Annotated in this window: 46 protein-coding genes, 1 tRNA gene and 1 pseudogene (1 of these 48 running past the window's edge); 33 read left to right on the forward strand and 15 right to left on the reverse strand. The window is 38.2% G+C overall.

Annotated elements, in window-relative coordinates:
* Nucleotides 1-309 precede the first annotated feature (309 nt).
* Nucleotides 310-1,305: a ketoacyl-ACP synthase III gene (locus ACFSTH_RS14100; RefSeq protein WP_377775410.1), complete on the reverse strand. Its 996-nt coding sequence runs from the start codon at nucleotides 1,303-1,305 to the stop codon at nucleotides 310-312.
* Nucleotides 1,306-1,521: 216 nt separating this feature from the next.
* Between ACFSTH_RS14100 and ACFSTH_RS14105 the strand changes: the two genes are divergently transcribed.
* The 5 genes from ACFSTH_RS14105 to ACFSTH_RS14125 all read left to right on the forward strand — a co-directional run bounded on the left by ACFSTH_RS14105 (nucleotide 1,522) and on the right by ACFSTH_RS14125 (nucleotide 8,508).
* Nucleotides 1,522-2,217 (forward strand): YhcN/YlaJ family sporulation lipoprotein, encoded by a 696-nt coding sequence (locus ACFSTH_RS14105; protein WP_377775408.1) that lies wholly within the window; start codon nucleotides 1,522-1,524, stop codon nucleotides 2,215-2,217.
* Between the two features lie 167 nt (nucleotides 2,218-2,384).
* Nucleotides 2,385-6,335, forward strand: coding sequence for a glycosyltransferase family 39 protein (locus ACFSTH_RS14110; RefSeq protein ID WP_377775414.1), 3,951 nt, complete (start codon nucleotides 2,385-2,387; stop codon nucleotides 6,333-6,335).
* Nucleotides 6,336-6,357: 22 nt separating this feature from the next.
* On the forward strand, nucleotides 6,358-7,365 hold the full coding sequence (locus ACFSTH_RS14115) for a glycosyltransferase family 2 protein (protein WP_377775406.1): 1,008 nt from the start codon (nucleotides 6,358-6,360) through the stop codon (nucleotides 7,363-7,365).
* On the forward strand, nucleotides 7,365-7,832 hold the full coding sequence (locus tag ACFSTH_RS14120) for a GtrA family protein (RefSeq protein ID WP_377775404.1): 468 nt from the start codon (nucleotides 7,365-7,367) through the stop codon (nucleotides 7,830-7,832). The genes ACFSTH_RS14115 and ACFSTH_RS14120 overlap by 1 nt, the downstream gene beginning before the upstream one ends.
* Nucleotides 7,833-7,836: 4 nt before the next feature.
* Complete coding sequence (locus ACFSTH_RS14125) at nucleotides 7,837-8,508, forward strand: class D sortase (RefSeq protein WP_377775402.1); 672 nt, start codon at nucleotides 7,837-7,839, stop codon at nucleotides 8,506-8,508.
* A gap of 181 nt (nucleotides 8,509-8,689) precedes the next feature.
* Here the strand turns inward: ACFSTH_RS14125 and ACFSTH_RS14130 are convergent.
* From ACFSTH_RS14130 to ACFSTH_RS14145, 4 genes and pseudogenes are all read right to left on the reverse strand, one after another.
* Nucleotides 8,690-8,788 (reverse strand): annotated as a pseudogene (locus ACFSTH_RS14130) (LuxR C-terminal-related transcriptional regulator); the annotation flags it as partial.
* 13 nt (nucleotides 8,789-8,801) lie between these two features.
* Entirely contained in the window at nucleotides 8,802-10,436 is a 1,635-nt protein-coding gene (locus tag ACFSTH_RS14135; protein WP_377775400.1) for a recombinase family protein, read from the reverse strand.
* Nucleotides 10,417-10,554 (reverse strand): hypothetical protein, encoded by a 138-nt coding sequence (locus tag ACFSTH_RS14140; RefSeq protein ID WP_377775398.1) that lies wholly within the window; start codon nucleotides 10,552-10,554, stop codon nucleotides 10,417-10,419. The genes ACFSTH_RS14135 and ACFSTH_RS14140 overlap by 20 nt, the downstream gene beginning before the upstream one ends.
* A gap of 227 nt (nucleotides 10,555-10,781) precedes the next feature.
* On the reverse strand, nucleotides 10,782-11,939 hold the full coding sequence (locus tag ACFSTH_RS14145; protein WP_377775396.1) for an acyltransferase: 1,158 nt from the start codon (nucleotides 11,937-11,939) through the stop codon (nucleotides 10,782-10,784).
* A gap of 168 nt (nucleotides 11,940-12,107) precedes the next feature.
* On the opposite strand from ACFSTH_RS14145, the gene ACFSTH_RS14150 reads away from it, so the two are divergent.
* Nucleotides 12,108-15,227, forward strand: a complete 3,120-nt coding sequence (locus ACFSTH_RS14150; protein WP_377775394.1) for an FG-GAP repeat domain-containing protein — start codon at nucleotides 12,108-12,110, stop codon at nucleotides 15,225-15,227.
* Nucleotides 15,228-15,293: 66 nt separating this feature from the next.
* On the opposite strand, the gene ACFSTH_RS14155 is transcribed toward ACFSTH_RS14150, so the two are convergent.
* Entirely contained in the window at nucleotides 15,294-15,464 is a 171-nt protein-coding gene (locus ACFSTH_RS14155) for a LuxR C-terminal-related transcriptional regulator (RefSeq protein WP_377775392.1), read from the reverse strand.
* A 230-nt stretch (nucleotides 15,465-15,694) separates the two neighbouring features.
* Between ACFSTH_RS14155 and ACFSTH_RS14160 the strand changes: the two genes are divergently transcribed.
* The 4 genes from ACFSTH_RS14160 (at nucleotide 15,695) to ACFSTH_RS14175 (ending at nucleotide 22,229) form a co-directional block, all read left to right on the forward strand.
* On the forward strand, nucleotides 15,695-17,440 hold the full coding sequence (locus ACFSTH_RS14160; RefSeq protein ID WP_377775390.1) for a sensor histidine kinase: 1,746 nt from the start codon (nucleotides 15,695-15,697) through the stop codon (nucleotides 17,438-17,440).
* A 113-nt stretch (nucleotides 17,441-17,553) separates the two neighbouring features.
* A complete protein-coding gene (locus tag ACFSTH_RS14165) occupies nucleotides 17,554-19,149 on the forward strand; it encodes an SWIM zinc finger family protein (RefSeq protein ID WP_377775388.1) in 1,596 nt (531 codons plus the stop codon).
* The gene (locus ACFSTH_RS14170) at nucleotides 19,146-22,082 is read left to right on the forward strand and encodes a DEAD/DEAH box helicase (RefSeq protein WP_377775386.1); all 2,937 of its coding nucleotides are present in this window, start codon (nucleotides 19,146-19,148) and stop codon (nucleotides 22,080-22,082) included. Before ACFSTH_RS14165 ends, ACFSTH_RS14170 begins: the two co-directional genes overlap by 4 nt.
* A gap of 6 nt (nucleotides 22,083-22,088) precedes the next feature.
* Entirely contained in the window at nucleotides 22,089-22,229 is a 141-nt protein-coding gene (locus ACFSTH_RS14175) for a hypothetical protein (RefSeq protein ID WP_377775384.1), read from the forward strand.
* A 31-nt stretch (nucleotides 22,230-22,260) separates the two neighbouring features.
* On the opposite strand, the gene ACFSTH_RS14180 is transcribed toward ACFSTH_RS14175, so the two are convergent.
* A complete protein-coding gene (locus ACFSTH_RS14180; protein ID WP_377775382.1) occupies nucleotides 22,261-23,430 on the reverse strand; it encodes a YfbR-like 5'-deoxynucleotidase in 1,170 nt (389 codons plus the stop codon).
* A gap of 130 nt (nucleotides 23,431-23,560) precedes the next feature.
* On the opposite strand from ACFSTH_RS14180, the gene pnpS reads away from it, so the two are divergent.
* Both pnpS and ACFSTH_RS14190 read left to right on the forward strand, forming a co-directional pair.
* Nucleotides 23,561-25,336 carry a two-component system histidine kinase PnpS gene (gene pnpS, locus ACFSTH_RS14185; protein WP_377775380.1) on the forward strand — a complete coding sequence of 592 codons (1,776 nt, stop codon included), beginning with the start codon at nucleotides 23,561-23,563 and terminating at the stop codon, nucleotides 25,334-25,336.
* 118 nt (nucleotides 25,337-25,454) lie between these two features.
* Nucleotides 25,455-26,171 carry a response regulator transcription factor gene (locus ACFSTH_RS14190; protein ID WP_377775378.1) on the forward strand — a complete coding sequence of 239 codons (717 nt, stop codon included), beginning with the start codon at nucleotides 25,455-25,457 and terminating at the stop codon, nucleotides 26,169-26,171.
* 16 nt (nucleotides 26,172-26,187) lie between these two features.
* On the opposite strand, the gene ACFSTH_RS14195 is transcribed toward ACFSTH_RS14190, so the two are convergent.
* From ACFSTH_RS14195 to ACFSTH_RS14205, 3 genes are read right to left on the reverse strand one after another with little or no spacing between them, the layout of a single operon-like run.
* Complete coding sequence (locus ACFSTH_RS14195) at nucleotides 26,188-27,060, reverse strand: helix-turn-helix domain-containing protein (RefSeq protein WP_377775376.1); 873 nt, start codon at nucleotides 27,058-27,060, stop codon at nucleotides 26,188-26,190.
* Between the two features lie 4 nt (nucleotides 27,061-27,064).
* On the reverse strand, nucleotides 27,065-27,505 hold the full coding sequence (locus ACFSTH_RS14200; protein ID WP_377775374.1) for a threonine/serine exporter family protein: 441 nt from the start codon (nucleotides 27,503-27,505) through the stop codon (nucleotides 27,065-27,067).
* Between the two features lie 18 nt (nucleotides 27,506-27,523).
* Complete coding sequence (locus ACFSTH_RS14205; protein WP_377775372.1) at nucleotides 27,524-28,321, reverse strand: threonine/serine exporter family protein; 798 nt, start codon at nucleotides 28,319-28,321, stop codon at nucleotides 27,524-27,526.
* Nucleotides 28,322-28,623: 302 nt separating this feature from the next.
* Here ACFSTH_RS14205 and ACFSTH_RS14210 point away from each other — a divergent pair, with 302 nt between their 5' ends.
* The 10 genes from ACFSTH_RS14210 to ACFSTH_RS14255 all read left to right on the forward strand — a co-directional run bounded on the left by ACFSTH_RS14210 (nucleotide 28,624) and on the right by ACFSTH_RS14255 (nucleotide 38,609).
* Complete coding sequence (locus tag ACFSTH_RS14210; protein ID WP_377775370.1) at nucleotides 28,624-29,634, forward strand: PstS family phosphate ABC transporter substrate-binding protein; 1,011 nt, start codon at nucleotides 28,624-28,626, stop codon at nucleotides 29,632-29,634.
* A 103-nt stretch (nucleotides 29,635-29,737) separates the two neighbouring features.
* Nucleotides 29,738-30,640 carry a phosphate ABC transporter permease subunit PstC gene (pstC, locus tag ACFSTH_RS14215; protein WP_377775368.1) on the forward strand — a complete coding sequence of 301 codons (903 nt, stop codon included), beginning with the start codon at nucleotides 29,738-29,740 and terminating at the stop codon, nucleotides 30,638-30,640.
* A gap of 1 nt (nucleotide 30,641) precedes the next feature.
* Nucleotides 30,642-31,517 (forward strand): phosphate ABC transporter permease PstA, encoded by an 876-nt coding sequence (gene pstA, locus ACFSTH_RS14220; protein ID WP_377775366.1) that lies wholly within the window; start codon nucleotides 30,642-30,644, stop codon nucleotides 31,515-31,517.
* Between the two features lie 30 nt (nucleotides 31,518-31,547).
* Nucleotides 31,548-32,303 (forward strand): phosphate ABC transporter ATP-binding protein PstB, encoded by a 756-nt coding sequence (gene pstB, locus ACFSTH_RS14225; RefSeq protein WP_377775364.1) that lies wholly within the window; start codon nucleotides 31,548-31,550, stop codon nucleotides 32,301-32,303.
* A gap of 33 nt (nucleotides 32,304-32,336) precedes the next feature.
* Nucleotides 32,337-32,996: a phosphate signaling complex protein PhoU gene (gene phoU / locus ACFSTH_RS14230; protein WP_377775413.1), complete on the forward strand. Its 660-nt coding sequence runs from the start codon at nucleotides 32,337-32,339 to the stop codon at nucleotides 32,994-32,996.
* Nucleotides 32,997-33,105: 109 nt separating this feature from the next.
* Nucleotides 33,106-35,793, forward strand: a complete 2,688-nt coding sequence (polA, locus tag ACFSTH_RS14235; protein WP_377775362.1) for a DNA polymerase I — start codon at nucleotides 33,106-33,108, stop codon at nucleotides 35,791-35,793.
* 21 nt (nucleotides 35,794-35,814) lie between these two features.
* Complete coding sequence (gene mutM / locus ACFSTH_RS14240) at nucleotides 35,815-36,645, forward strand: DNA-formamidopyrimidine glycosylase (protein WP_377775360.1); 831 nt, start codon at nucleotides 35,815-35,817, stop codon at nucleotides 36,643-36,645.
* Nucleotides 36,646-36,731: 86 nt separating this feature from the next.
* A complete protein-coding gene (locus ACFSTH_RS14245) occupies nucleotides 36,732-37,433 on the forward strand; it encodes an MntP/YtaF family protein (protein WP_377775358.1) in 702 nt (233 codons plus the stop codon).
* Nucleotides 37,434-37,449: 16 nt separating this feature from the next.
* Nucleotides 37,450-38,046: a dephospho-CoA kinase gene (gene coaE, locus ACFSTH_RS14250; protein WP_377775356.1), complete on the forward strand. Its 597-nt coding sequence runs from the start codon at nucleotides 37,450-37,452 to the stop codon at nucleotides 38,044-38,046.
* Nucleotides 38,043-38,609 carry a lytic transglycosylase domain-containing protein gene (locus ACFSTH_RS14255; RefSeq protein WP_377775354.1) on the forward strand — a complete coding sequence of 189 codons (567 nt, stop codon included), beginning with the start codon at nucleotides 38,043-38,045 and terminating at the stop codon, nucleotides 38,607-38,609. The genes coaE and ACFSTH_RS14255 overlap by 4 nt, the downstream gene beginning before the upstream one ends.
* 82 nt (nucleotides 38,610-38,691) lie before the next feature.
* Here ACFSTH_RS14255 and ACFSTH_RS14260 read toward each other — a convergent pair whose 3' ends face one another.
* Nucleotides 38,692-38,907: a small, acid-soluble spore protein, alpha/beta type gene (locus tag ACFSTH_RS14260; protein ID WP_377775352.1), complete on the reverse strand. Its 216-nt coding sequence runs from the start codon at nucleotides 38,905-38,907 to the stop codon at nucleotides 38,692-38,694.
* A 135-nt stretch (nucleotides 38,908-39,042) separates the two neighbouring features.
* Here ACFSTH_RS14260 and nrdR point away from each other — a divergent pair, with 135 nt between their 5' ends.
* The 6 genes from nrdR (at nucleotide 39,043) to araA (ending at nucleotide 45,844) form a co-directional block, all read left to right on the forward strand.
* Nucleotides 39,043-39,552: a transcriptional regulator NrdR gene (gene nrdR, locus ACFSTH_RS14265; protein ID WP_377775350.1), complete on the forward strand. Its 510-nt coding sequence runs from the start codon at nucleotides 39,043-39,045 to the stop codon at nucleotides 39,550-39,552.
* 86 nt (nucleotides 39,553-39,638) lie between these two features.
* Nucleotides 39,639-39,712: transfer RNA gene (locus tag ACFSTH_RS14270), tRNA-Ala, on the forward strand.
* 269 nt (nucleotides 39,713-39,981) lie between these two features.
* Complete coding sequence (locus ACFSTH_RS14275; protein WP_377775348.1) at nucleotides 39,982-41,715, forward strand: ABC transporter ATP-binding protein; 1,734 nt, start codon at nucleotides 39,982-39,984, stop codon at nucleotides 41,713-41,715.
* Nucleotides 41,716-41,907: 192 nt separating this feature from the next.
* The gene (gene araD, locus ACFSTH_RS14280; protein ID WP_377775346.1) at nucleotides 41,908-42,615 is read left to right on the forward strand and encodes an L-ribulose-5-phosphate 4-epimerase; all 708 of its coding nucleotides are present in this window, start codon (nucleotides 41,908-41,910) and stop codon (nucleotides 42,613-42,615) included.
* On the forward strand, nucleotides 42,615-44,300 hold the full coding sequence (locus tag ACFSTH_RS14285) for a ribulokinase (RefSeq protein ID WP_377775344.1): 1,686 nt from the start codon (nucleotides 42,615-42,617) through the stop codon (nucleotides 44,298-44,300). The genes araD and ACFSTH_RS14285 overlap by 1 nt, the downstream gene beginning before the upstream one ends.
* Nucleotides 44,301-44,353: 53 nt before the next feature.
* On the forward strand, nucleotides 44,354-45,844 hold the full coding sequence (araA, locus tag ACFSTH_RS14290) for an L-arabinose isomerase (protein ID WP_377775342.1): 1,491 nt from the start codon (nucleotides 44,354-44,356) through the stop codon (nucleotides 45,842-45,844).
* Here araA and ACFSTH_RS14295 read toward each other — a convergent pair.
* Nucleotides 45,807-46,895, reverse strand: a complete 1,089-nt coding sequence (locus tag ACFSTH_RS14295) for a GntR family transcriptional regulator (RefSeq protein ID WP_377775340.1) — start codon at nucleotides 46,893-46,895, stop codon at nucleotides 45,807-45,809. The genes araA and ACFSTH_RS14295 overlap by 38 nt on opposite strands.
* 372 nt (nucleotides 46,896-47,267) lie before the next feature.
* Between ACFSTH_RS14295 and ACFSTH_RS14300 the strand changes: the two genes are divergently transcribed.
* Both ACFSTH_RS14300 and ppk1 read left to right on the forward strand, forming a co-directional pair.
* The gene (locus ACFSTH_RS14300) at nucleotides 47,268-48,662 is read left to right on the forward strand and encodes an MFS transporter (protein ID WP_377775337.1); all 1,395 of its coding nucleotides are present in this window, start codon (nucleotides 47,268-47,270) and stop codon (nucleotides 48,660-48,662) included.
* 256 nt (nucleotides 48,663-48,918) lie between these two features.
* Entirely contained in the window at nucleotides 48,919-50,994 is a 2,076-nt protein-coding gene (gene ppk1 / locus ACFSTH_RS14305) for a polyphosphate kinase 1 (protein ID WP_377775335.1), read from the forward strand.
* Here ppk1 and ACFSTH_RS14310 read toward each other — a convergent pair.
* On the reverse strand, nucleotides 50,954-52,495 hold the full coding sequence (locus ACFSTH_RS14310) for a Ppx/GppA phosphatase family protein (RefSeq protein WP_377775333.1): 1,542 nt from the start codon (nucleotides 52,493-52,495) through the stop codon (nucleotides 50,954-50,956). The two genes, ppk1 and ACFSTH_RS14310, sit on opposite strands and share 41 nt — an antisense overlap.
* Before the next feature lie 135 nt (nucleotides 52,496-52,630).
* Nucleotides 52,631-53,611 (reverse strand): LacI family DNA-binding transcriptional regulator, encoded by a 981-nt coding sequence (locus tag ACFSTH_RS14315; protein WP_377775331.1) that lies wholly within the window; start codon nucleotides 53,609-53,611, stop codon nucleotides 52,631-52,633.
* A 128-nt stretch (nucleotides 53,612-53,739) separates the two neighbouring features.
* On the opposite strand from ACFSTH_RS14315, the gene ACFSTH_RS14320 reads away from it, so the two are divergent.
* Nucleotides 53,740-53,916, forward strand: coding sequence for a hypothetical protein (locus ACFSTH_RS14320; RefSeq protein ID WP_377775329.1), 177 nt, complete (start codon nucleotides 53,740-53,742; stop codon nucleotides 53,914-53,916).
* A gap of 305 nt (nucleotides 53,917-54,221) precedes the next feature.
* Here ACFSTH_RS14320 and ACFSTH_RS14325 read toward each other — a convergent pair whose 3' ends face one another.
* Nucleotides 54,222-55,295: a LacI family DNA-binding transcriptional regulator gene (locus tag ACFSTH_RS14325; RefSeq protein ID WP_377775412.1), complete on the reverse strand. Its 1,074-nt coding sequence runs from the start codon at nucleotides 55,293-55,295 to the stop codon at nucleotides 54,222-54,224.
* A 232-nt stretch (nucleotides 55,296-55,527) separates the two neighbouring features.
* Here ACFSTH_RS14325 and ACFSTH_RS14330 point away from each other — a divergent pair, with 232 nt between their 5' ends.
* Both ACFSTH_RS14330 and ACFSTH_RS14335 read left to right on the forward strand, forming a co-directional pair.
* The gene (locus ACFSTH_RS14330) at nucleotides 55,528-56,961 is read left to right on the forward strand and encodes an L-fucose/L-arabinose isomerase family protein (RefSeq protein ID WP_377775327.1); all 1,434 of its coding nucleotides are present in this window, start codon (nucleotides 55,528-55,530) and stop codon (nucleotides 56,959-56,961) included.
* A 23-nt stretch (nucleotides 56,962-56,984) separates the two neighbouring features.
* Nucleotides 56,985-57,671: the 5' portion of a transketolase gene (locus ACFSTH_RS14335; protein WP_377775325.1), read on the forward strand. 168 nt of this gene lie beyond the right edge of the window; 687 of the gene's 855 nt are visible here — the first part of the coding sequence; its start codon is at nucleotides 56,985-56,987; its stop codon lies off the right edge, out of view.

Here is a 57,671-nt window from a genome sequence, read left to right on the forward strand (position 1 = left end):
ACAGAGGAAATACATCGATATGGACCTATATTGGACGTGGAAAAAAGAGAAGAAGAAAGCCGAACCCAAGTCATAAGTCCGGCAGATCATATCTAAAGGGAATTTACACATAAAAAAGGACTTGACCATGAGCAGGTTGTTGTAGTGAAAGCTTTATACGAAAAAACGTATAAAAATCTGCAATTGTGTTGTAAAGTAAAGGGACGTCGTTGTATGCAATGTCATAAAAAATCTGGACGGAAAAACATGATGTTTTTCCGTCCAGATTTTTTTAGGGGCTGATTGGATAGCCCTGTTTTTTATTGTCACTTACCAGCGAATGAATACAGCTGCTTCTGTAAGTCCTCCGCCAAAACCGTATAGTAATAAGTTGTCTCCTTGTTTTACTATTCCTTGTTGGACGGCTTGATCTAGTGCTAGTGGAATTGATGCTGCTGATGTATTGCCAAATTGCTCCATGCTGGTTAATGTCTTTTCACGTGGAATACCGGTCCGCTCCAAAATAGCTTCTACAATGCGCATATTAGCGCTATGTGGAACAAACCAATCAATATCATCAATCGTATATTCGTGATCAGCTAATAGCTGTTGAATGCCCTTAGAAACGTTAGTGACTGCCCAGCGGTATACTTCGCGACCGTTTTGCACTATTTTTCCGTTCGTTTGGATAGGTGTCTGTTCAATTGTAGGTGCCAATTGGCTCAAATAGACTTGATGTCCACCGTTGCCATCTGTGCGTGAAAAAGAAGCAAGCAGACAGCCAGGCTGATCTGTAGTATATTCCATAACAATTGCTCCAGCACCGTCACCAAATAATATACATGTGCTTCGGTCAGTATAATCTGTTATTTTCGACATGGCATCTGCGCCGACAACTAATATTTTTTTATAAACACCGGATAATAACAAACTATTGGCAAGTTGAATGCTTGCTGTAAAACCGGCACAGGCAGCGCTAACATCGATGGCTCCGCATTGTGCAATAGAAAATTTTGCTTGTACACGTGCAGCCATACTTGGAAATATCGTATCTGGTGTAGAAGTTGCTACGATAATATAGTCAACATCTGAAAGCTCAACTGGATAACGAGACAACATATTTTCTATCGCAGCAAAAATGAGATCACTAGTAAATTCTTGTTCTGCAGCTATTCTCCGTGTACGTATACCTGTACGTTTAACAATCCATTCATCACTCGTCTCGATCATTTGTTCAAGTTCTTCATTAGTAAGTACTCGATCAGGTGTATAAGTGCCGATTGCTGTTATTCGAGCGGTAGAAAATGGTGGAGTTGTCTTCGTCACGAACTGTCACATCCTTTATAGATAATGGTGATATCTGGTTTTAGTACTTGGTACTAATTATAAAAGCAATCTTTCCTTGTTGTCAATATTAGTACGCAGCAAATTGAATCCTATATTTTACTTCATGTAATGTCTATAAAACTGTATATTATGTTCGCTATAAGCTCATTCTAAAAACGGGCAGAACGCCTATGAAAAATAATAAGGAGGGTTTATATGCGTAAATTTATGTTACTTGCTACAGCAACAGTATTATCAGTCGCTATTTTTACTGGTTGTAGTAAAAAAGATGATAGTGGTGTGCAGCAGCAAGGGATGATGAAAGACGGTATGATGCAAGATGGTACGATGATGCAAGACGGCATGATGATGCAAGACAAACACTTCTCCAACGATCAATTGAATAGTGCTAACCGAAACAAAGGGAACAATTTGATTGGTAATCACAAAAATTATCGGATGGAAATGAGTAAAGAAATAGCAGATAAAATTGTAAAAGATGCAAAAGTAAATTCAGCTTATGTTATGCTGACCGATAATAATGCCTATGTTGCAGTGATGATGGACGAGAACAATAATAATACTGCTATGAACAAGAACGATAATAATGCTGCTATGAACAAGAATAATAATAATGCTGCTAAAGATTCCATATCAGATGAGGTCAAACAGAAAGTTACCAAAGTCGTAAAGAAAGAGCAACCGAAAATTGAGAATGTATATGTATCAACTAACCCGGATTTTGTTGGTCGTATGCAAGGTTATATGAATGATGTTGCTGCTGGAAATCCAATAACAGGATTTATTTCGGAATTTAATGAAATGGTCGATCGTGTCTTCCCAGCTGTAACGACAGATACGAAAGATTTTAAAGGATTGACTCAAGAAAACGGACGAAAGATGCAAAAATAAACAAAGTGGCTTCCACTAGAGAAAGCTGCATATATAGAAAATTTCTATATGTGCAGCTTTTTCAAATGAAAACAAACATTGACCCATTCAAGATGATTCGTTAAAGTAAAATTAGTAATTATTTATGGTAAATTTTGAATGTAGGGGTGAATATCGTTTTGTATCGAGTGAGAAACAAAGATGTAGGTGCTAAGTGGTGGACTTCATTAATCTTTATCATGATAGCTTCGTTGTTTATTTTTTTACCAAATACAGCGTATGCTTCAAATACTGAAAATAGTGATACTAATGCTAGTAATGATGAAACAGCAGCATCGATAGCTGTGCAAAATAATAGCTTTGAAGAAGGGGAAACGGGCTGGCAACGAGTAGACTGGCTGCAAGATGGTGAAAGTACGACGTTTCAAATAGACGCTGCACAAGCAGTAACGGGAAATGCAAGTTTGTTTATACATAATGTAGCTGATAATCATGCGCGATATGTGCAGACTATTTCTGTGGAAGAAAACAAATTATATCGCATCCGTGCGCAAATAAAAGCCGAGGGTTTTAAAGTAGGTCAAGCTGGTGCGCATATACAAATCGAAGGTGTGGCAGCTTACTATCCGGATGTACATGATACGTTCGGACAATGGCAAATGGTTGACATGTATGTGCAAACGGCAAAAGACCAGCAGCAAATGACTATTGGTTTAAGTGCTGGTGGATATAGTAGTAACAATGCTGGCAAAGCATGGTTCGATGATGTAGCTGTGGAACAAGTAACTATCGTGCCGGATGGATATTCTGTTTATCAAGCGTTAGCTGCTGAAACGAATACCGCGTCTGATAGTGAACAACAACCAGTGCATATATCGCTATGGTCCATTTTGCTTTTTGCTGCATTATTTGCTTTTTTAATGTATGGATTTGTTGTTCTCAAGTTTCGAATGGAAGGGCAGCAACTATTAAGTGAACAGTCTTTAACGAGCAAACAAACATTGCTGCACATTCCTTACGTTGTATGGAGTCTAGTTTTTGTTGGGTTAATTCTTCGAGTAATAGTAACGATATTCCAACCTGGTTATGCTAATGATATTGGCTTGTTTCAACATTGGGCTAAATTAGCGAGTGAGCTAGGACTGCCGGGATTATATGCGACGGATAATTTTATTGATTACCCACCTGGATATATTTATGTTTTATATGTACTTGGAAAGTTGCATCAATGGCTGCAAATTAGTTATGCTGATCCATTTTCTATTTTATTGTTTAAGTTGCCGATCATATTGGCTGATGCGTTAACAGCGCTAGTTATATTTCGAATTGCTAATCTGAAATTACATACAACGTATGCCTCGTTGTTAGCTATCATTTATTTATTTAATCCACTAGTTATTACGAATTCTGCTGCGTGGGGACAAATAGATGCTATCTATGCGCTTATATTGGTGCTGTCTATTCAAGCGATGATTCAACACAAAACTGTTGCATTATCGATTTTGTTTGCAATAGCAGCTTTAATTAAGCCGCAGACATTTATATTTACACCTGTATTGCTTTTATATTTGACGCATCGAAAGGATATTAAACAATGGTTAATTAGTGCTGTTGTTGGCTTTACTACTTTTTTAATTCCAACGCTCCCATTCTTTTTGGGGCATGGTGGAATACCAGCGTTAATTAAATTGTATAGTTCCACCTTATCTTCTTATCCTTACGCTAGTTTGAATGCCTATAACATATATACTTTGTTTGGCGCTAATTGGCTGTCCAATGATGTTACGTTTTTAGGAAGTAAGTTATCTACATGGGGCACACTCGGTATATTTACTGCTGTCATTATTGCCCTTTATTATGCGCTAGCACCTGCTACTCAAACAGCAGACAAGCGATTCATCGATGCTTCGCATATTAAACGCTCTTTTTTTATTGCGATGGTTTTAATTGCAGTCGTATTTTTATTTGTAACAAAAATGCATGAACGATATATGTTCCCCTTTTTATTGTTAACTATATTCGCTTATATCGAATCACAAGATCGTAGATTACTTCATATATTCTTCGGATTTACGATAACGAATTACGTGAATGTTAGTATCGTACTCGCATATAGCAAATTTACAGCACAAGTGCCAACGGAAGGAATCGCAATAATAGGTTCGCTTGTTAATCTCGTTCTATTTGGCTACATGCTGTATGTTGGATATGATTTGTATATTCGTGGAAACGTAAAGAAGTGGGAGTTAAGTCGTGAGCAGGCGGAGCAAGATCGTCAATTGCTAACAACGATAAAGGATGATACGACAGAGCAAGTAAAGGCTAAAAGACGAATAGGGCGAAAAGATATCATTATAATGACCGTCATAACGGTTGTTTACGCTACAGTAGCTTTCATTAATTTGGGAGCGACGAAAGGACCTGTTACAGTGTGGCAGCCAAAAAGTAGCGGTCAAAGTTTTTATATTGACTTAGGTGATATCAAAGAGATTGATCGGATTACCAGTTTTGGTGGAGTAGGAACTGGTGCTTATCAATTAGCATTTTCTAATAATGGAACAGATTGGTCTTATGAAATGGAAGTGGAGCAGGATCATGTCGCTGTATTCGCTTGGAATACACAGAAGATACAATTAACTGCTCAGTATGTGAAAGTGACCACGCAAAAAGCTGGATTTTCGATGCATGAACTTGGGGTGTACGAAGCAGATTCGACTACGCCGCTACCGATAGCTGCTATCTATGACGAACAGGCTGTTGATGCGAGACGTGGTAATGTTGCACAGTTGTTTGATGAACAGCAATTGATGATTCGAGATCATCAGTTTAAGTTCGGTAGTTATTTTGATGAAATTTATCATGCTCGAACTGCTTATGAACACCTTGAAGGGATTAAAGCATATGAAAGTACACATCCTCCACTAGGGAAAATAATTATTGCATTAGGCATTAAATTGTTTGGTTTAAATCCTTTTGGTTGGAGAGTTGCTGGGACGGTTATTGGTATATTGATGTTGCCGATCATGTATATATTTGCGTTACGATTGTTTCGAAAAACACCATTTGCTACTATAGCAACGGCATTGTTCGCTGTTGATTTTATGCATTTTTCGCAGACAAGAATTGCAACAATTGATGTGTATGGTGTATTTTTCATTATGTTGATGTTTTATTTTATGCACCGTTATTTTATGATGAATTTTTATCGAGATCGGTTTGTCAAAACACTTATTCCATTAGGGCTAGCTGGACTGATGTTTGGTCTTGGATTTGCCTCTAAGTGGATCGCTGCATACGGCGGTGCTGGTTTAGCTGTAATGCTTGCTATCTCATTATTTGCTCGTTACAAAGAGTATAGAGCAGCTAAACGTGTATTAAAGAGCGGGATCAATCGAGCCGAAGGTTTTAAAGAAGGAATGGATCATTTTAATGGATCGATATTCGAAAAACGAGAGCTGACTCGTGTTATTGAAAAGTTTCCGAAATATACGATTTACACATTGCTCATCTGTCTTGTCTTTTATGTTGTCGTTCCACTTGCCATCTATATGATGTCTTATATTCCGGTTCTGAACGCGATGGATAGCGGATATACGGTGAAAGCTTTTATCGATTATCAAAAAAATATGTTTAATTATCATAGCAATTTAGTATCAACTCACGCCTTTAGTTCTTCGTGGTGGGAGTGGCCGTTTATGAAACGACCAGTGTGGTATTATAGTGACAAATATGTCGTAGAAGGAATGAAATCCACTATCGTGGCACTTGGTAATCCAATCATTTGGTGGACAGGTCTCTTTGCGGTTATTGCTACCATTTGGTTCAGTATTAAACGGCGGGACAAATGGATGTATACTGTTTGGATTGCTTATTTGTCTCAATATATACCTTGGATGCTAGTAACGCGTGAAACATTTTTGTATCATTATTTTGCTATGGTACCCTTTATGATATTAAGTATTGTATATATGTTTACACTAATAGAAGAACGATACCCGAAATGGAAGAAAGTCAAATATATGTACACGGCTGGTGCAGCTATATTGTTTATCCTTTTTTATCCTGCATTATCCGGGTTAACTGTACCAGATTGGTATATCAATGTTTTATTACGCTGGTTTCCTAGTTGGGTATTTTAATGGAGTGGCAGGAGGAGAAGACATGATAGCTGCATCTGATACAAGGCAGAATAGAGTGAAATATAGTGTGATTGTACCAATGTATAATGAAGAAGAAGTCATTACACATACGTATAGTCGGTTGACCGAAGTGATGCAGCAAACAGAAGAAACATATGAGCTAATCTTTGTAAATGACGGTAGTCATGATCGAACGTTAGAGGTCATTAATCAGTTGAAGCAGCAAGATGCGCATGTACGAGTAATTGATTTTTCACGTAATTTCGGTCATCAAATTGCGATTACTGCGGGAATGGACTATGCGGAAGGTGATGCAATTATCGTCATCGATGCTGATTTACAAGATCCGCCAGAAGTGATCTTGCAAATGATTGAGAAGTGGCAAGCTGGCTATGAAGTCGTCTATGCGAAAAGAGAAAAGCGTAAAGGCGAAACGTTATTCAAAAAGTGGACAGCTAAACTGTTTTATCGAGTGCTCCGTCAAATGACCAACGTGGAAATACCGTTAGATACTGGTGACTTTCGGTTAATCGATCGAAAAGTAGCACAAGTATTACGTGGATTAAAAGAAAAAAATAGATTTGTAAGAGGTTTAATTAGTTGGATTGGTTTTCGGCAAACAAGTGTCTCTTATGTACGTGAAGAACGATTTGCGGGGGAAACGAAATATCCACTTAAAAAAATGATTTCTTTTGCACTGGATGGCATTACGTCATTTTCATATAAGCCGCTCAAAATTGCTAGCTATATTGGTTTTCTCGTTTCTTTAGGTGGTTTTGTTTATTTGTTAGTCGTCATTTTCCAACGGTTATTTACGGATACGACGGAAACTGGTTGGGCATCCATTATCGCTATTATTCTTATTTTTAACGGTATTATATTAATGCTGTTAGGAATTATTGGCGAGTACATTGGGCGAATATATGATGAGTCAAAAGATAGACCGCTCTATATTGTTCGATCTGTTGATGAAAAGAATGAATTAGAGGATAAGCGTTTATTAGAAAAAAATAATGAAGGAACACAGTAATGAACCGTTTAAGGCAGTTTTGGTGGAAAAATGGTAAGCAGTTTGTTATGTTTAACATGGTTGGGCTGTTGAATACTTTTGTAGATATTGCTATATTTAGTTTGATGATCTGGTTTGGTTCTTTTATTGTGCTGGCGCAAGTGTTAGGATACATAGCAGGTATGCTGAATAGTTATGTATGGAATAGTCGGATTACTTTTCGTCAATCAACACACGAACAGACACCAAACAAGAGAGAAAGTATGATAAATGACCGTACTGTTCAAAAAGGGCGTTTTATTATATGGAATGGCTTGTTGTTACTACTTTCTACGGTGTTAATCGTAGTCAGTACCGACTATATTCATCTAGGCGTTGCCATTTCCAAAGCGCTAACTACAGTATTAATTGTAGTGATCAACTATGCTGGCAGTAAATATTGGGTGTTTGTTGATCAAGAGAAACGAGCGATGAATGAAAGGGAGTGAGTAGATGAAAAAATGGTTGGCTTATGGGCTAATTATTATTGGTGTTTTTGTTATTGTATATCCAGTTGCGGCAGAATGGTACGATAATCGCAAGCAAGAAAGAGTCATTGCCGAGTATGAAGAAGATATGAGGTTATTGGAAGAAGAAAGTGCGAAGTTAGCAGCGCAAAACCAGTATAACGATTTGGATCAGTTGTTTACGGAACAGTCTAATGTGTCAGAAGACGGAGAAGCAGCAGAAGCGGAAGAACCGAATGCAGCGCAGGGGGTAATGGATAAACTGCCAGATCCGATTGCGACGATCAATATACCAAGTATCGGGCTTAAATTGCCTATATTGGAAGGTGCAACCCAACAAAACATGAAATATGCGGCAGCTCATTTAACGGAAACAGCAGCTATTGGCGAGGTTGGTAATGCTGCGATATCCGCTCATCGTATGCGGGCGAAAGGTAGATTGTTTAATCGGTTAGATGAAGTGGCTGTCGGGGATAAAATTACAGTAGCTAATGGTGACGATTCTTTTGAATATACTGTCTACAATGTATCTGTAGTTGATCCTACGGATGTATCCGTATTAAGCTACAACAATACAGATAAACGACTGACATTAATAACGTGCGAACCGATTGTTAATCCAACGCATCGCTTAATTGTCCACGCTGAAATAAAGTAGTGAAATGAAGAAGGGCTTAACTAGCTAACATTAGCTAGTTAAGCCCTTATTAAATATAAGAAAGTATGGAAACTGGCTTATATTTAGTACGAACGCAGTTCACCCAATTAATTAGGCGCATGTTCGTTTTAGTCGCATAGATAGCAATTGAAAAGAAGATAAGCTGGAAGTGGTGCAACTATTAGATTTGTAATTCTCCAAGCTTAATTAGCTCAACAACGGCTTGTGAACGACCTTTAACATTCAGCTTTTGCATTACATTCGTGATGTGTTTTGAAATACAGTAGAAAAAGTTATGGTGATGTAATTTTCGTTGTTGTTTGGTCGATTGGTAGTTGAAAGTGGGTAGTAATATGAATGGTACCGTTATTTTCTATTTTAATTTCTTGTAGAAGTTGTTTGATAACATAATGCAACTCGTCAAATAGAGGAAGTTTCAGTTGAAGTAAAGCATGTAAGTCATTCCATATTGTACGTTCTAATTGCGATGTATTTTTGGCAGTCTTCAGTTGCTCAGTAATAACATGGAGTCGATCTTTGGTTGTTTTAATTTCTGTTTCGAAAAACGTTTTTTCGAGCAAATATTGTTGTTTATCATGGAAAATACCTGACCAATAATCGTGTCGTAGTTGTAATAAATATTGCCGTTTTTGTTCGACTTGTTTTGTTAGGCGATCTATTTCTTCGATTAAATCCTCGTAATCATATTTTATCAAGTGCCGATGTTGTTCCAACAGCTGGCTTGCAGTGGAAGATTGCTGCATCCAAGCTGCTAATTGCTGCAAAACTTGTTGACGAACTTTATGATATGGCAGCCATAACGCATTTTGACAACCAAGTTTACCTTGTCTTCGTCGTTTGGAACAGGCGAGATAGCGATAGCTTTCTTCTGTACCTAAAATTAATTTACTATCGCTACTAGCTTTCATTGTAACCATCGCACAGCCACAGTGATAACATTTTATAATGCCAGAAAATAAATTTACTTTTTGTCTATTGCCACCTTGCATTCCTTTGCTTCGTTCTAATCGAATCGTTTGGGCTAATTGGAAAGTAGCTTCATCGATAATAGGTTTATGAGTCGTAATGTTTTTGGCATATCGCCATAAATGTTTCGGTTTTTGTACTAAAACTGTTTTTCGTTCCGCCGTATCATTTACATTCGTGTATACTTTTTTTGTTTCAAATTTAGAAAAACGATTTTTACCAGCATAAGCTTCATTTTGCAAAATTCGAGAAACAGAGGTAACTCCCCACAATCCTCCACGAGGTGCTTTAATATGTTGGTCATTCAAATAGGTTACTATTGCTTTTTCCCCTAATTGATTTGTCGTATACAGTTGATATATAAGTTGTACGATAGGAACTTGCTCGGGCTGAGGAATAAGTTGATTCCGTCCGTTTATTTTTTTGGCGCTATATCCATAAGGAGGGCGACTACCTGTAAAATTACCGCGCAATGCGGATTCTCGCTTTCCTCGTCTAGTACTGCGACTAATTTGTTCACTTACCGATTGATTGATACTTGATATAATGGAAAATAACATCTCGTCATCTCGATCTGAATCATAATGATCATCAATAGAGATCAGTCGAATGTGAAGAGCGTTCACTAATTTTCGTTTTAAATTGATGGAATCACCAATATCTCTAGCAAATCTTGATAAAGCGGCAAAGATAATAATTTGGAACATGCCACGTTGCGCATCCCTTATTACTTGTAATATCGCTTGCCTATCGGTAATGTTTGTTCCTGATTCACGGTCTTCATAGATAAGTCGTTCTTCAGTTGCAAATCCCATATCTTCGGCATAATGTTTGCAAGCAGCAATTTGATGTTCCGGACTATCTTTTTGACTATCTTTGGTCGTACTTACCCGTACATAAATAGCAGCTTTTTGCATGTCATTACAATCCTTCCGTTTCATTATTTTCCACACAAGCTTTTTGAATAATCCGTATAGCTAATTGTTCGATAATGGTTGATAAGTCGAGTTCACCTTCTGTATACAAATAGTGAAATGTATCCTCCATTTGTTCAGTCATACTACTCTCCTCCATCATTTCTATGATGTGTTAACAATTTGGTTTATTGTTGCAGATGCATCAGTTACGGAACGAACGATATTTCAGGCATCCTGCAATCAATATATGAGATAGAGGGGTTGACCTATGTCATGGAGGAAACGACTTTACGACGGCAGCAGCAGCTTTTGACACAAAAATAAAAAGCAGCCAGCATCAGTTTTTACACGGATGAGGCTGCTTCTTTGTTATAATGATCGATCGACAGAACCACTGGATGTTACTTTTTGTTGTTGGGCTCGTTTAGGTAACTGTGTTTTACCTATAAGAATCCAATGCATTGGTAATTTTTGAATAAGTGCAATAATAAACCAACTAACGAATAATGCGATGAAAAAGGCAGCTACAACAGCAAGTTGATATAACAACGCATTTCCAGTATCTAAGTAGCGACGAGTAATAAATAATATAAGCGGATGTAATAAATATACGCCGAAGGAACAAGCGCCGAGATGGAGTAACCAATACCGCAGCTTAGGTCCTAGTTTTTTGTATAACCAAAATGCTGCTTGGAATAGAACGATAGCTGATAACCATGTATGCAAGTTCCACGTTAAATCAAGTAATCGAAGATGGAATTTTGCTTCGCCCATTCGTTGCAATGTAATAAATGTACCTTGTACAGCACTTGCTGCCAGCCACAAAGCCCACAGCAGATATTTCCAGCGACTTCGTAAAAAATTCATAAATTGATCATAGTAAAAGGCAACGAATATTCCGAGAAAATAATGAGACATATACGAGAATGAAATGCTACCTTTGTAAGGATACTTAATATAGTACATGTTTAGATATATAAATGCCCATTGGATAACGAAGCCGATCCATAGTGCATGTTTTGCCATTTTGGGCCATTTTTTAAAATATAGCAATAAGAAAGGAAATAAAATATAAAATTGAACGTTAACAAATACAAAGTAAAGATGGGCGTAAGCTTTGCCTCGTAGTAATTGTGCGAAAAAGCTAGTGACATTATCCCAGTTAAAATCAATCAAAGTTCCTTTGTAATACAGTTGTAACAAGTAGTAAATAGCAGAAAATAATACATAAGGAATTAAAATATATTGAATTCGCTTCAAGTAAAAACCTTTGAAAGAACCGAGTGTAAATTCACGATCTCGATAGCTGTAAAACAAAACAAATGCACTTAAAAAAATAAAAGTTGTCGTCCCTATTTTTAGAAAGGCATTCATGAAGTTGTAAACGGGATACAGTGTTGCGGTTGACTCCAGCATCGTTTCTACTTTGGAAGTAGCGTGTACGAAAATAACGGATAATATAGCTAATGCTCTTACGATACCAAGTTCATTAATATAGGGTTTTGCTGCTTTTGTAGTACTATTCATGGAATGCATCCCTTCGCGTTTTTGTTTTTTGATGAAAAGATACTTTATATATGTTAACATGTTCTAGTCTTAATAACTATTAAAATTGTTTAAAAATTCCTTAATATATGTTGTCAATTGTTGAAATTATAAAAAAAATGTAACATTATAAGAGAAGAGTTCGTTAGTATGGCTGAGTTGATTCGAGAGGAGTTTATGAAATTGTCTAGGAAATATGGAATAACAGCTTTAATTTTGACTATTTGTTTAGTAGTATCTGCTTGTTTTGGAGGAAAAGAATACCAGGCATTAGATCCTTATGTTCCATCTGATGTTAGCTCAGAGGGGACAGGTGTAGCGTTGGAGGAAAACTATGCTATAAATGCTGTAGTTGTTACAAGCGATAGTGGAGCTGCACATGAAAGCACGCTACAACATTTACAACAATCTAATTTGGTTCAACTTCAATCTTCCGAAATAGCAGTATCCGATTGGTTGGCGGTTCAACAACTAAATGAAGTTTACGATTTAGTATTGGTGGATAGTAGTTTAGCGAAAATAGGACAAAAAGAATTACAACAATTGATTGACAAGACAAGAAAGTTTGCAGAAGGTGGCGGAACAGTTTGGCTGCCACATGAATTTGTTACGCTATTTCCTGCTGATTTGACAGGAATAAAAGAAACGGTAGCGATAGATAGCACGTCATTGGAATTTACCTATCCTGAAGTGGATCATAACTTGCAAAGTATGCAATCGGTATGGCGCGAATTTACAGAGACGTACAAACAATATAATGGGCTAAATCCGGAGTTTCACATTAATCACGAATACGGTGCTGTATTAGATACGGCTAAGCCGATTGTTGCTCTTGATGATGCTGTTTTGTTTGCTGCTAATCAAGTTGGTAAAGGAACTGTTTTATGGACAAATCGCTTCTTACCTAATCAACAGTTTATTACACGAACAGATTTTCAACCGGAAGCTGAGCAGAAATATTTTCATTTTGGCTATGCAACTGCTAACTATATGTTCCATACAGAAATGGCGGCATATGCAGCGAAAGAGAAGTTTGGCTATTCATTGTTGAAAGCATACGGACCATATGGTAGACCTGGGTTAGCATGGCAAAATCATTACGAAGAAGCGTACTCATATGTGCTAGAAGATATGATTACATGGACCGACTTATTATATGAAAACAAACAGATTCCAACCTTCTCATTAGTACGCAGTAGTTATAATGGGGGGCAATGGCACTCTTCCATCGCTTGGAACGAAAACATAGGCTCCAAAGAGCAACCGAAATTTGCTGGATCTAATGAGCATACGTTGTTCAGTAGCGGTGTGAGAATGCAAACAGAGCAAGATTATCTCGATTTCAATCGTTATCCAGAATACAATTCTCTTATGTCTAATACGGAGCTTCCTTACCGAGCATATATGACAGCAGTAGATTGGGATGGCGATGGTTTACTGGACCTTGTAGCTGGTGAAGCGGAAGGAAAAGTATTGCTACTGAAACAAAAACAGTCAGACGCATTCAATTTATTTGAACAACCGGTAGAAATTAAAAATGTGAAAACAACCGATTATGCAGCACCGACTGCTGCTGATCTTAATGGTGATGGCAAATGGGATTTGATCGTTGGTGATGGGGCTGGAAAACTGTTTTATTATGAAAATAATGGTTCCGAAGGTAATCCTTCATTTGCAGCTGCTAAAGCAGTTGTCGATGAAACAAGCGCACCAATCACAGTCACTGGACCAGCTGCACCATATATAGCTGATTGGAACAACGATGGTGTAGTTGATTTGTTAATTGGAGACGGGGAAGGCTTCGTCCACTTATTTGTTGGCAAACAAGTGGATCAAACGATACAGTGGTCAGCAAGTGGGAAACTACAAGCAGGCGGGGCAGATATTCAAGTGAAGAAAAATGCAGCTCCAGCTGTCGCAGATTGGGATGGCGATGGTAAAGTAGATCTGTTGGTTGGATCTAATGCTGGACCTATTCAATTATTTACACGTACAAGCGGAGAGAGCTTAACAGATGCTGGACCTATCCAAGCAGAACATTATAATTTCTATGGTAATCAAGACTTGATGGCAGGTAAAAACGTTATTCCACTAGTCGTTGATTGGAACAAAGATGGACAACCTGATTTGCTTACTGGTCATATGGAGTATGGTATTCCTAGACCGATTGATTTAGGCTTTTTCCCATACAAAGAAGAAGTATTGAAAAATACGAAGTATGCTGTAGATCGGTATATACCATTAATTCCACATATGTTTTTGCATAGCAATTTGACGGATGAGCAAGAAAAGAATCAAGTAAAATTGCATAAGGAAATGTTTAAAAACCTTGGTTTAGAGTGGGAAAATGATATGGGGGTTAATCACCATACATGGCGGGTAAATAATGATATATTGCGTACATTTAAAAATCAAGCAGCATCTGGGATCTGGTGGAACTTTGGTTTCAACCCACCGTATGTAAGTACTGCACCGCGTGATGGGGTAGAGTTTTTACTGGGTATGCCGTTTGATTTGTCAAAACAAATGGAGATAAAAGGTATAGATGACGAATCTATTCCATTCGTGTTGAACGTACCAGCTCCACATATATTGAATTTTAATCGTGCTTGGGATGCATTAGCTACGTTTAATATGCCGCTTACGTATTTTGAACATATTGAGCATGGGCTGAAAAAAGGTTCCGATATTTATAATAAGCACATTAGTCAAATTAACGCATTGAATGATTTTAGAGCTAAGTATAATTACACTTTTATGACTGAACAACAAATGGCACGTTCATTACTTAATACGTTCCATGGTCAAGTCGATGTTACGATGCAAGAAAATGGCTTCACATTATCTCCAGATATGAGTAAAGTGCCATGGCAAGTAAAAGAGTATGAAAACACGCTTGGTATTCGATTGGATGTTGGAGAAAAATTTAGTCAACTAGAGCTAAACACAGACAGCTGGTACTATTCTAAAGATGAACGAGCATATTATATAGGTTTAGATAAACCAGTTCATGTTCAGTTTGTTGAAAAATCTACTATGGATGAAAGAATTTATATTAGCAAAACGAATACACCAGTACAAATAGAAAAAACAGAAGATACGTTGAAAGTAACATTAGGTACTTCAGGGATGCAAGAAATTACTTTCTATTCTCCTGTACCACTTGAGTTTACAGAAAAACTTGATTTTGTAGAGCGTAATGGTGATTTCTATACAGTTATTCATTATGGAGAACCAATTACATTTGAAGTAAAAGCTTTGAAAAAATAATACAAGTAAAAGTCATGAAGCTAATTGGAGTGGGAAAGTTGACTCGAATGAACTTCATGGCTTTTTTTACTGTGTTTCAAAACCGATCAGCTTCGAAATGTGGTTTCTAACTGTTTTTTCACTAATAAATAGTTGTTGTGCTATGTCACGCGTCGTTTTATCCTGAACCAATAGCTCAAAAACTTCTCGCTCTCGATTCGTCAAAAGAAATTTGTTTTTGTGGTCGTTTCCCCTCAATGTGTGTCACCCCTCCTTGCACGGGTATTTATATTTACAACAAGGTAAAGGGATACAGTCAACATATAATATGTTTCCTTGTGCATAATGGTTCATTATCAGATGAAATTGGGCAATTGGTTTACAAATTAATTGAAACAACTAGATTCTTATACACTTTATGCTATTATTAGTTTGTATTAGATTATTTATTGCAATGCAAATTAATGGTAAGGGGCAAGATGACTAGCATGCAACGAAATGTGTGGTTAATAGCAGTAGGTCTTTTAGTAATCCTTATATTATTGAATAACTCGATTTATTACTTCATGACCAAAAAGTCGTTAGAAGAATCATTAGAGCATGAATTGTTATCATTAGCTAAACAGATCGAAATTTCTGTGGAACAATCTCGTCTTGGATCGGAGCAATTCGAGAAGCAAATTGGACGTGAATTACGTGCTGCTGCCATTGCAACACAATATGCACTAGATTCCGATATTGAGAATGTAACAGATCAACAACTAAAAGAACTGGCTCTACAGTTGGATATTAACCATATTAGCTTACTTAAGCGTATGCAAGACGATATTGTTTTGTACCGATCTTCTGACAAAACCCAATTAGGAAAAAGTACGAAAAACTGGGTTCCGTGGCATAGTTACTTTCAACAATTGTTTCGTACGAAACAAGTAAATGGAAATTGGCTAGGGCAAACGTTGCCGCATTTTTGGAGTGGTCCTTTTGAAGTTTCTTCTACAGATGTAGCGAATATTTATAAATGGGGCTACTATTACGATGGTACAACCAATTACATTATCGATCCATATGTGCATTACGAATATTTACGCGAGTATAACGAAATTACAGGAATTGACAAATTATTACATGATTTATTAGCAACACAAAAAAACTTGTTAGAAATAACGGCAATTAATCCGTACACATTTCCCGATGGTAATATAACAGGATATGCAGATGGGCAAAAGCGCGATCATGTCGTGCAACGTGCTATTTTATTTGGTTCCTATCAGCATATGCTTAGTAAGGATGAGGAAGCAGTACAACAAGCTTTTACACAACGAAAAATTGTAACTTTAGAAGAAAAAACAGATAATAAACATTTATTTAAAATGTTTGTTCCTGTAGATGTAAAAGATAAAGGAATTAATATAACGAACTATAATGGTGAACCAATGGATCACTATGTGCTGTCGATTGTTTCTGATTACAGTGTTATTACAGAAGAGCTTCATGCCCAATTTTTGAACATTGGAGCTATCGTTATAATATTGTCCTTGTTCAGTTTTTCTATTGCTTGGTTTGCGATGCGCCAATTTAAACTTTCTCAAGAAAAAGCAGTACGGATTACACAAGAAACATATGTCGAAGAGATGAATAGTTTATTTCACGCCATTCGTTCTCAGCGTCATGACTACTTAAATCATATGCAAACGATTCATACGATGGCTGAACTAGCTAAGTTTACTGAATTACGCCAATATACGAAGCAGCTAGCTAATGAAATTAATACGGTTTCGGATGTTATTCCTGTTGATAATCCAGCAGTAGCAGCATTATTACGTTCGAAGCTTTCGCAAGCAGATTCGTTCAAAATTAAGTTTGAATGCAAATGCTCTCCTTTGCAGATGAAAGAAATGAGTGGGAAAACGTTAGATATTAATCGGATACTAGGTAATCTAATCGACAATGCTTTTGATGAAGTATTAAACTATGATGAGAATTTACGTTTTGTTGAACTAAGCTGTGGACAGCAAGATAATCGTATCGTTATTGAAGTGTCCAATTATTGCCCACATGCCAAACAATTACAAGCCAGTATGTTATTTAAAGATGGTCATACAACAAAAAAAGGTAGTCACCAAGGATTAGGATTATCGATAGTCAAAGAGATTACGGATCGTTATCGTGGCGAATTACAAGTATATTCTAAGGAAAAAGAATTTATCACATTTCTTATTATGATCCCGAATTAGGGCGGCGTGTATGGCATGAAATAGATAATAAACATCATCTGTGTCATTTTATTTCGCAGTGTGATGTTTTTTTGTTATGATAAGGAGATAGAGATAAGGTAGGTGGAGCATGAATGTTACCTTTTACAGAACTGCAAATAAGCGAACTAGAAAGAAGCTTGCGTCAAGATTGTACGGAACAAATCATAAAACGCGGTTGGAACTACTATAATGATCATCATGTGAAAAAAATAGAAATATCTGATCATCGTACAATACTAGGTCATGTTGCTGGATCGGAAGTTTATGCTGTTACAATCGATGCAGAGGAATTTCATTACAGTCATTGCTCTTGTCCGTATGAACAATGTTGTAAACATATAGTGGCTGTTTTTTTTCAACTATTGCAACAGAACATGCGCTTTAGTAAAGAAGAAATCGAGCAATGCTATTTTCGCTTGTTAGGGCTAAAACCAGCAAGGCAGCTTGTCTCGGCTAATGATGAGCTTGCAGACAATGGAAATTATACAGAAGCGCAGGCGGAACAATGGGTTTCTTTTCTACAAAAAAAGTATGGTGAGTCATGGCGAGGGTGTAGACATTCGTTGCATCCGATACAATCCGTCTTAACGAATATAAAAGCAGTTGCTCGCGATTGGAATGTACAGGTGCAAAAATTATATTGGTGCTATGCGATTATTTTTGTACTAAAACAGTCAGAACGAGCGGTAGCTTCAATCGATGCATTTAGTCGATATTACTATGAAACAACATTTTTACGTATGTCCGAACCGTGGTTGGCACAGTTTCACGATCTATTAGAACAGTTTATAGCGGATGCTGGGGATGAGTATGAGCAAAATACGGCATTGAAAAATTGGAGCCAGCTTGTTGTAGCAGAACTACGTAACAGTGCGCTTCATAAAGATCGTCAATTGATTGAGTGGGACTACATGTACATCGCGGCACTTCGTACGTTAGGTAAGTCATCCTATCTATTACAACAAGAGCAAGATAAAGTGACTGCCCTAATAGATCACCCATCACGCGCGATCTGGAACGAGGATTATATACAAATGGCGGCGGGATATATTACGTTTGAGCAAGGGAAGTATGAAGTCGCTTTACAATATATGCATGATGCTAATTTTGATCGTGTCCAAAAATTGATCTATGACTGTGTGCAGCAACTAACCAACAAAAGAGAGCTACAGCAAGTAATGGATTGGTTACATTTTATCTATACTCAGCTTCAAAGTAGTACAGGAAAACGTACAGTTGGACCATTTATTCGCTTATGTTTAGCTGCGGAAACTGCGTTTCCCGATGCTATGCATTTTGAGAAATATATGCTTGGATTACTTCCGCATTCTTATCTGGAGCTTAGTGAATACTTGATAGCAACGGAACGTTATAAAGCATGGGCAGAATTACAGTTGTACACTGGAGTAAAGCTGGAAGAGGTCAATATGGAACAAGTGCGCAAAGTGGCTGCATCTGATCCGCAACAAATGTTGCCGCTATATCATCAATCCATTGATGCTTCCATATCGTCTCGAACGAGGCAGGGATACCGAATGGCTGCTAAACAGTTGAAAGCTTTAGAAAAACTATATCAACAACAAGCTAAAACAGATAGTTTTCAACGTTATATTTATTTTATTGCGGATAAACATAAGCGACTTCGTGCTTTTCAGGAAGAGCTGTGGAAAGGGAATTTAATAAAATGACGCAAATTTCCAAACTTCAACGTTTGCATATAAGTGGGTTTTGGGGAAAAGAGGTAGATGATCAAGCTTCAGTGATCATTTATTCTACTGATCGCATTGCAGGAATGAAACTGCGTAATCTACTATTTGCTTGGCATCAGTCAAGCTGGTACGGAACCGAAATTACGATATCACAAGTAGGCGAGCAAGCTTATTTTCATTTGACAGCTGTGCAAGCACTCGATTTTTTGTCAGATGTAAGAGCAATTAGTATGGTAGACATCGTATGGAGCGAACAGATGGAGACACTTATTCAAATGGCAAAATTACTGCGAGAAATACTGGTGGAAGGTTGGTTTGAGCCGAGCTGGTCGAAGTTTCGTCAACAACAAATTGGATTTGATGTCACATTTCCTGAGCAACATACGTCCAAAAAACAGCAGTGGCAGCAATTGCTGCTAGCAGCGGAACAGCATGGAAATGGTGCTGTTAGTCATTGGATTGATGTCGTATTACAACAATTAATTCGGGAAAATGAAGCTGTACATCGAGCATACACTCACGTAGTAAGCAATACGAGCGATATGAAGTTGAGTGAAGTATATACAGATGAACAAGATTGGAAAATCGCAATTGGGCTAGAACAAGATACGACACCGTTTCGTCTTGCATTACATTTGTTGGAGCCGGATCGTGATGAAGGACGTACGGAGTGGCAGGTCGTTCCGTCCATTCAGCCATTAGATGAAACGTTATGGTATCCGCTTCATTATGATGCAGAAACGAAGGAATGGTTCTTTTTTTACGATGAGCTCCAGTGGAATAACGAGCAACTACCAGAACAGTGGCAGTCTTTTATTACAGAAAGAGTGGAAAAGGAAGAACAGAAATGGTCTGCATTATTATCCGATTGGTCTAGCAAATATAACGAACAGCAAAAGAGTGGAACATTAAATGAAATAGAAGTATGGCACTTTTTGCATGAAGAAAGTATACGTTTAGTAGAAGCCGGTTGTTCTGTTGTGTTACCTGCATGGTGGAATGAAGTGCAGAAACAAAAAATGGAGCTGCAAGGTAAAGTGAAGGATCAATATGGGACAATAGCGGAACCGCTCGTCGGGCTGTCGCAAATTGTTCAGTTTGATTGGCAATTAGCAATCGGTAATGTGCAATTGACGGAAGAACAGTTTTTGCAACTTGCTGCGCAAAAGCGTCGATTAGTACAGATCGGTGGGCAATGGATTCATCTCGATCCGAATCAAATGGAGCAAGTACGCGATTGGCTCAAAAAAGTTGGAAAACGGAAGCAGTATACGTTTCGTGATATGTTAGAAATCCATTTGCATGCGAATGATTCCTTTCAATTGGAAGAAGAACATCAGACGATTGCTATCGAGTTAGAAATGAACGAACATTTGCAGCAAATTATGAATCAATTGAAAAATATAGCGACTCTCCCTATACCAGAAGTGTCTACCATGCTGCAAGGGGAGCTGCGTCCATACCAGCAACAAGGAATGGCTTGGCTTTTGTTTTTACGCAAGTATGGTTTAGGGGCAGTTTTAGCTGATGATATGGGGCTTGGTAAAACCATTCAGTTTATTGCTTATTTAACTCATATTAAACAAGCGAAAACAATGGGAACTGTAAGTGAAGTATCTCGCTATCCATCTTTACTGATTTGTCCTACTTCCGTTATTGGAAATTGGGAACGAGAGCTTGCTCATTTTGCTCCAAACTTAAACGTTATCGTCCATTATGGCAATAAGCGAATAAAGGACGAGTCGTTCTATCGTTCTGTTGCTGATGCTGATTTGGTAATTACTTCTTACTCCTTAGCATTGCTCGATCATGAACAATTACAAACGATACAGTGGGATGCACTTTGTCTGGATGAAGCTCAAAATATTAAAAATACGTATGCCAAAGGTACCGTTGCTATTAAAAAAATTATGGCGCATCATCGGATTGCGATGACGGGTACGCCGATGGAAAATAGATTGACGGAGCTATGGTCGATTTATGATTTTATTAATCCAGGCTACTTGGGTAGCTTTACTAAATTTCGCAATTTGGTCGTCAATCCGATCGAAAAAACACGTGACACACAGTTAATTACTAATTTGCAGCGCTGGGTACAGCCTTTTATGCTTCGTAGAGTGAAAAAGGACCCAGCTATCCAGCTGGCGTTGCCAGATAAAGTAGAATCGAAAGTGTTCATTACGTTAACCGAAGAACAAGCGGCAATTTATGAAAGTATCGTTAATGATATGCTGCATAAAATCGAGACGCTTGATCCGATGAAACGGAGAGGATTAGTATTGTCGTCATTGTCTCGTTTGAAACAGTTGTGCAGTCATCCCTCTCTCTATTTGAAAGATCAATCGAAACAAATGTGGCAAGAAAAGCGTTCCAATAAGATGATGCGTTTGTTAGAAATGGTAGATGAAGTAGCTGCCAAAGGGGAACGTTGTTTAATCTTTACGCAATATGTAGAGATGGGTGAACAGTTGCAAAAGATATTGCAACGTCGTTTGAAATTGGATGTACCTTATTTATATGGTGGAGTAGCCAAAGAAAAGCGAGATGAAATGATTGCACAATTTCAAGACCAAAGCTCTACTTGCTGTGCTTTTGTATTGTCCTTGAAAGCAGGCGGGACAGGGTTAAATCTAACGGCGGCAAATCATGTCTTTCATTTTGATCGATGGTGGAATCCAGCGGTAGAAAATCAAGCAACGGATCGTGCTTACCGTATTGGGCAATCGAAAGATGTACAAGTGCACAAATTAATTGCGCTAGGTACGTTGGAAGAAAAAATAGATGCGATGATTGATAGTAAGCAGCTACTTAACGATCAAGTGGTTAGCCAGTCCGAACTATGGTTGACGGAGCTATCTACAGAGCAATTACAGGATGTATTTATGTTAAGACAAAGCTGGTTGAAAGGATAGAAGTGAATGGTGGAAAAACAGCAACAAATAGTAGTAGAAAAACAAGCTGATTCAAATGCAGAAGCTAACGAAGTGACCGAACGGTCAGATGCTTGGCAAGCATTTTATGATGAAGTGAGGATAGCATTAGAGCAGCTACGAGAGTAGCTGCTTTACCTGCGTTGCATAGCTAAAAATTTTATTTGGAAAAGTGATCGTAAGTGATATCATGTAAAATATAAGCAAGAAAAAAGATGACGGATGGTTGCTCATAATGGTGCTGCAAATGGGTAAGCTGAGTATAGTATATATTGGTGTAATGTGGATTGTTGCGCATTTCTAAATTACTTTTAATTAATGCGTCTACTTTATCAGCAATATCGACCATATGACCTTCATAACTATCATCTTTAGCATGGACGATAAAATCGGTTAGCTTCGTACGAAACATGCTCGGCAGTTGGTCAACCATTTGGCTTGCCAAATGACGTTCATATTGTTCAAAGGCTAGCTTTATTTGTTGTGAAGATTTTTTTATTGGAGAAGCAACGTCACCACTGACAGCTTCAACAATATCATGCAGTAAAGCTCGGGATAATAGCTGATAATGATCAATCGATGTAACTTGGAACCGCTCTGTCTCTAGCGTACTGTTGAATAGTGCAATGGCAGCTGTTCGAAAAGAGTGTGTAGCATCGTTGTCGGGAATAATATTGAAACTACCGCTCCAACGCTGAATAAGATCTAAATTCATCATATAGTGGACGAATAAAGCTACTCCGGTTGTCGGTTGAAATGGTTGTTTGCTAGGATGTTCGGGAAACAATTCATCGAGCAGCCAAATAACAGATTCGCTTGCATCTTGTTTCAATTGTTCATATAGACTGTGTAGTGTTGTACTGAAATAAGGATTACTTCCAGCATCATGCTCTCTTTTGCAAAATAACAATGCGTCGAGTGTATCAATATCTGCGATTAATTTTCCAACATAACTATCATCTTCTGCATTTACGATGTAATCGTAAAATGCTGGCTGTAAGGATCGGGATAAGCTTTGGACAAGCTCAGCACTGACTTCTTGCTCTAGCTGTTTAATATGATGTTTTACATGAGGATCTTTTTTGGTTATATGTTTAATCGAGCCGGTAATTGTTTCGTTCAAGTCATGTAGTAATGCCCGAGCGACTAATTGTAATTGATCGACGGAATGATTGAATTGCTGTTCTTCTATAATGCCAACTAAAATGGCAAGAGCAGCACAGCGAAAACTATGGCTGGCAGCATTGTCTTTGAAGCGAGGAGCATGTTCATGCCAACGAGCGACATACTGCATTTGAAAAATGGAGTGAAAGAATCGGCTATTATTCATGTGCAATCGTCCTTCTCTTTACAAATTTTTAACTTTAATAAGTATAGCATCTTAACCGTAACACATGTAGGATAAATAGTGGAACTAGCATTGCTAGTTCTAATGACAGATAATTTGGAGTGTGGATAGCTTGAATAGTTTTCGGGCACGATTGACTGTAATCATTATAACGATAATTGCACTTGCCGTTAGTGCTGCCGGCATATTAATGATGCAAACGTTCAAAAACATTTATATTGATTCGCTTGAAGATAATATGGTGCGAGAGATGAAGTTAATCTCTTCGCGAATGGATTGGAAGACGGAAGGTACAGAGGCACAATTACAGCAATATTATACGGAGCAAGCGAAAGAATTAAAAAGTTATACTGAGGCACGAGTGACATTTATTCGCAAAGACGGGACCGTTTTGGGTGACTCCGATTTCGCAGCTGCTGAGATGAACAATCATTTGGAACGAAATGAAGTGCGAGAAGCTATTCAAAACGGAACGGGACGAGCGGTTAGACCGAGTGATACGATGCAGATGAATATGATCTATGTCGCTATTCCGATAGAGCAAAATGGTACAAGTGAATATGTATTACGATTAGCGATGACGCTAAAAGAAGTCGATGAAGGTATTCGCAAAGTAATGTACGTACTAGTTGTCGGCTTACTTATTTTATTTGTATTAGCGGCAATTATTAGCTATCGAATAGCGTTAGGATTAACTCGTCCTTTAGAACAAATTACGAAAGTCGCTAAACGAATTACGAATATGGATTATAAGGCGCGTGTTACTGTAAGTAAGAAAGACGAAATAGGAGAATTAGCGCACGCTATTAATGCGATGGCAGATAGTTTGCAAGTGCAAATGGAGCGGATTAAGCATAATGAAAGTCAACTACAAACTGTGCTTGCTAATATGATTAACGGAGTAGTGATGATTAACGAGCAAGGGTCTGTCGTTTTGATGAATAGACGAGCGGAAGAAGTATTAGGTATCAAAGCGGATGAATTAGTGGAACGTCATTACACCGAAGCGAAGCAGCAATTTGAGCTGTCACAGTTAATTCAAAAGAGTTTAAATTCAAAAGAAGCGATACGTGAAGAGATTACATTTTATTATCCAGAAGAAAAGCTAGTAGAACTTACCTTCGTTCCTATTTGGGGACAAGAAGAAGTGCGTAGCGGCGTGTTGCTTGTATTACAGGATGTCTCGGCTATTCGCAGACTAGAAAGAATGCGCAGCGAGTTTGTGGCGAATGTTTCTCATGAACTAAAAACGCCAATTGCAGCTGTCAAAGGGTTCGCCGAAACATTGCTTGGCGGAGCTGTAAAAGATGAAGAAACGACACGTACTTTTCTGCAAATTATATTTGATGAAAGTGATCGTTTGAATCGATTAATTGGAGATATTTTGGAATTGTCCAAAATTGAATCTAGACGAGTTCCGTTAATGTTTTCACCAGTGGAATTGGATAGCTTTGTTAATAAAACTTTAACACTGTTAGAATCGGAAGCAGCTTTTCGCGGTATAGAATTGGTAAGTAACATTGAACAAGGGTTATACGTTGAAGCGGATGAAGATCGTTTGCGTCAAATTATTATGAATGTGTTATCGAACGGAATTAATTATACGACCGAAGGTGGAAAAGTAACGATAGCGATAGAAGCGTTAGATGAGGATTATATCGCTATTGAAATACAAGACACAGGTATTGGTATTCCTAAAAAAGATTTACCTCGTATTTTCGAACGTTTTTATCGTGTCGATAAAGCCAGATCACGCAGTTCAGGAGGGACCGGATTAGGCTTGTCGATCGTGAAACATCTGGTGGAATTGCACAAAGGAACGATCACGGTTACAAGCACTACAGGTGTCGGAACGACCTTTACCATTATTCTACCGGTATTGCAATAAAAAAAGTTGCCTAATCTTCGAACAAGCGTGGTAAACTAGAGATAGTGATTAATTATTAGAAGTACGAACAGTATTCGTATTTCATTGTAATGGTACTATTTCTCTCATGGAGGTTATCATGAATTATAAGGTGCTTGTTATTGAAGATGAGCCGACACTAGCCAGATTACTTTCCTATAACTTGGCACAGGAAGGTTATGAAACGACGGTAGTCGATCATGGCGGTGAAGGGTTGCATGCAGCGATGCACGGTAGTTATGATTTAATTATTCTCGATATTATGCTTCCGGGGTTAAATGGTTTTGAAGTGTTGAATCGATTGCGGGATAGTGGCAATAAGACTCCGGTTATTATATTAACCGCTCGTAATGCAGAGGAAGAAGTCGTCCAGGGGCTTAAGCACGGAGCAGATGATTACATTACAAAACCGTTCGGTGTTGCGGAACTTTTGGCTCGTGTTTCTGCTGTTTTACGTAGAACACAGTCTGATGACGGGGAGCCTACATCTTCGAACGAAAAAGTAATTCAAGCTGGTGATTTGTTTATTTATCCCGAAAAGTATGAAGTGACCTTGCATGGAGCAAGCATTTCATTAAGACCAAAAGAGTTTGAAGTACTGCTATACTTAGTACAACGGCCAGGTGTCGTTGTTACGCGAGATGATTTGATGAATGTAGTGTGGGGATTTGACTACTTTGGTGGTCAACGGACAGTAGACGTACATGTCAGTTCTCTGCGCAAAAAGTTAGAATTAGGGCAGCAATCTGTTGCAATCGACTCCATTCGTGGTGTGGGATATAAATTAGTAATGAAAAAAAAGCTCGAGACCCGTTAGCCGGAATCGAGCTTTTTTATATTTGTTTCCATTGTAGCATTTTATTTTGAAATTGTTTTGGTGAGCAATCATTATATTTTTTAAACGTTTTATAGAAATGAGCCATATTTGGCATGCCTACTCGTTCACTAACTTCAGCAATGCTTAAATCTTTCGTCAGTAATAATTTTTCCGCCCATTTTACTTTTCGATAATTTACATATTCGGTGAACGATAAGCCAATAGTTTTTTTGAAGTACTTCACAAAATAAAAATAACTCATGTTTGCTAATTTACATACCTCTTCGACAGAAATGCGCTGATGCAGGTTTTGCTCTACAAAGTTAAGAACTGGTTGTAAACGAACACGGTCAAAGTTGTCTTGCTCTAATAAAACTTCTTTATTGTCATTACGTAGCAACAGCAAAAGTAGTTGTTTAATATTAATACTAACCGCCAGCTCATAGCCGATAGATTTGTGAATCGATTCGTCTAATATACTGTGTATAAGAGCAGTTGCTTGTTGCTGTACATGGGCATGCTGTTTGAATATATAGTTTGCTTGACTTAATGGAAAGTGGGTTTCAGTAAAATACTTCAAATAAGAAATGGAGCTTTGATCAAAAAAACGATCCAGCTCAAATTGCAATACAATATAATCGGATGCTTCTATGGAACGATCACGATGCAATTCTGATGTACCAATTAAAAATATATCACCTCTTCCGAGTGGGAAAATTTCATCTCCGATATATACTTCGATTTTTCCATCGAGAACAAGCAGCAACTCAAGTTCTTTATGATAATGCCAGTTGATGTAAGTATCGTTACCACGTATGGAACGAAATACACGGAGCGATAGCAATGGATTTTCATAAGGTACTTTTTCATTAATGGCTTCCAACTTCATGGCATTATCTCCTTCCGAATATTTTGCGCACGACTTGCGTAGCTACTTCTGACATCATCATTCCGATAGCAATTGCTCCAGAAATAAGTAGTGCTTCTGTCCCTAGTTCTATTGCAATATCATATTGATCCTCGACGACATTCCGCATCGCATTATAAGCGAGCCTACCGGGAACGAGCAGTATAATACCTGATACATTAAATAAAATAATCGGTGTTTTTAATTTACGGGCAAAAAATTGACTGATTAACGTAACGCCAAATGCAGCTAACATAACGGCAACAATACTGCTGAGTGCTAGCCAATCTTTGGCTGCTAAATTAATGATCCAACCTGTCATGCCGACGAAACCGCACACCGGGAGTAGCTTTGCAGGTACATTGAATAAAAAACCGAATGTTGCTGTTGCAATAAAACTTATCAGTAAGTGTAGCCAAATGCTCAATGTAATATGTACTCCCTTCTAACTATATAGCGTTAATATTGCGGCGATACCAGCTCCGATGGCTGTTGCGGTTAATAAGGATTCTGCACCTTTAGATAGACCTGAAACAAGATGACCTGCCATCAGATCTCTAACTGCGTTCGTTATATTAAGACCTGGAACTAAAGGAATGACAGATCCGATAATAATCGTGTCGAGATTGGTAGCTAGACCGTAGTCAGTCGTCACAATGGCTAACGTACCTATTAATAAAGCTGCAACAAATTCCGCAAAAAATTTAATTTTAATATAAGAATGCAACCAAATAAAACAATAGAAGCCAGAACCACCGATCATAAGTATCGGCAATAGATCTGTCCAAGTGCCGCCTACCAAAAATAAAAAACTACCGCTTGCGATAGCTGCTGCTAAAGTGGTAAGCCAGTTTGGATACTCCGAACGCTCTAAATCGATGCTTTGCATCTTTTCGTATGCTTGATCGGCATGCAGTTTTCCGGCAGCAATTTGCCTAGATACGTCATTAACGAGCGCAACTTTAGTTAAATTGTTATTTCTTTCGGAAATTCGAACGAGTCGTGTTGCATGAGTTGATCCATCAATTGCAAATAATATGCCTGTTGGTGTTACATAACTATGAGAATGGGTATGCCCATATGCGGCGGCTATTCGCATCATCGTATCTTCTACACGCTGCGTTTCACCACCGCTTTCCATTATAATTTTTCCTGCTAGCAAACATAGTCGAGTAATAAATTGCGAATCTGACTGTACATTGTCGATGACTGCTGCATCATTAGTTATTTCCGTATGGCTCATGCGAATGTGCCTTCCCCTTCCTAATGAATCTATCCTTCTCTAATTATATCATACGCAAAGGACATTTCATTTTAGCTTGTTTTATAAGTAATTGACAAGAGAGATTAGACGTTTCAAATCTTGGTAATCATATTATTATCATTTCCTGCCGTTTTTTTGAAAAAAGGAGCATCTTTTCTTCAGTTTTAACATTCCATTAACAAAAACAGAATACTTCATTAACAAACGAGCCTTAATATGAAGAAAGAAAGAGAAACGTTAAAAAAAAATAATATATTCAATAACTATGAGGAGTGGTTGTTTTGATTAGTAAAAAGAAAAGAGTTCTAAGTTTTACACTTGCTTCGGTAGGAGCGATTATGTTACTTGCTACAGCATGTGGTAACAAAGAAGAGGGAACAACTGGTGGCGCAGCATCGAATAAACCAGCTGAAACAGCACAAGTATCCAATACAGCAGCACCAAGTGATGCGAAATTGACTGGTACCGTTCGAGTGGATGGATCAAGTACCGTTTTCCCGCTGACAGAAGCAGCCGCAGAAGAGTTTAGAGTAGAGCAACCTGATGTACGTGTACCAGTTGGTGTATCCGGCACTGGTGGTGGGTTTAAACAGTTCTGTGCAGGTGAATTAGAAATTGCCAACGCATCAAGACCTATTAAAGATGAAGAAGCTGCGGCATGTACAGATAGTGGTATCGAGTTTACAGAATTATCGGTAGCTTATGATGGATTGTCCGTTGTAGTAAGCAAAGAAAATGACTTTATCGATCACTTAACAAAAGAAGAATTAAATAAAATCTTTATTACTGGTTCAACAGTAAACACTTGGAAAGATGTTCGTGATACTTGGCCAGATACGCCAATTCAAATATTCTCTCCAGGTGCTGATTCTGGAACATATGACTACTTTAACGAAGCAATTTTAGATAAAGAAGGTATTCGTAACGACAAAGCAATTGTATTTAGTGAAGATGATAACACACTAGTAACAGGTGTTACTGGAAGTAAAGATAGTATTGGTTACTTTGGATTTGCTTATTACGAAGAAAATAAAGATAATTTGAAAATTGTTCCAATTGATGGTGGTGCAGGTCCAGTATCTCCAACATTTGATACGATCAAAGATAGCAGCTACTCTCCACTTTCTCGTCCACTATATGTATATGTGAACAATAAAGCAATGGAAGAGCGTCCAGAAGTAAAAGAATTTATGAACTTCTATATTAATAATATCGGTCCGATGGCAGCTGAAGTTGGTTATGTCGCCTTGCCAGATGAAAAATATGCAGAAGAAGCAGCAAAAATTAAATAAGCAAACGATAAGCTAGCGTTACGTAATAATGTGGTGTCTATCACAGGCATCACATTTTTCACGCAAAAATTGTTAACGAATTGTAAAAGGAGGCTTAGCTGATATGCAGCCTGCCCAGTTTAAAAACAAACGTAAAAGTGTCATGAACATGATTATGCCGGTCGTACTTTTTTTATGTGCGAGCGTTTCGGTATTAACGACGATTGGAATTGTAGTTACTTTGTTAACTGAAACGATTGATTTTTTTAAGAAAATTCCTCTGTGGGATTTTTTGACTGGTACGAAGTGGTCGCCACTTATTGCACCGAAAAGTTTTGGTATATGGCCATTGCTTTCCGGAACATTACTTATAACAGTTATTGCTTGTTTAGTTGCCATTCCTATTGGTCTTGCTAGTGCTATTTATTTGTCAGAATATGCTCCAAAAAAAGTAAGAAAAGTTGTAAAACCAATATTGGAAGTGCTAGCGGGTATTCCTACCATTGTTTATGGTTACTTCGCGCTAAGTATTGTCACACCGATTATTCAACAAGTATTTAGTTCTGCTGGTGTGTTTAATGCGCTAAGTGCCGGGATAGTTGTCGGAATAATGATCATTCCGATGGTCAGCTCATTGAGTGAAGATGCGATGTCGGCAGTACCTCGTGCTTTACGTGATGGAGCATATGCACTTGGAGCAACACGCTTTGAAGTAGCGCTAAAAATAGTATTACCAGCAGCGACATCTGGCATAGTAGCAGCGGCGGTACTTGCCTTCTCTAGAGCGATTGGTGAGACGATGATTGTTACACTGGCAGCCGGTTCTACGCCAAATATGACCATTAATCCACTTGAAAGTATTCAGACGATGACGGCATATATTGTACAAGTAAGTCTTGGAGATACACCGCATGGTTCTGTAGAATATGGATCGATCTTTGCAGTTGGTATGACATTGTTTGTTATTACCTTCTTGCTTAATATGATCGCTCAATTTGTAGCTAAAAAGTTCCGGGAGGAATATTAATATGAATATTTTCCATGATGCTAATCATAAACAAATTTTGCGGCGGCGAAGAACGGATTGGCTGCTTCATATACTGTTTGTACTAGCTACCTCCATCGGGGTTGTTGCATTATGTGCGCTGTTAATTGATATCGTTATTGATGGTATTACCCGTTTACAACCACAATTGTTTACTGAGTTTCCTTCGCGAAAAGCAGACAAATCAGGAATGAAGTCAGCGCTCGTTGGAACGATTTATATGCTATTAATTATGGCGCCAACATCTTTTATTTTCGGTGTAGGAGCAGCGATTTATTTAGAAGAGTATGGGAAAAAAGGTCGGATTACAAAACTGATCCAGTTGAATATTAGTACACTTGCCGGAGTACCATCGATCGTTTACGGTATTTTGGGATTAGCTATTTTCGTTCGCTTGTTTGCACTGGAACGTAGCTTGTTAGCAGGAGCACTCACGATGACGTTGCTTGTCTTACCTATTATTATTGTTTCGGCGCAAGAAGCGATACGGGCTGTACCACGCTCGAGGCGAGATGCATCGTTTGCACTTGGAGCGACAAAATGGCAAACAGTGTCACGAGCTGTATTACCATCGGCGATGCCGGGAATATTGACGGGAGTTATTCTTGCAATGTCACGTGCAATCGGAGAAACCGCACCACTTATTATGATTGGTGCGTTAACGTATGTTCCTTTTCTTCCGAATAGCATGATGGATTCATTCACAGTCATTCCAATTCAAGTATATAACTGGTTATCTCGACCACAAATGGAGTTTAAGGAACTCGCAGCTAGTGGAATTATCGTATTGTTAGTTTTACTTTTACTTATGAACTTCTCTGCTATATTGCTACGTAATAAATATCAAAAAAATGTGTAATCCTCTAGGGGGTACAAGGAGGCAAGCAAGATGGCGACATTAATCGATATAAAAAATTTGAATCTATTTTATGGGACATTTCAAGCATTGAAAAATGTAACCTTTACTATTCCCGAAAAAGCTATTACAGCATTTATCGGACCATCTGGTTGCGGGAAATCGACATTACTACGGACGCTTAATCGAATGAATGATATGATTCCAGGCACAAAAATTGACGGACAATTAAAAATTAGTGGAACAGAAGTGTATTCTAATCAAGTGGATGTGGAGACGTTACGAAAGAAAGTGGGCATGGTTTTCCAACAGCCGAATCCTTTTCCAAAATCAATTTATGATAATATTGCTTATGGTCCACGATTGCATGGTATTACAAATAAAGCGAAACTAGATGAAATTGTAGAAACCAGTTTGAAATCAGCTGCGCTCTGGAACGAAGTAAAAGATCATTTGCGTCGTTCAGCATTCGGACTATCCGGTGGTCAGCAACAACGTCTTTGTATCGCAAGAGCGCTAGCAGTTAATCCAGATATATTGCTAATGGATGAAGCAACAAGTGCGCTAGATCCGATATCTACACTTAAAATTGAAGAGCTTGTTCAAGAGTTGAAAAATAATTATACGATTGTTATGGTTACTCATAATATGCACCAAGCAGCGCGTGTTTCGAATCAAACAGTATTTTTTCTAAACGGGGAAGTTATTGAATATGCTGAAACTGACAAACTGTTTACTACTCCAAAAGATCAACGAACAGAAGATTACATTAGTGGACGATTTGGTTAAGTATTAAAAGGTGAGGGAGCGAGAGAGGAAATGATGACGTTTCGAAAAGAGTTTGATCAAGGATTAGAGCAATTGCATAATTTGATCGTAGATATGGGAATATTTGCAGAACAATCGTTAATAAATGCGATGAAATCATTACAAACTCAAGATTTGGAGCTAGCTGGGGAAATTATTAATAAAGATAGTGAACTGAATGCGAAGGAAGAAGAAGTAATGGATTTGGGATCACGTTTAATCGTGACACAACAACCAGTAGCCAAAGATTTACGTCGCATTTTATCTTCCTTTAGAATTGCAAGTGATTTGGAACGAATGGGTGATTTGTCAGTTAATATTGCTAAAGTTGTCATTCGAATGAATAGAGAGCCCATCATAAAGCCGCTGATTGACTTGCCACGTATGGCTGAACTGGTTGTTTTGATGACACGAGAATCAATCCAATCTTTTGTCCAGGAAAACGTAGATCTTGCTTACAAAATGGCAAAAGATGATGATGTAGTCGATGCGTTATTCGGTCAAATTATGCGTGAGCTTAATATGCTGATGATGGAAAATCCACGTAATATAGGGCAAGCATCTTTATTACATGTGGTGGGTCGCCATATTGAACGCTTTGGTGATCATGCAACCAATATCGGTGAGAGTGTTGTTTATTTGGTAACGGGAAAACGGCCAGATTTGAATACGTAATATTAAAATTTGCTTATGATGGGTTTTCTAGCGAGCGGGATGCTTGAGAAAGCCCATTTTGTGTTATGATAATAGGGTAGGTATTAATCAGACGAGGTGCTGAATGATCATGACGAAATGGATGTTAATTGACGGTAGCAGTATTGCTTACCGAGCGTTTTTTGCAATGCCACCACTGACTAACTCAGCAGGTATGCATACAAACGCAGTATATGGTTTTACTACGATGCTGCTTAAATTACTTGATGAGTATAAACCAAGTCATATATTAGTTGCTTTTGATGCGGGAAAAGTGACGTTTCGTCATAAACAATATGAGGATTATAAAGGTGGAAGACAGAAAACTCCCCCTGAATTGTCAGAGCAATTCCCGATACTAAAGCAATTAATTGAAGCATTTGGCATAACGCAATATGAGCTTGATGGCTATGAAGCCGATGATATTATAGGGACATTATCACGACTTGCTGATGAACAGAAGGAAGAAGTCGTTATTGTTACTGGAGACAAAGATTTATTACAACTGGCATCAGATCATGTAACGGTACTGCTTACTCGCAAAGGAGTAAGTGAAGTTGATACGTATACTCCCGCTGCTATTTCGGACAAGTACGGTTTATCTCCACAACAAATTATTGATCTTAAAGGATTGATGGGTGACGCTTCTGATAATATACCGGGCGTACCAGGAGTTGGCGAAAAAACAGCTTTGAAATTGCTGCACCAATATGGTTCTGTCGAATCTGTTTTGGAAAGTCTTGACGAGCTAAAAGGAAAATTAAAAGAGAATTTAACGAATCATCAAGCAGATGCAACAATGAGTAAACAACTGGCGACGATCTATCGTGAAGTTCCATTAGAGCAAACACGAGAACAATTGCAGTATGCTGGATTTGAGAAGGAAAAACTGGCAGAAGTGATGCGAAAACTAGAATTCAAATCGTTGCTGGAACGTTTAGATATAGATGTAAGTAGTGGAGCAGATGAACAAGCGGTACAGAAAGCTGTTGCTGAACTGCAAATAACTGCGCTTGATGAGACTAATACAGCAGAACACGAACAACAAATACAACGATTATTACAATTGTTAAAGACGGAGAAGAGCCACGGTTTGTTTATTGAATCGATTGGCGACAATCCGCATCATGCTACGTTAGCCGGGCTTGCAGTTGCTTTAGAAGAAGAAGTGTTCGTTTTTGGAGCAGAATTGCTATCATCTAAACTGGCAAGACCATTATTTGATTGGTTAGCTGATGAAGAACAATATAAGTACGGCTATGATTTGCACAAAGCGGAGCTAGTACTACGATGGTTAGGTTATTCGTTAGGTGGAACTAACTTTGATATTCATTTGGTTGCTTACTTGCTTGATCCGACCGATGGAAACCAAGCGCTCAGTGATATAAGTGAAAAGATGGGAATTGCTGGTGTGGCTTCAGATGAAACAGTCTATGGGAAAGGGGCAAAGTTTAAGCTACCTAACTCCAACGAGCTGTACAAGCATTTAGCGATAAAAGCAGATGCTGTTCGTAAGCTGATGCCATTATTGCAGGCAGAGTTAGAGAAGACGGATATGGGCAAATTATATTATGAATTGGAACAGCCACTTTCACGGATTCTTGCCAAAATGGAGCATCAAGGAATAATGGTTAGGTCTGAGGAATTAACGGAGCTTGGGTTACGACTAGACGAACAAATTACGAGCATGGTCACACAAATATATGAGCAAGCTGGTACGGAATTTAATATTAGTTCACCAAAACAGCTTGGCGAAGTATTGTTTGAACGATTGGGATTACCAGCGCACAAAAAAACCAAAACTGGTTATTCCACTAGTGCCGAAGTGTTGGAGGAATTGGCGCCCTATCATCAAATTATTCCGCTTATATTGAACTATCGTCAAATGACGAAGCTACAATCAACTTACGTAGAAGGATTACTGAAAGAGATCCGACCGGAAACTGGTAAAATTCATACGTATTTTAGGCAAACAATTGCTGCGACAGGACGGTTGAGCAGCCAATATCCTAACTTACAAAACATCCCGATTCGTTTGGAAGAAGGAAGACAAATTCGGAAAGCATTTGTACCTTCTGAACCTAATTTTACGATATTAGCTGCTGACTATTCTCAAATTGAATTACGAGTGCTGGCTCACATATCTGGCGATGCCAATCTCAAAGAAGCTTTTATCGAAGAAATGGATATTCATACGAAGACGGCGATGGATGTGTTTGGGGTTGCTGCATCTGACGTAGATTCCGATATGCGGAGATCTGCCAAAGCGGTTAATTTCGGTATTGTATATGGGATAAGTGACTATGGTTTATCACAAAATTTAAGTATTACGCCAAAAGAAGCGGCCAAGTTTAAAGATCAATATTTTCAAGTGTTCCAAGGTGTACGTAAGTTTATGGATGACATTGTGCTGGAAGCAAGAGAAAATGGATACGTTACGACAATATTAGAGCGGAGACGTTACTTGCCAGAGATTAAATCATCTAATTTTAATTTACGTTCCTTTGCCGAAAGAACAGCGATGAATACACCGATTCAAGGTTCGGCGGCAGATATTATTAAACTTGCGATGGTACAAATGGATGAAGTTATAAAAGAGAAAAAATTACGAAGCAGAATGCTACTTCAAGTACATGATGAGTTGGTATTTGAAGTTCCAAAAGATGAATTAGAGTTGATGAAACAACTAGTACCAGAGGTAATGTCTAACGCGGTTAAATTAGATGTACCTTTAAGTGCATCTGTTAGTTTTGGTGCAAATTGGTACGAAGCAAAATAGTAGTGTGGGGGATTATGTGCCATGCCAGAGTTACCGGAAGTTGAAACGGTTAGAAGAACATTAATGCAACTAGTAGTGGGGAAACAGATTGACCATGTTACGATTAACTTGCCACGCATAATAAAACGACCGATCGAGCCTGAACAATTTGCCGATGCTATTGTTGGTCAAACGATTCAGACGATTGAGCGTAGAGGGAAATTTTTGAAAATAATGATGGATGAGTTAATGTTAGTATCACATTTGCGAATGGAAGGGAAATATGGGGTGTACGACAAAAGTGATCCGTTGGAACCTCATACCCATGTCATCTTTCATTTTACAGATGGTACGGAATTAAGGTATAGAGATGTAAGGCAATTTGGTACGATGCATTTATTTTTACCCGCCGAGGAATCACTACTTCCGCCATTGAATAAACTTGGAGTAGAGCCTTTGGACGAACAATTTACTGTACAAGTGTTACGAGAAAAGCTGGAAAGACGTTCATCCAAGATTAAGCCGTTGTTGCTGAATCAAGAGCATGTCGTTGGATTAGGCAACATTTATGTCGATGAAGCTTTGTTCAAAGCACGGATTCATCCGGAGCGAGAAGCGAGTACATTAACAGAAGCCGAGTGGTCGATGCTGTTTATTTCTATTAAGGAAACGTTGCAGCAAGCGGTGGAAATGGGCGGATCTTCTATTAAATCGTATGTAAATGGACAAGGTGAAATGGGGATGTTCCAACAGCAATTGCTAGTATATGGTCGAAAAAGTGAACCATGCCCAACATGTGATCATCCAATTGAAAAGTTAAAAGTGGCTGGGCGCGGAACGCATATATGTACTAAATGTCAACAGAAGCTTTAATGAACGAATGAAAACTCCTCCCTGCTCTCATGCACCTGTTCTATGCTGATGCATAAGATAGTGGTGAGACGGGGGAGGAGATGTAATTGCTTGAACTGATGATGTCGCTTGCTGCATTAGCTTTTGCAGTTAGTTTAGATGGTTTTGCCGTTGGTGTTGCCTATGGATTACGTAAAATTAAAATACCATTTTTTTCTATTGTTATCATTGCTTGTTGCTCTGGTTTGATTATATGGCTATCGATGCAAGCAGGTACGATACTAACCTTAGTGTTATCACCACAAATAGCAAAATGGATAGGAGCATTCATTTTAATTGCTATGGGTAGTTGGTCGCTTTTGCAACATATTCGTCATCGAATGGTAAGTGCTGCAAAAGAAAAACAAGTACCAGTTGGGAAAGTGCAAGCTGAAGCGATAGATCAACAAGTAAAATCAGCGAATTCGAAACAAGTATTAACGCTCGAGATGAAGCGACTAGGGCTTGTTATACAAATATTGCGTACACCGCAAGCGGCAGATGTAGACCGTTCCGGTAATATATCAGCGAAAGAAGCGATTATGTTAGGTACAGCATTATCTCTTGATGCACTTGGCGCAGGTATCGGTGCAGCAATGCTTGGACTGCCGTCGTTAGTTACAGCTTTTACGATTGCTATTTGCAGTGCCTTGTTACTTTTTGGTGGTCTACAAGCAGGGCTACATATGGTTGGGAGACGCCAATTGAAATGGATAGCTATATTGCCAGGAATATTATTAGTTGTCATTGGAATTGTTCGTTTATTATGATGGGAGGTGACGATCGTTGATCATCGGATTGACTGGAGGAATAGCGACTGGTAAATCGACAGTTGCTACAATGTTAAAGCAGTTAGGGGCTGCAGTAGTAGATGCAGATCAAATTGCTCGAGAGGTGGTAGAGCCTGGCAAACCAGCGCTAGAGGCAATTGCCTCATTATTTGGACAAGCTATATTGCAATCGGATGGTCAGTTAGATCGGGTTAAACTCGGTAGTATTGTGTTTTCTGACAAAAGCAAGCTACAGCAGTTAGAAGCAATTACTCATCCAGCAATTCGAGAAGAAATGCATCGTAAAATAGAGCATATGCAACAACATTCCGATTCGCGATTGATTGTCGCTGATATCCCTTTATTGTATGAAACAAAGCAAGAGGATTATTATAAAGAAGTGCTAGTTGTTTACGTACCAAGCAGTATCCAGCTGATTCGATTAATGGAACGGAATGGGATGACAGAAGTCGAAGCAAAGCGACGAATAGCGCTGCAAATGGATATTGAACAAAAAAGACAGCGAGCCACCTGGGTAATTGATAATAGTGGCACAGTGCCAGCTACATACGAACAAGTAGAAAAGTTTTGGAATAGTCGGGTATTGTTATGAAGATTCGAGTGAAAAAACGATTTTATTTTATTTTGTTGCTTGTCATATGTATCATATTATTTGCAAATTCGAAAATAATAGGAACGTTATTATATCCTATTCAATATAAAGAAGTTATTCGAAATAATGCCGAAAAATACGATCTCGAGCCACAGTTAATAGCCGCTATTATTCGGGCGGAATCCAATTTTCAAACGGGTAGAGAATCACGAAAAGGTGCACTTGGTTTAATGCAACTAATGCCAGAAACGGCGAATTGGGTAATGGATAAAGCAGGATTCGAAAAAGTGGATGACGGTCATCTTTTGGAAGATGTTGATGCAAGTGTGGAAATTGGTAGTTGGTATTTGCACTCTTTATTTCAGCAATTTAATAATAATCAAATAGCAGCTATTGCTGCTTATAATGCAGGCCCTGGCAATGTGCGAAAATGGCTAAAAAATGGAACATGGGATGGCTTAGAAGAAACGGTCAAAAATATTCCATTTGGGGAAACACGTCACTATGTACAAAAAGTACAATACTATTATAATAAGTATAAGAAGACATATCCTATATTTTAATAAGTGAAGAAAAGCCTTGAAGTAGGTCACTTCAGGACGAATACTTCAAGGCTTCACTTGTATTGGCGTTATAATACAATAATTATTGACGACCAGCTAGAGATTGTTGTGCGATTTGCACTAGACGACGAGTAATCGAACCACCGATTGAACCTGTGTCTTTAGTAGCCATGTTACCGTAGTAACCGTCTTGAGGAATAGCAATTCCTAATTCTTGAGCTACTTCATATTTCATTTGATCTAGTGCTGCAGTAGCTTGAGGTACAAGCAATTGATTGCTGCTACGTGAATTGTTCATTTATGTTCACCTCCTCGCGGGTTGGTAACTGTATTATGTGCGATATTACAAACTTCATTCATGTAAAAATTGGTAATTTTTTTATTCAATTGTTTTGACTTAAATTTTAATAAATGATGGAGGCGAAATCGAGCTATGAAATGTCCGTATTGTGATTACTCAGGTACAAAAGTATTGGACTCCAGACCAGCTAATGAAAACAAATCGATTAGACGCCGCCGCGAATGTGAGCAATGTAGTCGTCGGTTTACCACATTTGAAATGGTGGAAGAAACCCCTTTAATAGTAATTAAAAAAGATGGTAGTCGTGAAGAATTTAGTCGCGATAAAATTTTACGAGGATTAATTAGAGCATGTGAAAAGCGTCCTGTTTCATTAGAGCAATTAGAAGTGATTGTATCAGAAGTAGAGAAAGAAATTAGAACAACTGCACAAGGCGAAGTAGAAAGTAGCCACATTGGAAATGTAGTTATGAACGAACTATATCCGTTAGATGAAGTGGCATACGTACGATTTGCTTCAGTATATCGTCAGTTTAAAGATATAGATATGTTTATGAGCGAATTAAGTAGTATTTTATCAGGGCATCAATTGAAAGATGTGAAAGATAAAAAGAATATGTTGGACGAAAAATGTAACGATTAGCAGTGTTACTTTAGCGATAAAACTAGGATATCATTGACTATTCATGTAAAATTGTGGTACAGTAAAAGTTGTGAAAATTACTAAGAGGGGCTATAGTTTAGGGGGAAAATAGGTCACTGGCAGTGATCAGTCCGCGGTTCGATTCCGCGTAGCTCCACCAATATATTGTAACTTACTGAAGGACGGCAGATATGCTGTCCTTTTTTTGTTGTTAAAAAGTAGTAACTATATTATAATTTTGCTATCTTCTAAAAACGAGGTGGAATGGATGTCAATCCGAATCATTCGAAGTAATTAGTTTTCGGGCCAGAAAAAACGCGTACTGGCTATCAAGGGGGAAGTCTGCCTTTTGATCAGATGAAAACGAAAACAACGAACGATATTGGGTGACATTGTTATTCTAATTTACTTCTTTTTGGAGGTTTTTTTATGTTGAAAAAATGTTTAGTAGCATTTCGATGGTCTATATTATTATATATTTTCCTTGGTTTTGTGGCGCAATTTTTTTCCACTATCGGAATTTGGTCGTTACAAGTAGTAGTTGATCGTGTAGTTACAGCCAAACACTACACCGAGCTAGTGCCGGAGATTACTCTTTATGGTGCAATACTTATTATTGCTGCCATTACACATTATATATTGGAGTACCCTCATACTTATTTATCACACAGTATTTTTGAAAAGTTAAAAATTATGGCATTGTCTAAAGTTTCAAAAATTGATTATGCTGCTTACCAAAACATAGGTACAGGAGAAATGATCAAAGTAATTGAAAATGGAGCCGCTGCCGGTAGAAATATGATTCATTCTTTTTACTTACAGATATTACACGATCTATTACCGACTGTTATTTTTAGTTTATTATTTTTAAGTTTTTATAATAGAGAAGTTATGATAATTATTTTAGCTGGTTATATTATTATATTTATAATGAGTTATGCCCTTTTGCGAGTAATGTATCGGATAAAAACATCTTTACTTGAAAAACAAGAAAACATGTCTAAATACTCGATTCGTGGTTTTATGGAGCTGGTTGTCTTTCGCTTAAATAAGCGATATGTGCAGGAGATAAGCCGATTGCGTATTACAGCTGATGAAGTAGTTAAGAAAAATGTACAAATAAAAATGATTCATGAATCGTTTTTCTCGATTTTTGCTTTATTTGTTATTGTCATTAAAATAGTTGTGTTAGCGTATGGAGTTAAAAGTGTCATATCAGATGAATCTTCTATTGGTGTTATCCTTGCATTACTTTTGTTAATTGATCAAGTCTATACTCCTATTGCGATATTTAATGTTTTATTTGTGGAATACAAATTAGACAGAGTGACCTATAACCGCTTTGAAAATTTTTTGAATGCTCCAGAAGATATCAACTTAGAACAAGGAACAGAAATCGTAGCGTTTCGAGGAAATGTAGAATTTCAACATGTTTCTTTTGCCTATGGGAATTTTAAATTATTGCACAATATGACTTTTTCGATTAAACAAGGGAGTACAGTAGCTATTGTAGGTTTGAGTGGTAGTGGAAAGTCTACCATCATTAAATTAATATTAGGACTGCTCAAAAAAAGCTCTGGGCACATCTTATTGGATGGTGTTAATATCGACGAAGTAAAATTAAACAGTTTGTATAATCATATATCTTATGTGTCGCAAGAAGCACCAATATTTGATACGACGATAAGGGAAAACATTGTTTTTGATGAGCAAATGACAGATGAGCAAATTTATGAAATATTGGATGACGTACATTTGAAGGAAACAGTTTGGAACTTTCCCGATCGATTAAATACTATGGTTGGAGAAAGAGGAATGAAATTATCTGGGGGAGAGAGACAGCGATTAGCTTTCGCCAGAATTATTGCGCAGCAAAGAAGTTTTGTTATATTAGATGAGCCGTTTTCAGCATTAGACCATTATACAGAGCAGAATGTAATGAATAGCTTAACGAGTCTGCTTTCTGACAAAACAATAGTTATCATTACACATCAGTTACATTTTTTGGAGCATGTAGATCATATTTTGTTAGTCAAAAATGGCGTAATGGTTGGTGAAGGAAGTTTTAAGCAGCTACTGCATAGCAACATTTATTTCCAACAGTTGTGGGATAACGATGTTACAGACAAGCGAAAACCAGTGGTAATGGAACTTAAGGAATAGGTGAACCGAAAAAGATCGTTGTACAATAGTTCCATAAAGTAGGGAGGATGGCGGAGAGTTTTTTTCTGTCATCCTTCGTTTTTATGGACAAATATTAAATTTGAAAAAAACGCTAGATTAATTGTACGTACAACATTATAATAGTGTTAGAAACATTCGTACAATTAATGTGGTAAAGGAGTGACTTGATTAGTGAACAGTACAATCAATCGTTTGAAGGAATCGGTATTGGAAGCTAATTTGGCGTTGCCTAAGTATAAGTTAGTGACGTTTACATGGGGTAATGTCAGTGCTATTGACCGAGAATCAGGTTATGTTGTTATTAAACCTAGTGGAGTGACCTATGATCAGCTAACGAAAGATAATATGGTTGTTGTAGATCTACAGGGTAACATTATAGAAGGTAGTTACAAACCATCATCAGATACACCTACTCATGTCGCATTATATCGCGCATTTCCAGGTGTAGGTGGGATTGTGCATACGCATTCTCCTTGGGCAACAAGCTGGGCGCAAGCGGCGAAAAGTTTGCCGGCGTTAGGGACGACCCACGCTGATTATTTTTATGGAGAAATTCCATGCACGAGAGCAATGACGGAGCAAGAAATTAACGGCGCTTATGAGGAAGAAACTGGGAACGTTATTATTGAAACTTTTGATAACCGGGATCCTTTGCAAACACCGGGTGTATTAGTGCATAGCCATGCTCCATTTGCTTGGGGAAAAGATGTAGATGAAGCTGTTCATAACGCTGTCGTTTTGGAAGAAGTAGCAAAAATGGCAACTCGCACCTTTATGATCAATCCAAATATTCGAGAAATGCAATCTGTATTGTTAGATCGTCATTTTTTACGTAAACATGGTGTAAACGCTTATTATGGTCAGGAGGAGAGTCATTAATGACGAAGAAATATGCCATTGGCATTGATTATGGAACACAATCGGGACGAGCGGTAATCGTTGATTTGGATAACGGTGCAGAAATAGCCGATCACGTGACGCCATATGCTCATCATGTAATGGACAGTAAAATTCCTACTTGCGATATACCATTACCACCAGATTGGGCATTACAGCATCCGTTAGATTATATAGAAGTGATTCGTACTTCAGTTCCAGCTGTTATGACAGCAGCTAACATAGATCCGCAGCAAGTGATCGGAATTGGAATAGATTTTACAGCTTGTACGATGCTGCCGATTAATGAAGACAATGAGCCACTCTGTCTGTTAAAGGAATATGAAGCAAACCCGCATAGTTGGGTGAAATTATGGAAACATCATGCAGCGCAAGAAGAAGCTAACCGAATTAATGAATTGGCAGAGCAGCGTGGAGAACGATGGTTACAACGTTATGGCGGGAAAATATCATCGGAGTGGATGATGGCAAAAGTCTGGCAAATATTGAATGAAGCTCCAGAGATATATGAAGTAACGGATCAATTTGTTGAAGCAACAGATTGGGTTATCGGGCAATTATCCGGTGTCATTAAACGAAATAGTTGTACTGCTGGCTACAAAGCGATTTGGCATAAACAAGATGGCTATCCGAGTGAGCAATTTTTTAAAGCATTGGACCCCCGCCTGGAACATGTAACGTCAACGAAGCTGCGTGGTGAAATCGTTCCGCTAGGTACTAGAGTGGGCGGCTTATCCCGCAAGTTTGCAGAGATGACAGGACTACCAGAAGGCATTGCTATTGCAGCAGGTAACGTTGATGCGCATGCAGCCGTTCCAGCGGTCGGAGTAGTGACACCAGGAAAATTAGTAATGGCAATGGGAACATCGATTTGTCATATGTTACTTGGTACAGAAGAAAAAGAAGTAGAAGGTATGTGCGGAGTGGTAGAAGATGGCATTATTCCTGGCTTGTATGGCTATGAAGCTGGACAATCTGCTGTTGGAGATATCTTTGAATGGTTCGTAACGGAAGCGACGCCAGCGCATAGTTATGAAGCTGCACAACAAGCAGATATGAACATACATGAATGGTTGGAGCAACAAGCGACTGCTTTAGCACCAGGCGAAAGCGGATTAGTTGCACTAGATTGGTGGAATGGCAACCGTTCTGTTTTAGTAGACACTGACTTAACAGGTGTTATGCTAGGAATGACGCTGTTAACGAAACCGGAAGAACAGTATCGAGCTTTACTAGAAGCGACAGCGTTTGGCACAAGAACAATTATCGAAGCGTTCCAAAAAAATGGATTGTCGGTAGATACGTTGTATGCATGTGGTGGATTGCCACAAAAGAATCAATTGTTGATGCAAATATATGCAGATGTTACTAATATGGAAATCAAAGTTGCAGCAAGTAAACATACGCCTGCCGTTGGTGCGGCAATGTTTGCAGCAGTAGCAGCTGGCGAAGCAGCGGGTGGCTATGATTCTATCGTAACAGCAGCGAAAAACATGGCATCTGTTCGAGAGCAAACATTTAAACCTATTGCTGAAAATGTGGCGGTATACGATGAATTGTATGCACAATACAAGGCATTACATGATTACTTTGGTCGTGGCGGTAATGATGTAATGAAAAAGCTGAAAAAACTAAAAATAGAAGCAACAAGTAAAACATCCATTTAAACAAGTGAATGTACGCCATAATATTTTAATTAAATAGACAGAGAAGAGGAATAATGATGAAAAGAAATAGTCAATTTTGGTTTATCGTTGGAGCACAGCATTTGTACGGTTCAGAAACAATCGATCAAGTATATGAACATGCTACGACAATGATGAAGTTTTTGAATGAATCATCGTTATTAGAAAGTGAAGTCGTTTGTAAACCAGTGGTGAAATCATCATCAGAAATAGAGAAAGTAATAAGTGAAGCAAACAATGATGAGCGTTGTGCCGGAATTATTACATGGATGCATACATTCTCACCGGCGAAAATGTGGATTGCTGGTCTTATTCGATTGCAAAAACCATTGCTTCACTTTGCAACGCAATATAATCGTGATATTCCATGGGGTTCTATTGATATGGACTTTATGAACTTGAATCAATCGGCTCACGGTGACCGTGAATATGGTTATATGCAAACAAGGCTAAGACAAGCACGCAAAATAGTAGTTGGTCATTGGCAGGATGAAGAAGTGATAGCGCAAATTGGCGGCTGGATGAGAACAGCTATTGCGGCGATGGAAGCACGTTCTCTAAAAGTTGCTCGTTTTGGTGATAATATGCGAGAAGTAGCTGTAACTGATGGCGATAAAATAGAAGCACAAATTAAGCTTGGCTGGACCGTTAATGGATATGGGATTGGTGAGCTAGTTACTCGGATGAATCAAGTGAGTGAAGCAGAAGTAACGGAGCTTATGAAACAATATGAACAACAATATGATATACCTAATAAGTCCGATCCAGCTGTCTATGCAGCGATAGCTTACCAAGCGAAAATTGAAATTGCGTTAAAAGCTTTTCTTGACGAAGGTGGATATAGCGCATTTACGACGACGTTTGAAGATTTATTTGGGATGGATCAGTTGCCAGGGCTAGCTGCTCAACGGTTAATGGAACAAGGATACGGATTTGCTGGGGAAGGCGATTGGAAAACAGCGGCACTCGTTCGTATGTTGAAAATTATGTCTAACAATATTGGTACTTCTTTTATGGAAGACTATACGTATCACTTGGAACAAGGTAATGAACTCGTACTTGGGTCTCATATGCTGGAAGTTTGTCCAACGATTGCTGTTGATAAACCAACGATTGAAGTACATCCACTAGGAATTGGTGGGAAAAATGCTCCTGCTCGTATCGTTTTTAACGGAAAAGCAGGCAAAGCACTTAATGCTTCTATTGTCGATATGGGTAATCGATTCCGTTTAGTTATTAATGAAGTAGAAGCGGTTGCGATCAAATCGGAACAAGCGATGCCTAAATTGCCAGTAGCTAGAGTACTGTGGCAAGTAAAACCTGATCTGAAACGAGGAGTAGAGTGCTGGATTCGAGCTGGTGGAGCGCATCATACGGCATTCTCTTACACAGTTACGACAGAGCAGCTACTAGATCTGGCAGAAATATTAGATATAGAAGCTGTTGTCATAGACGAGGCAACCGATGTATTACAATTTCGTCAGCAGCTTAAGTATGCTGAAGCGGCTTGGTTGAACCGCGTATAATAAGTGTTGGTGTAAAAACATAAGATTGAACAGCTGCCTGACTTTTTTTATCGATTAATTCGAGTAAAAGTTGGGCGGCTTTTTTGCCTAATTCTTCTTTGGGATGAGTAATTGTCGTCAGTTGTAATGCAGTTGCTAAGGAAGAATCATCAAAACTAACGATCGATAGTTGATCGGGTACGGTTATATGCAATTGTCGAGCAGCCTCTATTAACTGAACAGCCAAGTCATCATTATAACAAACGATTGCTGTAGGAGCTGTTTCACTACGTAGTAGTGATTGGACCATTTCAATTGCATGTTGTATTTCATCCGTTTCATAAGTAATGACATATTGTGGTAATAAAGGTGAGTGCCTGGACTGATGTGCTCCGATAAATCCTTTTAATCGTTCAATCCCCTGCAAGTCATCATGTTTAAAAATACCGACAATTTTGCTATGCCCTAGCTCTATCAAATGATCTGTTGCCATCGTACTGCCTAATTGATCATTGACTGCTACATATGGAAACGGCAGCTCTGGGTAGTGTGCGTTGATCATTACTACTGGAATATCTAATTGATTTAACGTTAGATAAGCACTCAAGTTCAAATTCGTTTGGGCGCTTTTGGTTGGCTCGATAATAAGACCGCTAAGCTGTTTTTGTAAAAACAAGCTTAAACTTTCTTGTTCTTTTTGTTTATTATTATCTGTACTAGCAAGGAGAAGTTGATAACTGCGCTCACGCAATTCCGCTTCGGCTCCGCGTACAATATGCGGGAATATATAATCGGTAATATAAGTGGTCATCATCCCAACCGTTCGATGATCGATAGCGGAATTATATTTTTGTCGAGCGACAAAAGTGCCTTTCCCTTGAATCCGATACACTAACCCTTCATTTTCTAATAATCCAATAGCTTGTCTTACCGTTTGTCTACTACATTGAAACTGCTCAGCGATGGCAAACTCTGTCGGTAATTGTTCATCTGGTTTAATCGTACTGGATTGGATAAGCTGTTGCAGTTCTTTTTTTAGCTGCATATATTTGGGCACACTTTTGCTTTTCATCTTACACCTCGTTCATTATCGTTACGCAATTTTTCCATGATGTTGTACGTACAATTGTTCATGCTGTTGCTATTATAGCAAACAAATGATTTTTTTCCCAACTGAAATCCAATAAAAATTTTAATAAACAAAATAAAATGTTGCAAAAGTGCAACCAATCACTGCTAGGAAGCATCATAACTATTGGAAGGGGGAGAAAAAGCTAGAATAGCAATTTCTTATCCAGCTATGAAAGAGTGGTTTGCGGCTTTGATCAAGAATTAAATTTGACAGACCAATCAAGCAAAAATATAATAGCCATAGCCCTTAGATAAATAAACTGGGCTGTGGCTTTTTATGTTGGTGATAAAAAGTCAGGAAAAGGAGAGAGAGATGGAACAGCAACAAAGAAAGGCTAGTATTTTTTCACCACAATATCGTGCTTCCACGATTGGTATTATTTTGGCAGTAACAACGGTTGCATTTGAAGGGTTGGCTATAACGACGATTGCGCCAGAAATTGCCCGTCAGTTAAGTGGTATTCAACTTTACGGTTGGATTTTTAGCTCGTTTTTATTAACTCAATTGTTAGGAACCATTATTATTGGGCAACAAATTAATAAAATCGGAGTAAATAATGCCTATATTGTTTCTCACACATTGTTTATTACTGGTATTATTATTGCTGCACTGGCTAACAGTATGGGAGTTTTAGTTATCGCGCGGGCGTTTCAAGGATTCGGTGCAGGTGCGATTATGACTTGTGCTTACTATAGTATAAGTTTAAATTATCCGAATCAACTACGTACAAAAATATTAGCAGCATTTTCTAGTGCTTATATATTGCCATCGTTAATCGGTCCTTATTTTGCGGGAGTACTTGCGGAGCAATTTACATGGCGATTAGTATTTTGGTTTGTATTACCTTTAATTGCGATTGCGTTAGTGTTAACTGTTCCTACCTTTCTTAAATTGCAGCGCAAAGCTTTTGCAGAACGGGAGCAGCATACAAATGATCGTACCAAGCCGTCGTATCGGACAGAGCTACAAGCGGTGTTGTTAACGTTTGGTACAGCATTGTTACTACTTGGTTTAGGTAAAATTGTAGAATGGCAAGGAATTGTACTTACTATAATAGGGTTATTGATTTTAATTAAGCCACTACAGCAATTACTGCCACCAGGTAGTCTTAAGCTGAAACGAGGAATGCCTTCCATCATTGTATCTCGCGGGTTATATATGGCTAGTTACATAGCGGCAGAAAGCTATGTCGTTCTTGCTCTTACTGAGCTAAAAGGCAACTCTGCGGATACAGTGGGGCTTGTTGTAGCTGGAGGTTCGATTACGTGGTCGTTTGCTGCTTGGCTTCAATCCAAATTAGATGAGCGGGCAGAAGGGAAAAATCGAGAGCGACGGATTAGTATCGGCTTAGTGTGTATGACCATTGGGCTTGCTTCTATTGTGACTGTTGTTAATTTACCAGGCAATGGACTGTTTCTCACTTTAATATCACAAATGATTATTGGCTTCGGTATTGGACTAGCAAATCCTACAACCGGTGCGATTGCACTTTCAAAAGCACCAAAAGGAGCAGAAGGAGAAGTATCTGCGCATTTGCAATTTATTGATGCCTTTGGACCAGGGCTTAGTATAGGTATTGGTGGGGCAATTATTGCAGTGAGCAATTTTTATGATGCGGGTCTTTCTACAGGGATTATCATCGCCCTTGCTTTACAATTAACGTTGGCTATCATAAGTTTAATCATTTCTTTTCGAGTAAAAAATTAATTTATAAAGCTAATTTACTACACGGACTAGTTATTTCAACGGCGTAGCGAATTAGCTTTTTAATTTTTTCACTTCTTTGCGGCTATACTATAGTTATCCTATTTTCTGTAGTGATATTTCCTACAGCTTATTTGCTAGTTAAAAAGTTTACACAACGATTACAATTTATGTTACCGCAATTAAACTTTTCGTTATAAACTATAAATATATTGGAATAAAACAACATGTACATATACGCTGCAAAGGATGAAAGAAGATGGAAATGAGTAATCCACAATATTTGAATCGTGATTTAAGCTGGATTGAATTCAATAAACGTGTGTTGCAGGAAGCAAAAGATCCAAGTACTCCATTATTAGAACGATTGAAATTTTTGGCAATTGTCTCCAGTAATTTGGATGAGTTTATTAGTGTGCGATTAGCAGGCATTCAAGATCAAATAAGGGCGGGATATGCGAAGAAAGATTTTACAGGGTATACTCCTTCAGGTCTATACAAACGTTTGCAGTCCCGAATCGAAAGTATAGTGGCGGAACAATATCGGACTTATCGAGATTTAATGAGGCAACTGGCGAAAGAACAAATTCATATGGTGAATTATGATGATTTGACGATTAAGCAACGTAAAATGATGGAGCAATATTATCATGAAATTATTTTTCCTGTCCTTACTCCAATGGCAGTTGATCAAAGTAGACCATTTCCGTTAATGCATACAGGTTATATATATTTAGCAGTTGTATTACAAAAAGCAACGAATCATGAGGAAGAGGATGATTTTCATTTTGCTATTTTGCAAATTCCATCTAATTTATCACGCTTTATTTCGTTACCACATCAAAGTAATACAAAAAAGCAATCGTTTATTTTAATTGAAAATGTCATTAGACAACATATAGATACGTTATTTCATGGTTTTACTCCTGTTGCAGTTAATGAGTTTCGGTTAACGAGAAATGCCGATTTATTGATTGATGAAGAAGGGGCAGAGGATTTATTGGAAGAAATAGAAAAGGAATTGCGTAAAAGACGGTGGGGAGTGCCGGTTCGACTCGAAATAGAAGCTGGTATTCATCCATATGCATTATCAATTTTGCAAGATGAGTTTCATATTGAAGATTGTGTTTATGAGATTGAAGGACCACTAGATATGAGTTATTTGGGTAAGTTACCAAGCGCTATTCAAGGGCACAGTAAACTTCGCTATCAGCAAATCGAACCGATTTATCCAGCAGATTTTTTGGAAAATGATGATTTTTTTCAAGTGATTCGGCAGAAAGATGTGTTAGTCTATCATCCATATGAAAGCTTTGATGCGGTAACTGATTTTTTAATGCAAGCTGCTGAAGATCCGAAAGTAATGGCCATTAAAATGACTTTATATCGGGTTAGTGGTAATTCACCTGTTATTAAAGCGCTGGCTCATGCCGTTGAAGTGGGAAAGCAAGTGACAGTCGTTGTAGAATTGAAAGCTCGTTTTGATGAAGAACGCAATATTGCCTGGGCTCGAATGCTTGAGCAAGCTGGCTGTCATGTAGTATATGGATTAATTGGACTTAAAACTCATGCGAAGATGTTGCTTGTTATTCGTCAAGAAGGTACGGAGTTAAAACGATACATTCACATTGGAACAGGAAATTATAACGGTAGTACCGCACGATTGTATACAGATATTGGCTTGTTTACGACGGATGAGGCAATCGGTGAAGATGCATCGCACTTGTTTAATTTAATTACTGGTTATGCTGAAATAGAACAATGGCAATCCATCATTCCAGCTCCATCGTTGATGAAGGATAGTTTGTTTGCTTTAATACGCCGAGAAGCAGATCATGCTACAAACGGTCGTCCAGCGAAAATTATCGCTAAAATGAATTCATTGTCTCATCAGGAAATGATTGATGAATTGTACAGTGCATCGCAAGCAGGTGTCAATATCGAATTGATTATTAGAGGAATTTGCTGTTTACGACCGGGGATTAAAGGGTTAAGTGAACGGATTACGGTTCGTAGTATTGTCGATCGTTTTTTGGAGCATACTCGTATTTATTATTTTGAAAATGGTGGAAAACCAGAAATCTGGATATCTAGTGCAGATTGGATGACTAGAAATTTAACGAGAAGGTTAGAGTTGATGTGTCCAATCAAAGATCCTAAATTAAGAAAAACGATGATTCATATTTTGCATCTTTCGTTGCGTGATAATGTGAAGGCAAAAAAACTGTTGCCAAACGGAAAATACGAGCAGATCGTTACCGACCTGCCCCCGTGTCGTAGCCAGTTTGCTGCTCTCAAAATGAAGTCGTGGAAAATGTCCAAGTCAGTTCTCTAGTCCAAGCTTTTTTGAAAACTTTGGTGGCACTTTCTAACGCTTGTTCTTCTAATGGAATAGGTGTATTAGTATAAATCGTTATGTGTAGTTTATCGGTTGTCAGTGTCGGTTCGATCCGTTGTACAGCTTCCGTTTCGCTAATCGATAAGGCGATGGCGATTTGTAATAATGAACCAATCTGCATAATGACTGTAGGGTCACTTGCTTCCAATAAACTACGATAAGGTGTTAATGGTTCTGTAAATTTTGCTCCTTTTCCGAGAGCAGTGGCAACGATATAAGCACTGAGTAGTGTTTCGCGATGGGTTAGGCTGGCGATTGGCGAATGGACTAGCCAGTATAGGGAATGCTTTTCAAATTGGTGGTAGCGAATGCTACTGCCTATTTTGTATAATTTTGCAGCGATATAGCGTAATTTTTCGGCGATTGGTTCTGGTTCTGCATAAGGGGAAAATAGTTGCCATAATTGATTGCTGAACTGTTCTACTTGCTGGAAATGATCATCGCTTGCTACTGTATGAAAAGCTAATATCGAATTAATTTGTTGTATCGTAACATCTTGACCATGAGGAATATCCAGCTGTGCTACTTCGTATAGTAGTCCATCGCGAAGTCCATTACCGCTAACAATTAACCGATTAGCTCCCATATAATGTAGAATGGTTTGTAATATCAGTACACCGGATACAATAATATCGGCGCGAGATTTGGACAATCCAGCTAATCGCTTTCTTTTGTCAAGTGGAAAGGATGGAAGTAATGTAGCAAAATAATCGATAGTCGCAGGCTCCATTTCGTAATAGTGTATCATTTGGAGTGGGTAGTTTGTGCGCTGCTGACTTAATTTACTAAGTGCACGTACGGTACCACCGAGTCCTATTGCCACTAGCCCTTTATTATTAGCAATAAAAGCATGCTTTTGTAGTAATGTAGTTACTTGGTTTGTCAGTAGTTCCATCTGGGCTTCTGACCAAGCTGCTATCGGTTCACCATAGGATATATGACTGTTAACTGCGCCGATAGGCAGGGAAACGCTGTCGATTAGCTTCCTTTCACGAAACAAACTAATCTCCGTACTTCCTCCGCCAATATCAATAATAAAGCCACTTTCTACAGTCGTATTACTAATGACCCCGACATAGCCAAAGTAGGCTTCTTCTTCACCCGATAATATTTGGATAGGTAATTTTGTTTGTCGTTTTATTTCTTCGATAATAGCATGACAGTTTGTAGCATTACGTATGGCTGCTGTTGCTGCTACTTTAATATGCCGACATTGAAATCTAGTACAGATCGCTTGAAACTGTTGTAAAACAGGAATTAATTCTAGTAGGGCTTGCTTACTTAGTGAACCATCTGGTTCGATGTTTTGACTAAGGCGAGCAGATATTTTGTTTTCGTGAATTAGTCGATGTGCGCCGGTGACTGTTATTTCATATATGACCGCTCGAATAGAGTTGGAACCAATATCAATAATACCGATCGTGTAATTGTTATTCATAATCTTGCTCCTTATCCTTACATATGGAAACTAGCATCATTTGCTGATGTTTATTATAAAGTATAGACGAGCAGATGAGCAAAGCATACCTCTGACATTATATTAGTTTAGGAAGCAACTAATATTAGGTATGGATTAGGTATGGTCAGCAATATTGGCAACGGAACTTCCCGGCACTAACGACACATAGATCCGCTCATTTTCTACTGTCTCATTACCAATTACTTTTAACAGTTGTTGTGATGCAATCGTTCCCCACTTCCGCATAGAGTAGTATATCGTTGCAAGCGCTGGTTCAATAAACTGCGATAGTTCTGTATGATCGAAGCCGATAACTGATATTTGTTCTCCAATAATATAAGGGCTGGAATGCTTCACATAATGATGAACACCGGCCGCCATTTCGTCATTCAAACAAAATACAGCGCATGGCTTAGTATAGTGAGCAACGATATGTTCCGCAGCAGTTATTCCTGTTTGTTTCGTAAAATCTCCGTCTAATTCAACCCAGTCGGTTATCCCGTTTCGAGTAAGTGTTTTTCTAGCTGCATGAAGACGCTGTTCTGCGTCATATGTATGTTTCGGACCTGTAACGATATAAAAATGTTGATGACCTTGCTCCATTAAATATTCGATCGCCAGTGCAGCACCAGCTTGATTATCTAGCAATACTTGACTAATATTAGGATGCTGTAATTCTCGATCCAACACGATAATTTTGTGCCCTTGATCTGCATATTGCAGCACATCTGTGGTAGGGAATGATTCATCAAGCACGATAGCACCATCGATCATTTTTTCTGGCAACAATCTCCGCGAACGCTGACCACTACACACTAATAAATCATAGCCTTGTAGGCTCAAATATTCTTTTACTCCCTGTAGCAAATCACCATAAAAGCTACCGCTAAAATCTTTCAAAAATATACCAATCATATAAGATTTTTTTGTTTTCAACAATCGTGCTGCTGCATGAGGGACATATTGTAATTCTTCTGCTATTTTCAAAATTCTATCGGCTGTTTCTTTCGTCACTTTACTATTCCCATTAAGCGCATAGGAAACAGTAGAGATCGAAACTCCAGCACGCTTGGCAATATCTTTAATACTCGCCACAACACTCGCTCCTTATCATCCTACAATCCGCATAATATTGAATAGTATACCATAAGCGGTTAGTTGATAGCTGTGGAGAAAAACGATGGAACGGATGCAAATAGATTGGAGAAGGTAATGATGGAAAGGTGCGAGCGGATGAGAGTATGGGCAATGATGGAAATGTGCAGACAGATGAAAGCATGGGAAATGATGGAAAGGTGCAGACAGATGAAAGCATGGGAAATGATGGAGAGTTAGAAACAAATTATAGGAAGGAAGTAATTGTGCAGATGATATGGCGGAGCAGAAGAAATTTTGTATGAAAATTCGTATAAACGGTTCTATTTAGACGGTTAGATAGTAACCTTTATAAGAAAAAACGTACAAACCGTCCCGATGTAGCGGTTAGTGGAGTAGGATTTGTGCGAAAAAACGTATAAAAGGGCTTGTTCAGATGAGCGTGGGGAGAGCTTTGTATGAAAAAACGTATAAAAATCCGCGCTAGTGTTGTAAATTTCTACAGCTGCACAGGTATAAAAAAAGTTGGATGGAAAAACACCCCAAAGGTTAGATTTTGTACTTAACTTTTGGGGTGCAGCACCAAACATGATGTTTTTTTTTACAACTTTTATTTTATGAACTGTGAACTGCCCCCAATTTTAGCTTTAGTTCTAGTATTTAACAGGATGGAGGAGCGACGTTCTATGAACGATGTGTCGATTTTAATTTTTGTTTTTGCTTGATCTGTATTATCGATTTCCTGCAATATCAAATCAACTGCTTGATAAGCCATTTGCTTTTTCTCGACGTGCACAGTAGTCAGTTCTGGCGTAACAATACTCGCTTCTGCAATATTATCAAAGCCAACTACCGTTATATCTTGTGGAATTTGAAAGCCAAGCTCATTCAATGTCTTAATTGCACTGATGGCTATGTAGTCGCATTCACAGAAAAATGCAGTAGGAAGGGGCTCACCTGAATTAATTAAAGCTTGTAACTGTGCTTTCAATGATTCCTGTGACGATAAAATAGTCGGAATTACCGAAAGTGTATGTTGTGGAGCAATAGATAATCCAAGTTTATTCCAACTCCGGTGAAAGCCACTTTTTCGTTCTTCAAAATTAGCCACTCTAGTGCTTGATTCAATGTAACCAATTGTTGTGTGCCCTAATTGATACAGATGTTGTGCTGCTTGATCTGCTCCCATCGTATTGTTAATTTGGACAAATGGTAATGGTAGCGTCTCGATGTAAGTATCTAATACAACAAGAGGCATACGAACAAGCTGGTGTACTTGGAAAATATGAGATTCGTGTAGATTAGTTCCTAGAAGAATAATTCCTTCACTTCCAGTCACTTCTAGTAGTTGTTGTAAATCGCTATTAATATGTTTCACATCAATAGATTTAAACAATAGCGAGTATCCAAAATTTCGACAACGTTCTTCGATGTATTGAATTAACTCACGAAAAAATGGTTGATGATCATATTGTTCAAGTACAATACCTGAATTAGTAAAAACAAGAAATGTTATAGATTTAAATTTATCATCTGCTATAGGTTTGCTTTTAATCGCATAACCGTTTTCATTTGCAATTCGAAGAATTGTATCCCGTGTTTCACTGCTCACTCCTGGTTTTCCGTTAAGTGCAAGCGATACAGCTGACTTGGATACTCCCGCTAAGCGAGCAATATCCTCCATTTTCACTAGCAATACCTCCAATTCAATAACATAAAAAGGTTGTTTAGTAAGTTTAGTTTACAAGAAAACGTTTGATTATACAAGTAATGAAATTAAAACAATATAATTTAGTTTAAATTCAACTCAATTTTTATAGTTATTTAGTAAATATTCATTGAACTTTTTTGGTTGATCGTTTATCATACAGATATAATCATTTGAGAAAGCGTTTTTAATTATAGGAGGGATTGTTTTGGCGAAATTTAAATTAGGGTATGCTCCAACTCGTCGTTTTACATTTAGTGCGGAAGATGCTTTTAAGTATAAAACAGTAATTAGAGAAAAAATTGAAAGTTTTGGGATGGACATTGATATCGTTGATATGGAAGGCATTAATGAGGAAGGACTACTATATAACGATAATATTTCTGCTGAATTGATGATTGAACGACTACAAAGAGAAAAAGTAGATGCTGTATTTTTTCCACATTGTAATTTTGGGACGGAAGATACAGTAGCGAGAGTTGCAAAAGCAATAGGAAAGCCAGTTTTGTTATGGGGACCGAGAGACGAAGCTCCTTTGGAGGATGGTATGAGACTTCGTGATACACAGTGTGGATTGTTTGCGACAGGGAAAATTCTACGTAGATTTAAAGTGCCATTTACTTATATAACGAATAGTAGAGTAGATGATCCTGTTTTTGAGCGTGGGTTTACTAATTTTATAGCAGCTGCTAACGTCGTAAAACAATTTAGAAATCTACGTATTTTACAAATCGGACCGCGTCCAGCTTCTTTTTGGACCATGATGTGTAATGAAGGGGAATTGTTAGAGCGGTTTGGTATTGAAATTTATCCGATTACACTAGTTGATATTCAACAACGAACGAAAAAAATAGAAAAAAGTAATAGTCCTGAATTGTTGGAAACGATGGAATTTATTAAGCGAACGCTCGATTGGTCAGAAGTAACAGAAGATGATATTAAACGAATAGCTGCACTTAAATTAGCGATGCGTTATTTTGCTGACTTCTCAGGTAGTACGGCAATTGCCATTCAATGTTGGTCTTCTTTGCAGGATTCCATGGGAATTATGCCATGTTTAGCTAATGCTATTTTGACCGATGAACAAATACCAGTTACTTGTGAAACAGATATTCATGGCGCTATTACTTCGATTATGGTGCAAGCAGCAACGATGAACGTATTGCCTACTTTCTTTGCTGATTTAACGATTCGTCATCCAGAAAATCCAAATGGAGAGCTACTGTTCCATTGCGGAAACTTCCCAGTATCTATGTCTGTAGAAGAAAAACCGAAATTGCGCAAACATTTCCTATTTGATTCTCATGCTCCTGGTACACATGAAGGAGAAATCAAAGGTGGCGAGATGTCGTTAGTTCGTTTTGATGGAGACAATGGGGAATACCAGCTGTTTTTGGGAAAAGCAAAAGGAATTGAAGGTCCTTATACTCGTGGTTCTTATGTTTGGGCAGAAGTGAATGATTGGCCGTTATGGGAAGAAAAATTAGTAAAAGGTCCTTATGTACATCATACGGTAGGTATTCATGCAAATGTAATTCCAGCTTTATATGAAGCTTGTAACTATATTCCAGGATTATTAGCTGATCCAGTTGATCCAACGGAACAACAAATACAGGCGTGGTTACGTGGAGCAGGATTGTAATAACAATTTAGGGAGGAATAGCGATGAAACAAGTTTCTTTGCAGTTGCAATTGAAAGCGGCCCATATACGAAAACAATTGCTGACGATGATTCACTCCAGCGGAGCAGGTCATACAGGTGGTTCTTTGAGCAATACGGATATTTTAACAACGCTATACTATCATGTGATGCGACTAGACGTTAACAACCCAAAATGGGCAGATAGAGACCGGTTTATTTTAAGTAAAGGACATTCTGTTGAATCACTATGGTGTGTATTAGCAGATAAAGGTTTTTTCCCGGAAGAAGAATTAAAAACATTTAGCAAATTTGGTACACGATTAATTGGACACCCGAATAATAAAGTGCCTGGTATAGAAATGAATACAGGAGCATTAGGTCACGGACTTGCGATTGCTACTGGTATTGCTTTGGCTGCAAAACTTGATAAGAAAGACTACCGTAGTTATTGTTTAATGGGTGATGGCGAGCAGGCAGAAGGATCAGTGTGGGAAGCGGCTATGGCAGCTGCACATTATAAATTAAATAATTTAGTTGCTATTATTGATAGAAATAGATTGCAAATCAGCGGTTCTACAGAAGATGTTATGAGCGTCGAGCCACTTGCTGACAAATGGACAGCGTTTGGTTGGAATGTCATACCGGTAGACGGTCATAATATCGAGCAATTATTAGCTGCATTTGCTGCGGCAGAGCAAATACAAGATAAG

Origin of the sequence: Paenibacillus yanchengensis (genome assembly GCF_042684845.1) — a bacterium.
Taxonomy (GTDB): Bacteria; Bacillota; Bacilli; order Paenibacillales; family Paenibacillaceae; genus Pristimantibacillus; species Pristimantibacillus yanchengensis.

What these genes read in the sequence shown, in the direction of transcription:
- ACFSTH_RS14105 (WP_377775408.1), top strand. Translation starts at nt 1,522, where the DNA reads ATGCGTAAATTTATGTTACTTGCTACAGCAACAGTATTATCAGTCGCT.
- ACFSTH_RS14115 (WP_377775406.1), top strand. Translation starts at nt 6,358, where the DNA reads ATGATAGCTGCATCTGATACAAGGCAGAATAGAGTGAAATATAGTGTG.
- ACFSTH_RS14120 (WP_377775404.1), top strand. Translation starts at nt 7,365, where the DNA reads ATGAACCGTTTAAGGCAGTTTTGGTGGAAAAATGGTAAGCAGTTTGTT.
- ACFSTH_RS14125 (WP_377775402.1), top strand. Translation starts at nt 7,837, where the DNA reads ATGAAAAAATGGTTGGCTTATGGGCTAATTATTATTGGTGTTTTTGTT.
- ACFSTH_RS14135 (WP_377775400.1), bottom strand. Translation starts at nt 10,436, where the DNA reads ATGAAACGGAAGGATTGTAATGACATGCAAAAAGCTGCTATTTATGTA.
- ACFSTH_RS14140 (WP_377775398.1), bottom strand. Translation starts at nt 10,554, where the DNA reads ATGACTGAACAAATGGAGGATACATTTCACTATTTGTATACAGAAGGT.
- ACFSTH_RS14145 (WP_377775396.1), bottom strand. Translation starts at nt 11,939, where the DNA reads ATGAATAGTACTACAAAAGCAGCAAAACCCTATATTAATGAACTTGGT.
- ACFSTH_RS14150 (WP_377775394.1), top strand. Translation starts at nt 12,108, where the DNA reads ATGGCTGAGTTGATTCGAGAGGAGTTTATGAAATTGTCTAGGAAATAT.
- ACFSTH_RS14160 (WP_377775390.1), top strand. Translation starts at nt 15,695, where the DNA reads ATGCAACGAAATGTGTGGTTAATAGCAGTAGGTCTTTTAGTAATCCTT.
- ACFSTH_RS14165 (WP_377775388.1), top strand. Translation starts at nt 17,554, where the DNA reads ATGTTACCTTTTACAGAACTGCAAATAAGCGAACTAGAAAGAAGCTTG.
- ACFSTH_RS14170 (WP_377775386.1), top strand. Translation starts at nt 19,146, where the DNA reads ATGACGCAAATTTCCAAACTTCAACGTTTGCATATAAGTGGGTTTTGG.
- ACFSTH_RS14175 (WP_377775384.1), top strand. Translation starts at nt 22,089, where the DNA reads ATGGTGGAAAAACAGCAACAAATAGTAGTAGAAAAACAAGCTGATTCA.
- ACFSTH_RS14180 (WP_377775382.1), bottom strand. Translation starts at nt 23,430, where the DNA reads ATGAATAATAGCCGATTCTTTCACTCCATTTTTCAAATGCAGTATGTC.
- ACFSTH_RS14190 (WP_377775378.1), top strand. Translation starts at nt 25,455, where the DNA reads ATGAATTATAAGGTGCTTGTTATTGAAGATGAGCCGACACTAGCCAGA.
- ACFSTH_RS14195 (WP_377775376.1), bottom strand. Translation starts at nt 27,060, where the DNA reads ATGAAGTTGGAAGCCATTAATGAAAAAGTACCTTATGAAAATCCATTG.
- ACFSTH_RS14205 (WP_377775372.1), bottom strand. Translation starts at nt 28,321, where the DNA reads ATGAGCCATACGGAAATAACTAATGATGCAGCAGTCATCGACAATGTA.
- pstC (WP_377775368.1), top strand. Translation starts at nt 29,738, where the DNA reads ATGCAGCCTGCCCAGTTTAAAAACAAACGTAAAAGTGTCATGAACATG.
- pstA (WP_377775366.1), top strand. Translation starts at nt 30,642, where the DNA reads ATGAATATTTTCCATGATGCTAATCATAAACAAATTTTGCGGCGGCGA.
- pstB (WP_377775364.1), top strand. Translation starts at nt 31,548, where the DNA reads ATGGCGACATTAATCGATATAAAAAATTTGAATCTATTTTATGGGACA.
- phoU (WP_377775413.1), top strand. Translation starts at nt 32,337, where the DNA reads ATGACGTTTCGAAAAGAGTTTGATCAAGGATTAGAGCAATTGCATAAT.
- polA (WP_377775362.1), top strand. Translation starts at nt 33,106, where the DNA reads ATGACGAAATGGATGTTAATTGACGGTAGCAGTATTGCTTACCGAGCG.
- mutM (WP_377775360.1), top strand. Translation starts at nt 35,815, where the DNA reads ATGCCAGAGTTACCGGAAGTTGAAACGGTTAGAAGAACATTAATGCAA.
- ACFSTH_RS14255 (WP_377775354.1), top strand. Translation starts at nt 38,043, where the DNA reads ATGAAGATTCGAGTGAAAAAACGATTTTATTTTATTTTGTTGCTTGTC.
- ACFSTH_RS14260 (WP_377775352.1), bottom strand. Translation starts at nt 38,907, where the DNA reads ATGAACAATTCACGTAGCAGCAATCAATTGCTTGTACCTCAAGCTACT.
- nrdR (WP_377775350.1), top strand. Translation starts at nt 39,043, where the DNA reads ATGAAATGTCCGTATTGTGATTACTCAGGTACAAAAGTATTGGACTCC.
- ACFSTH_RS14275 (WP_377775348.1), top strand. Translation starts at nt 39,982, where the DNA reads ATGTTGAAAAAATGTTTAGTAGCATTTCGATGGTCTATATTATTATAT.
- ACFSTH_RS14285 (WP_377775344.1), top strand. Translation starts at nt 42,615, where the DNA reads ATGACGAAGAAATATGCCATTGGCATTGATTATGGAACACAATCGGGA.
- araA (WP_377775342.1), top strand. Translation starts at nt 44,354, where the DNA reads ATGATGAAAAGAAATAGTCAATTTTGGTTTATCGTTGGAGCACAGCAT.
- ACFSTH_RS14295 (WP_377775340.1), bottom strand. Translation starts at nt 46,895, where the DNA reads ATGAAAAGCAAAAGTGTGCCCAAATATATGCAGCTAAAAAAAGAACTG.
- ACFSTH_RS14300 (WP_377775337.1), top strand. Translation starts at nt 47,268, where the DNA reads ATGGAACAGCAACAAAGAAAGGCTAGTATTTTTTCACCACAATATCGT.
- ppk1 (WP_377775335.1), top strand. Translation starts at nt 48,919, where the DNA reads ATGGAAATGAGTAATCCACAATATTTGAATCGTGATTTAAGCTGGATT.
- ACFSTH_RS14310 (WP_377775333.1), bottom strand. Translation starts at nt 52,495, where the DNA reads ATGAATAACAATTACACGATCGGTATTATTGATATTGGTTCCAACTCT.
- ACFSTH_RS14325 (WP_377775412.1), bottom strand. Translation starts at nt 55,295, where the DNA reads ATGGAGGATATTGCTCGCTTAGCGGGAGTATCCAAGTCAGCTGTATCG.